This window comes from Psychrilyobacter sp. (assembly GCF_049671765.1).
GTDB lineage: Bacteria > Fusobacteriota > Fusobacteriia > Fusobacteriales > Fusobacteriaceae > Psychrilyobacter.
Genome location: NZ_JBATVM010000173.1, coordinates 1 through 57,671, shown reverse-complemented (window position 1 = coordinate 57,671; position 57,671 = coordinate 1). Strand labels below are relative to the sequence as shown.

Annotated in this window: 55 protein-coding genes and 1 other RNA gene (1 of these 56 running past the window's edge); 30 read left to right on the top strand and 26 right to left on the bottom strand. The window is 29.6% G+C overall.

The window, feature by feature from the left end; translation table 11 throughout:
* From speB to WBG30_RS08175, 8 genes are all read right to left on the bottom strand, one after another.
* On the bottom strand, positions 1-353 hold the 5' portion of the coding sequence (gene speB / locus WBG30_RS08210) for an agmatinase (protein WP_424504163.1). It extends 496 nt beyond the left edge of the window; only the first 353 of its 849 coding nucleotides appear in the window; it begins with the start codon at positions 351-353; its stop codon lies beyond the left edge, outside the window.
* Positions 343-1,200, bottom strand: coding sequence for a polyamine aminopropyltransferase (speE, locus tag WBG30_RS08205; protein WP_424504162.1), 858 nt, complete (start codon positions 1,198-1,200; stop codon positions 343-345). The genes speB and speE overlap by 11 nt, the downstream gene beginning before the upstream one ends.
* A gap of 19 nt (positions 1,201-1,219) precedes the next feature.
* A complete protein-coding gene (gene speD, locus WBG30_RS08200; RefSeq protein ID WP_424504161.1) occupies positions 1,220-1,654 on the bottom strand; it encodes an adenosylmethionine decarboxylase in 435 nt (144 codons plus the stop codon).
* Positions 1,654-3,108, bottom strand: a complete 1,455-nt coding sequence (locus WBG30_RS08195; RefSeq protein WP_424504160.1) for an aminotransferase class I/II-fold pyridoxal phosphate-dependent enzyme — start codon at positions 3,106-3,108, stop codon at positions 1,654-1,656. The genes speD and WBG30_RS08195 overlap by 1 nt, the downstream gene beginning before the upstream one ends.
* Before the next feature lie 293 nt (positions 3,109-3,401).
* Complete coding sequence (locus WBG30_RS08190) at positions 3,402-4,421, bottom strand: extracellular solute-binding protein (protein WP_424504158.1); 1,020 nt, start codon at positions 4,419-4,421, stop codon at positions 3,402-3,404.
* A gap of 15 nt (positions 4,422-4,436) precedes the next feature.
* Positions 4,437-5,210, bottom strand: a complete 774-nt coding sequence (locus tag WBG30_RS08185) for an ABC transporter permease (protein WP_424504157.1) — start codon at positions 5,208-5,210, stop codon at positions 4,437-4,439.
* A gap of 2 nt (positions 5,211-5,212) precedes the next feature.
* Positions 5,213-6,049 carry an ABC transporter permease gene (locus tag WBG30_RS08180; RefSeq protein ID WP_424504156.1) on the bottom strand — a complete coding sequence of 279 codons (837 nt, stop codon included), beginning with the start codon at positions 6,047-6,049 and terminating at the stop codon, positions 5,213-5,215.
* Positions 6,050-7,165, bottom strand: a complete 1,116-nt coding sequence (locus tag WBG30_RS08175; RefSeq protein ID WP_424504155.1) for an ABC transporter ATP-binding protein — start codon at positions 7,163-7,165, stop codon at positions 6,050-6,052. It abuts the gene before it with no gap.
* A gap of 233 nt (positions 7,166-7,398) precedes the next feature.
* On the opposite strand from WBG30_RS08175, the gene WBG30_RS08170 reads away from it, so the two are divergent.
* Positions 7,399-7,938: a helix-turn-helix domain-containing protein gene (locus WBG30_RS08170; RefSeq protein ID WP_424504154.1), complete on the top strand. Its 540-nt coding sequence runs from the start codon at positions 7,399-7,401 to the stop codon at positions 7,936-7,938.
* A 62-nt stretch (positions 7,939-8,000) separates the two neighbouring features.
* On the opposite strand, the gene WBG30_RS08165 is transcribed toward WBG30_RS08170, so the two are convergent.
* The 4 genes from WBG30_RS08165 to WBG30_RS08150 form a co-directional block, all read right to left on the bottom strand.
* Entirely contained in the window at positions 8,001-9,164 is a 1,164-nt protein-coding gene (locus WBG30_RS08165) for a M20 metallopeptidase family protein (protein ID WP_424504152.1), read from the bottom strand.
* Positions 9,165-9,311: 147 nt separating this feature from the next.
* Positions 9,312-10,808 carry a D-alanyl-D-alanine carboxypeptidase/D-alanyl-D-alanine endopeptidase gene (dacB, locus tag WBG30_RS08160; RefSeq protein ID WP_424504151.1) on the bottom strand — a complete coding sequence of 499 codons (1,497 nt, stop codon included), beginning with the start codon at positions 10,806-10,808 and terminating at the stop codon, positions 9,312-9,314.
* Positions 10,805-11,719, bottom strand: a complete 915-nt coding sequence (locus WBG30_RS08155; protein WP_424504150.1) for a S66 peptidase family protein — start codon at positions 11,717-11,719, stop codon at positions 10,805-10,807. Before WBG30_RS08155 ends, dacB begins: the two co-directional genes overlap by 4 nt.
* A gap of 236 nt (positions 11,720-11,955) precedes the next feature.
* Complete coding sequence (locus WBG30_RS08150; RefSeq protein ID WP_424504149.1) at positions 11,956-14,031, bottom strand: DNA topoisomerase; 2,076 nt, start codon at positions 14,029-14,031, stop codon at positions 11,956-11,958.
* A gap of 232 nt (positions 14,032-14,263) precedes the next feature.
* Here WBG30_RS08150 and WBG30_RS08145 point away from each other — a divergent pair, with 232 nt between their 5' ends.
* The 17 genes from WBG30_RS08145 to WBG30_RS08065 all read left to right on the top strand — a co-directional run bounded on the left by WBG30_RS08145 (position 14,264) and on the right by WBG30_RS08065 (position 30,834).
* A complete protein-coding gene (locus tag WBG30_RS08145; RefSeq protein WP_424504148.1) occupies positions 14,264-14,914 on the top strand; it encodes an ATP-binding cassette domain-containing protein in 651 nt (216 codons plus the stop codon).
* Complete coding sequence (locus WBG30_RS08140; RefSeq protein ID WP_424504147.1) at positions 14,907-15,758, top strand: permease-like cell division protein FtsX; 852 nt, start codon at positions 14,907-14,909, stop codon at positions 15,756-15,758. The genes WBG30_RS08145 and WBG30_RS08140 overlap by 8 nt, the downstream gene beginning before the upstream one ends.
* A gap of 4 nt (positions 15,759-15,762) precedes the next feature.
* A complete protein-coding gene (locus WBG30_RS08135) occupies positions 15,763-16,881 on the top strand; it encodes a murein hydrolase activator EnvC family protein (RefSeq protein WP_424504146.1) in 1,119 nt (372 codons plus the stop codon).
* 101 nt (positions 16,882-16,982) lie between these two features.
* Positions 16,983-17,777: an NAD(+)/NADH kinase gene (locus tag WBG30_RS08130; RefSeq protein ID WP_424504145.1), complete on the top strand. Its 795-nt coding sequence runs from the start codon at positions 16,983-16,985 to the stop codon at positions 17,775-17,777.
* The gene (gene recN / locus WBG30_RS08125) at positions 17,771-19,432 is read left to right on the top strand and encodes a DNA repair protein RecN (RefSeq protein ID WP_424504144.1); all 1,662 of its coding nucleotides are present in this window, start codon (positions 17,771-17,773) and stop codon (positions 19,430-19,432) included. The genes WBG30_RS08130 and recN overlap by 7 nt, the downstream gene beginning before the upstream one ends.
* Positions 19,433-19,663: 231 nt before the next feature.
* Positions 19,664-20,521, top strand: coding sequence for a tyrosine-type recombinase/integrase (locus tag WBG30_RS08120; protein WP_424504143.1), 858 nt, complete (start codon positions 19,664-19,666; stop codon positions 20,519-20,521).
* 58 nt (positions 20,522-20,579) lie between these two features.
* On the top strand, positions 20,580-21,476 hold the full coding sequence (era, locus tag WBG30_RS08115) for a GTPase Era (RefSeq protein ID WP_424504142.1): 897 nt from the start codon (positions 20,580-20,582) through the stop codon (positions 21,474-21,476).
* A 190-nt stretch (positions 21,477-21,666) separates the two neighbouring features.
* Positions 21,667-22,272, top strand: a complete 606-nt coding sequence (locus WBG30_RS08110; RefSeq protein WP_424504140.1) for a metallophosphoesterase family protein — start codon at positions 21,667-21,669, stop codon at positions 22,270-22,272.
* 9 nt (positions 22,273-22,281) lie between these two features.
* The gene (locus tag WBG30_RS08105) at positions 22,282-24,048 is read left to right on the top strand and encodes a hypothetical protein (RefSeq protein ID WP_424504139.1); all 1,767 of its coding nucleotides are present in this window, start codon (positions 22,282-22,284) and stop codon (positions 24,046-24,048) included.
* 10 nt (positions 24,049-24,058) lie between these two features.
* Positions 24,059-24,841 carry a Cof-type HAD-IIB family hydrolase gene (locus WBG30_RS08100; RefSeq protein ID WP_424504138.1) on the top strand — a complete coding sequence of 261 codons (783 nt, stop codon included), beginning with the start codon at positions 24,059-24,061 and terminating at the stop codon, positions 24,839-24,841.
* A 129-nt stretch (positions 24,842-24,970) separates the two neighbouring features.
* Entirely contained in the window at positions 24,971-25,417 is a 447-nt protein-coding gene (gene smpB / locus WBG30_RS08095) for an SsrA-binding protein SmpB (protein WP_424504137.1), read from the top strand.
* 34 nt (positions 25,418-25,451) lie between these two features.
* Positions 25,452-25,798: a transfer-messenger RNA gene (gene ssrA, locus WBG30_RS08090) on the top strand.
* Positions 25,799-26,101: 303 nt separating this feature from the next.
* The gene (locus WBG30_RS08085) at positions 26,102-27,193 is read left to right on the top strand and encodes a hypothetical protein (RefSeq protein WP_424504136.1); all 1,092 of its coding nucleotides are present in this window, start codon (positions 26,102-26,104) and stop codon (positions 27,191-27,193) included.
* Between the two features lie 159 nt (positions 27,194-27,352).
* Positions 27,353-28,642: a hypothetical protein gene (locus WBG30_RS08080; RefSeq protein ID WP_424504135.1), complete on the top strand. Its 1,290-nt coding sequence runs from the start codon at positions 27,353-27,355 to the stop codon at positions 28,640-28,642.
* A gap of 202 nt (positions 28,643-28,844) precedes the next feature.
* Positions 28,845-29,633 (top strand): AAA family ATPase, encoded by a 789-nt coding sequence (locus tag WBG30_RS08075; RefSeq protein WP_424504134.1) that lies wholly within the window; start codon positions 28,845-28,847, stop codon positions 29,631-29,633.
* Positions 29,615-30,082, top strand: coding sequence for an AAA family ATPase (locus WBG30_RS08070; RefSeq protein ID WP_424504171.1), 468 nt, complete (start codon positions 29,615-29,617; stop codon positions 30,080-30,082). Before WBG30_RS08075 ends, WBG30_RS08070 begins: the two co-directional genes overlap by 19 nt.
* Entirely contained in the window at positions 30,082-30,834 is a 753-nt protein-coding gene (locus tag WBG30_RS08065) for a retron system putative HNH endonuclease (protein WP_424504133.1), read from the top strand. Before WBG30_RS08070 ends, WBG30_RS08065 begins: the two co-directional genes overlap by 1 nt.
* A 56-nt stretch (positions 30,835-30,890) precedes the next feature.
* Here WBG30_RS08065 and WBG30_RS08060 read toward each other — a convergent pair whose 3' ends face one another.
* Together WBG30_RS08060 and WBG30_RS08055 are read right to left on the bottom strand one after the other, a co-directional pair.
* Complete coding sequence (locus WBG30_RS08060; protein WP_424504132.1) at positions 30,891-31,181, bottom strand: phage antirepressor KilAC domain-containing protein; 291 nt, start codon at positions 31,179-31,181, stop codon at positions 30,891-30,893.
* A gap of 794 nt (positions 31,182-31,975) precedes the next feature.
* Positions 31,976-32,356, bottom strand: a complete 381-nt coding sequence (locus WBG30_RS08055) for a hypothetical protein (protein ID WP_424504131.1) — start codon at positions 32,354-32,356, stop codon at positions 31,976-31,978.
* A gap of 293 nt (positions 32,357-32,649) precedes the next feature.
* On the opposite strand from WBG30_RS08055, the gene WBG30_RS08050 reads away from it, so the two are divergent.
* Both WBG30_RS08050 and WBG30_RS08045 read left to right on the top strand, forming a co-directional pair.
* Positions 32,650-33,312, top strand: a complete 663-nt coding sequence (locus WBG30_RS08050; RefSeq protein ID WP_424504130.1) for a hypothetical protein — start codon at positions 32,650-32,652, stop codon at positions 33,310-33,312.
* A 43-nt stretch (positions 33,313-33,355) separates the two neighbouring features.
* Positions 33,356-33,784: a lipocalin family protein gene (locus tag WBG30_RS08045; protein WP_424504129.1), complete on the top strand. Its 429-nt coding sequence runs from the start codon at positions 33,356-33,358 to the stop codon at positions 33,782-33,784.
* 86 nt (positions 33,785-33,870) lie between these two features.
* Here the strand turns inward: WBG30_RS08045 and WBG30_RS08040 are convergent, their stop codons facing one another.
* From WBG30_RS08040 to WBG30_RS08020, 5 genes are all read right to left on the bottom strand, one after another.
* Complete coding sequence (locus WBG30_RS08040; protein WP_424504128.1) at positions 33,871-34,674, bottom strand: hypothetical protein; 804 nt, start codon at positions 34,672-34,674, stop codon at positions 33,871-33,873.
* 255 nt (positions 34,675-34,929) lie between these two features.
* The gene (locus WBG30_RS08035; RefSeq protein WP_424504127.1) at positions 34,930-35,820 is read right to left on the bottom strand and encodes a glycine betaine ABC transporter substrate-binding protein; all 891 of its coding nucleotides are present in this window, start codon (positions 35,818-35,820) and stop codon (positions 34,930-34,932) included.
* Between the two features lie 66 nt (positions 35,821-35,886).
* Complete coding sequence (locus WBG30_RS08030) at positions 35,887-36,534, bottom strand: ABC transporter permease (RefSeq protein ID WP_424504126.1); 648 nt, start codon at positions 36,532-36,534, stop codon at positions 35,887-35,889.
* A gap of 3 nt (positions 36,535-36,537) precedes the next feature.
* A complete protein-coding gene (locus WBG30_RS08025; protein ID WP_424504125.1) occupies positions 36,538-37,686 on the bottom strand; it encodes an ABC transporter ATP-binding protein in 1,149 nt (382 codons plus the stop codon).
* Positions 37,687-37,875: 189 nt separating this feature from the next.
* Positions 37,876-38,778, bottom strand: coding sequence for a LysR family transcriptional regulator (locus WBG30_RS08020; protein WP_424504124.1), 903 nt, complete (start codon positions 38,776-38,778; stop codon positions 37,876-37,878).
* Between the two features lie 149 nt (positions 38,779-38,927).
* Between WBG30_RS08020 and WBG30_RS08015 the strand changes: the two genes are divergently transcribed.
* The 5 genes from WBG30_RS08015 (at position 38,928) to WBG30_RS07995 (ending at position 43,136) form a co-directional block, all read left to right on the top strand.
* Entirely contained in the window at positions 38,928-39,869 is a 942-nt protein-coding gene (locus tag WBG30_RS08015; protein ID WP_424504123.1) for a DMT family transporter, read from the top strand.
* Positions 39,870-39,987: 118 nt separating this feature from the next.
* The gene (locus tag WBG30_RS08010; protein ID WP_424504122.1) at positions 39,988-40,677 is read left to right on the top strand and encodes a DUF554 domain-containing protein; all 690 of its coding nucleotides are present in this window, start codon (positions 39,988-39,990) and stop codon (positions 40,675-40,677) included.
* Between the two features lie 242 nt (positions 40,678-40,919).
* Positions 40,920-42,197: a branched-chain amino acid transport system II carrier protein gene (gene brnQ, locus WBG30_RS08005; RefSeq protein WP_424504121.1), complete on the top strand. Its 1,278-nt coding sequence runs from the start codon at positions 40,920-40,922 to the stop codon at positions 42,195-42,197.
* A gap of 100 nt (positions 42,198-42,297) precedes the next feature.
* A complete protein-coding gene (locus tag WBG30_RS08000) occupies positions 42,298-42,858 on the top strand; it encodes an NUDIX hydrolase (RefSeq protein ID WP_424504120.1) in 561 nt (186 codons plus the stop codon).
* Between the two features lie 23 nt (positions 42,859-42,881).
* The gene (locus WBG30_RS07995) at positions 42,882-43,136 is read left to right on the top strand and encodes a hypothetical protein (protein WP_424504119.1); all 255 of its coding nucleotides are present in this window, start codon (positions 42,882-42,884) and stop codon (positions 43,134-43,136) included.
* 57 nt (positions 43,137-43,193) lie between these two features.
* Here the strand turns inward: WBG30_RS07995 and WBG30_RS07990 are convergent, their stop codons facing one another.
* Positions 43,194-43,625, bottom strand: coding sequence for a MarR family winged helix-turn-helix transcriptional regulator (locus WBG30_RS07990; RefSeq protein WP_424504118.1), 432 nt, complete (start codon positions 43,623-43,625; stop codon positions 43,194-43,196).
* 194 nt (positions 43,626-43,819) lie between these two features.
* On the opposite strand from WBG30_RS07990, the gene WBG30_RS07985 reads away from it, so the two are divergent.
* The 3 genes from WBG30_RS07985 (at position 43,820) to ctlX (ending at position 48,243) form a co-directional block, all read left to right on the top strand.
* Entirely contained in the window at positions 43,820-45,535 is a 1,716-nt protein-coding gene (locus WBG30_RS07985) for a flavocytochrome c (protein WP_424504117.1), read from the top strand.
* 361 nt (positions 45,536-45,896) lie between these two features.
* Positions 45,897-47,132: a serine/threonine transporter SstT gene (sstT, locus tag WBG30_RS07980; protein ID WP_424504116.1), complete on the top strand. Its 1,236-nt coding sequence runs from the start codon at positions 45,897-45,899 to the stop codon at positions 47,130-47,132.
* A 142-nt stretch (positions 47,133-47,274) separates the two neighbouring features.
* Complete coding sequence (ctlX, locus tag WBG30_RS07975; RefSeq protein ID WP_424504115.1) at positions 47,275-48,243, top strand: citrulline utilization hydrolase CtlX; 969 nt, start codon at positions 47,275-47,277, stop codon at positions 48,241-48,243.
* 54 nt (positions 48,244-48,297) lie between these two features.
* Here the strand turns inward: ctlX and WBG30_RS07970 are convergent, their stop codons facing one another.
* On the bottom strand, positions 48,298-48,858 hold the full coding sequence (locus tag WBG30_RS07970) for a manganese efflux pump MntP family protein (protein ID WP_424504114.1): 561 nt from the start codon (positions 48,856-48,858) through the stop codon (positions 48,298-48,300).
* A gap of 187 nt (positions 48,859-49,045) precedes the next feature.
* Between WBG30_RS07970 and WBG30_RS07965 the strand changes: the two genes are divergently transcribed.
* Entirely contained in the window at positions 49,046-49,447 is a 402-nt protein-coding gene (locus WBG30_RS07965) for a DUF2914 domain-containing protein (protein ID WP_424504113.1), read from the top strand.
* A 122-nt stretch (positions 49,448-49,569) separates the two neighbouring features.
* Here WBG30_RS07965 and WBG30_RS07960 read toward each other — a convergent pair whose 3' ends face one another.
* From WBG30_RS07960 to WBG30_RS07945, 4 genes are read right to left on the bottom strand one after another with little or no spacing between them, the layout of a single operon-like run.
* Positions 49,570-50,928, bottom strand: a complete 1,359-nt coding sequence (locus tag WBG30_RS07960) for a DUF1302 family protein (protein ID WP_424504112.1) — start codon at positions 50,926-50,928, stop codon at positions 49,570-49,572.
* Between the two features lie 46 nt (positions 50,929-50,974).
* The gene (locus WBG30_RS07955) at positions 50,975-51,799 is read right to left on the bottom strand and encodes an outer membrane lipoprotein-sorting protein (protein WP_424504111.1); all 825 of its coding nucleotides are present in this window, start codon (positions 51,797-51,799) and stop codon (positions 50,975-50,977) included.
* Positions 51,789-54,482, bottom strand: coding sequence for an efflux RND transporter permease subunit (locus tag WBG30_RS07950; protein ID WP_424504110.1), 2,694 nt, complete (start codon positions 54,480-54,482; stop codon positions 51,789-51,791). Before WBG30_RS07950 ends, WBG30_RS07955 begins: the two co-directional genes overlap by 11 nt.
* Positions 54,483-54,491: 9 nt before the next feature.
* Positions 54,492-55,073 carry a TetR/AcrR family transcriptional regulator gene (locus tag WBG30_RS07945; protein ID WP_424504109.1) on the bottom strand — a complete coding sequence of 194 codons (582 nt, stop codon included), beginning with the start codon at positions 55,071-55,073 and terminating at the stop codon, positions 54,492-54,494.
* A gap of 286 nt (positions 55,074-55,359) precedes the next feature.
* Here WBG30_RS07945 and WBG30_RS07940 point away from each other — a divergent pair, with 286 nt between their 5' ends.
* Positions 55,360-57,417 (top strand): transglycosylase domain-containing protein, encoded by a 2,058-nt coding sequence (locus tag WBG30_RS07940; protein ID WP_424504108.1) that lies wholly within the window; start codon positions 55,360-55,362, stop codon positions 57,415-57,417.
* Positions 57,418-57,483: 66 nt separating this feature from the next.
* Here WBG30_RS07940 and WBG30_RS07935 read toward each other — a convergent pair.
* Positions 57,484-57,671 (bottom strand): PqqD family peptide modification chaperone (locus WBG30_RS07935; RefSeq protein ID WP_424504107.1); only part of this gene is annotated, 188 nt, incomplete at its 5' end.

Here is a 57,671-nt window from a genome sequence, read left to right as displayed (position 1 = left end):
GCTTTTATTGTTCCATAAGAGACTAGATGTTCCCCACCTACCATAAATGGAACTTTATCGTCTTTTAATATTTTTTGTGTATATTTATATATACTGTCTAAAGTACTCTTTGGATTTCCAAATGAAAACTCTAAATCTCCTCCATCAAAAACATTATAATTTTCTAAATCTTTCTCTAAATAAGGGCTATAAGTTTCTAGTCCATAAGATTCTCTCCTCATTACTTCTGGGGCAAATCTAGTCCCAGGTCGAAAAGATGTTGTTCCGTCAAAGGGGGCACCAAATACTATTATTTTGGACTCATGATATTCATTGTCAAACCCAATAAAAGTAGATATATTTTTATTTTTCAATTTCTAACATCTCCTTAACATAATTTGGTAGTGCAAAACACCCTCTATGTAGTTCTGAATTATAATATTTAGTTTTTATATTTAATTTTTCCCATTCTTCTGAATTATGATCCTTTATTGGATCGAATTTTTTAGACGCAAATCCAAATAACCAATGTCCTGAAGGATAAGTTGGTTGATGAAATTGATATACTTTTGCGATTGGAAAAGTATTCAATATTTTTTTATGAGCTTTTTGCATCTCTTTTGAAAAATTTTCAAAATATGGAGATTCATGCTGATTTACTAAGATCCCTTCCTCTCTTAACACTCTAAAACAATTATTATAAAATCCTGTTGTGAATAATCCCTCTCCTACAGATATCGGATCAGTAGAATCTACTAAAATTAGGTCATATTTCCCTGTTTTTGTACCTTCTACAAATTTTAATCCATCTTCAAAGTACATAGTTACTCTAGGATCATCTAATTTTTCAGCTGTAATAGGTAAAAATTGTTGAGATAATCTCACCACTCTTTCATCTATCTCTACCATGTCTATCTTTTCTATATTTTTATATCTAGTTAATTCTCTAACAGTCCCACCGTCTCCAGCTCCAATTACCAACACTTTTTTTATCTTTGGATTAGTTGCCATGGCTATATGAGTAATCATATCGTGATAGATAAACTCATCTTTTTCTGTCACCATCATTAGACCGTCTAAAGTAAAGAATTTCCCGTATTCTTCCGATTCAAAAAAATCTATTTTTTGAAATTTACTCATCTCACTATGAAGATGTTTTTTCACCTTAATTGAAAATTTTGTGTTTTCTGTCCAATTTTCTGTATACCATAAATCTAACATAATTTCCTCCTAATTCTATTTAATAATTAACTACTTCTTGATTTTCTTCCGGCTTAAAAGTTACCTTTCCTAGTTGTTCAGGATGAAATTTTCTTATCTTTTCTACCATTCCCCTAGGAATTTCCATAGATTCACTTCTATCTGCTTTAAATACATCCTCTAAAAAATCAAAAGCTATCCACGGATTTATCTTGTCTCCACACGTAAATACATCTACTGCAGCATATCCATATTCTGGCCAAGTATGAATAGCCAAATGAGATTCAGAGATAATCACAGCTCCAGATACTCCATAAGGATTAAAGTGATGAAATACTGAGTTCACTATAGTAGCATTGGCTATCTTAGCTGCCTTATTCATATGTTTTTCAATAAGTTCTGGACTCGCTAATATATCTTCATTACAGTTATAAAATTCTATTAAAATATGTCTGCCTAAAGTTTCTAATCTCATTATTCTATTTCTCCTTTTAAAATACTTATATTATTCAATGTTTTATCGTCCATTCCAGTTATAACAGCTTTTTGTTCCTTTAAAAAAAATATATGATCTATCAAATCTTTAGAAATTTTTTCCCCTTGAATTAGGAGTGGAATTCCTGGAGGATATACCATAATTGACTCCCCACTTACCCTTCCAATAGCTTTTTCTAATGGAATACTTTCTGTTTCTGAATAGAAAGCATCTCTAGGAGATACTACCAGTTCAGGACTTTCAAGTTCATTAAAATCTATTGTTTTATTAATTCCCTTATTATCTCTTTTATGATCTTTTGCCATCTCTTCTAGAGCATCTATGAGTTTTTGATAATCTTCCCATACATCTCCTATACTAGCTATTCCGAGTATATTATGGGTATCAGCTAACTCCATTTGGATGTTATATTTTTCTCTTAATATGTCATAACCTTCAAAACCAGTGAGTCCAAGGCCATGAAGATTTATACCTATCTTAGTCTCATCAAAATTATAGAGTTTATCCGATAATATTGATTTGAAGCACCTTATTCCTTGAATAGAATTTAACTTTTCTCTAAATTTAGATATCATATCTAAAAGATTGGTAAAAATCTCCTTTCCTTCTATAACCAAAGTTTTTCTAGCTACATCTAAACTAGTCATTAAAAGGTAAGAAGCGCTTGTAGTCTGAGTTAAATTTAACATCCTCTTTACCCTTTGCTTATTTATAAGACCATTTTTTAAAAGGAGTACCGAACTTTGAGTTAGGGATCCTCCTGTTTTATGTATGCTTATTGCAGACATATCCGCTCCGAGAACCATTGCATTTTCAGGGAAATTATCATGAAATGGAAAGTGTGCCCCATGAGCTTCATCCACTAAGACTACTATTTCTTCTTTATGACAAAATTTTATAATTTCTTTTAAATTAGATACTGCACCATAATATGTAGGGTTAATTATAAATACTGCCTTAATATCTGGATCTTTTATCACAGCTTCTTTTATTTTTTTTATATTTACTCCTAAACTTATTCCCAAAGTTTCATCTACTTCAGGATCTATATAAATTGGGGTAGCTCCACTTAAAATAAGTGCATTGATAGCACTTTTATGAACATTTCTAGGCAGAATTATTTTATCCCCAGGATTACAGGCACTCATAACCATTGTCTGTATCCCAGAAGTCGTACCATTAACCAGGAAAAAAGCTTCATCTGCACTATAAGCATGTGCCATCAATTGATGAGCTTCCCTTATTACTCCAGTTGGATTATTTAATATATCCAATTCCTTCATGGAATTGGTGTCTAACTCTATTATTTTATGACCTATATAATCAGAAAATTCATTTTGAAACCTTTTTTTATGCCCCGGAACATCAAAAGATACTACCTCTGTTTTATGATAGTTTTTTAATGCATCGAAGAGTGGTGTCTTGTTTTGCATGATCCCCCCCTGTATTCAAAGTTTACTGATACTAAACCTTTTTCCTAAAAAAATATTGTTCTTTCAAAAATTTGAGAGAGCAATATTTTTTTATTTTTTTATTATGAATTACAAATTAAAAACTCTATTCTTTTAATTTTTATGTTTCATATATAGCTCTTTGAAAAACAGTATTATTAAACTTTTTTCAATTTATTATATATATATAATAAAACTTTGTCAATTTATTTTTTCTAAAAAATCGTATTAAAAAATCGTAGATAATTTTAATCATCTACGATTTTTCTTGTTTTTTATTGAGTTAAAATCTCATTCCAAACTTCACTTTGAGGAGCTAATGCTTCTCCTAAATCTTTCATAAGATAAGCATCTTTTAGATCTTCTACGTCATATACAGGTTTAGTTTCTCTGAGTTTATTTGCTCCTATATTTATAGACGGAGTTTCTAAATAATCCACAATTTTTACATACACTTCTGGTCTATAAATATAATTTATAAATTTATAAGCATTTTCAATATTTTTAGCTCCCTTTAGTATAGTCATACTGTCTATATACATTTGAGCTCCCTTTTCAGGTATGAAAAACACCATATTTTCAGCCTGTTCATCAGTCATATGAGCTACTATATTTTCATAGTAACCATGCACTACTAAATACTCACCATTTGTGAATCCTTTTCCAAAACTTTCACTGTCAAATCTTAAAATATTTTCCTTCCATCCTAAGATGATTTTTTGAGCGTCTGCTAAATCTTGCGGATCAGAAGATTCTGGTGAATGTCCTGCAATGATTAAAGCACTAGACATAACTTCTCTCATATCATCTAAAAGAGTCATCTTCCCCTTTAAATCTTTTCTGTTATATATGTCAAATGATCTTTCAAAATCTTTTACATATTTTGTATTTACAGCTATTCCAGTTGCTCCTACAGAATATGGAATTATATAATCATGATTTTTATCAAAACTAATCTTTGAACCTATCTCTTCATTCAGTTCCTTTAAATTCGGAATTTTAGATTTGTCTATTTTTTCTAGCATACCTTGTTTCATCATAATCTCTGCATAGTCAGTAGATGGGACTGTTATATCATAACCATTTCCTCCAGCCTTTATCTTTGCATACATCTCTTCATTAGAAGAATAGTAATCAGTTATAACTTTTATCCCAGTTTCAGTTTCAAAATCAGTAATCACTTCATTTGGAATATAGTCTGACCAGTTAAATAAATATAACTCATTTTTTTGTTCCTCTTTTCCACAACCTACCAAGACTAATAACATTAAAATAAAAACAATACTTTTTTTCATTTTCTCCTCCTTTTTTTAATTTACCATATATTTTTGTATTTTTTTCGTTGACATAGCTAGCGCTATCGTTCCTGCAATCAGTATCACTGATAATGCATTTATAATTGGTGAAACTCCAAACTTAATCATTGAATAGATGTGTAGTGGCAAGGTCGAAGAACCTGGTCCTGCTACAAAAAACGTTATTACAAAATCATCCAATGACAGGGTAATAGACATTAAAAGCCCAGATATTATCCCTGGCATAAGGTTAGGTAATATTATCTTGGTAAGAGCTTGTTTTTCAGTAGCTCCAAGATCATATGCCGCTTCAACTATGGAATAATCAAAATCATATAACCTAGATAACACTATAAATAGTACAAAGGGAATATTAAATGTTGTGTGGGCTAAAAATATACTCATTAATCCCAATTTAAACTTTATACTTGTAAATAAAATTAGTAGAGATACCCCCATTATTATGTCTGGCAGAACTAAGGGCAGATAAGATATTACTTGAAGATATTTTTTATGTTTAAAACTATACCATTGTAGCGATATTGCTCCTAAAGTTCCTATTGCTGTAGATATAATAGCTGAAGTTAACGCAATTAAAATACTATACCTAAAAGACTGCCATAATCTTGCAGAATGATTAAATAATTCATCATACCATTTGAGAGAAAAACCATCCCATGCTATTCCCATACCAGAATTAAAAGATTGAACGATCAAAACTACCAAAGGAAGATATAAAAATATTAAAGTTAATATAAATATATTTAGTGAAAACTTCTTTTTATTCATATTTATACTTTCCCTCCCTTATGATCTTTATCATATTTTGATAAAACGACGATAAAAATTACTGTTATTATTGTTAAAATTGTTGAAATTGCTGCTGCTTTAGGCCAATTCCTCGTAATTGTAAGTTCTCTAGCTATTATATTTCCTAGCATTTGAGAATCATTACCTCCAACTAATTTTGGGATAGCATAAGATCCCAATGCCGGTATAAATGTAAATAATGTAGCTGTTACAACCCCTGGTTTTATGTTAGGTAAAAATGTTTTTGTATACGCCTTCATCTTACTAGCTCCTAAATCTCTTGCTGCATCAATTATTGCAAAATCAAATTTTTCTATGGCAGAATATAGAGGTAAGATCGCATAGGGTAGATATGCGTAAACACTTACTAATATTACTGCAAATTTATTATAAATAAACTGATGTGGCTCTAATCCTAGTTTCATTAAAAGATTATTTAACAATCCATTATTTCCAAGAAGAGCTATCCATGAATAGACCCTTATTAAGAAATTTGTCCAAAATGGAACTATTATTAAAAACAATAAAAAGTTTTTATACTTTGATGTAGCTATATAAAGAGCCGTTGGTATAGCTATTAAGACTGTAATTACAGTAGCAATTACAGAAATTTCTATTGTATTCCAGACTACTTTTAAAAAATATGAGCTACTAAAAAAATTATATCCATCTACTGAAAAGATCCACTCTACGCCACCATAGATCCCTTTTTTTAAAAAGCTGTAAACTATAACTATCAATGTAGGAGCCACGAATAATAAGGTTAACCAAAGAGTTATAGGAGTTGAATAGATTAAACCACTTCTTTGATTTTTCATCTACATCACCTCTAATAGGAAACTATCAGCTGAATCCCAAATGACATAAACCTCATCTTTCCAATGAATACTTTCTGCATCTCCCTCAAAGAAATCTACATGTTGTTTAAATGCACTAAATAACTTATCTCCTAAACTGCCTTCTATAGTTACAAAAAATTTACTTTGAAATCCTGAATAGATCATCTCTTCAATCTTTCCATTTAATATATTATCATTATCATCTAAATATCTAGGTTTTGATTTAGATATTTTTACTTTTTCAGGTCTGATAGTTAATTTTACAAAATTTCCTATCTCAACTTCTTTATCTAACTCAAATTTTATCCTTCCATAGTTCGGTGATTCTAAATATCCAAATTCCTCTTCTACCTCAACAACTTCACCCTCGATAAAATTAGTTTCACCAATAAAGTTAGCTACATATGCATTAGCTGGACTCTCATAGATCTCATTAGGAGTTCCTATCTGAAGAACCTCTCCATCTTTCATTACTGCTATTCTATCGGATATACTCAGAGCTTCTTGCTGATCATGGGTAACAAATACAAATGTAATTCCGACTTCCTCATGGATATTATCTAACTCTATGAGCATATGCTGTCTAAGTTTTGCATCTAGTGCAGACAGTGGTTCATCTAGGAGTAAAACTTTTGGTTTATTAATTAATGCACGAGCTATTGCAACCCTTTGTTTTTGACCTCCTGATAGTTGAGATGAATATTTATTTGCATGTTCAGATAATTTTACCATCTCCAAATATTTTTTTACCTCTCTATCTATCTCTGTGTCCTTTATTTTTTTTAATCGCAATGGAAATGCTATATTTTCATAGATTGTCAGATGAGGAAATAATGCATAGGTTTGAAATATCGTATTAACATCTCTTTTATCTGGGCTAAGATGGGTAATCTCATCTTTTCCTAAATATATAGCTCCGCCATCAGCATCTATAAACCCTGCTATCATCCTAAGAAGAGTGGTCTTTCCACATCCAGATCCTCCTAAAATAGAAAAAAATTCTCCATCTTTAATCTCAAAACTAATATTTTTTAGTACTTCTATTCCGTCAAAAGACTTAGATATAGAACTAATTTTTATATTCCCTTGTTTCATAACATTTCTCCTTGCTATATTAATTTTAACAGCTTTAATTTTAAATAAAATACACTAAATTTAATATCTTAAGTTATTACTGTTTTATGTTTTATATAATACGTTTATAAAAATAGTATTACTAAACACCTAGCATTATATTTTATAAAAAAAATTAGACTTTGTCAATTGATTTTTTTCATATATCGAGCTATAATATTAAATGGTTTTAAATAAATATAAGGGAGTACAAAATGGATATAGGCAAAAAAATTAAAAGACTTAGACAGGAAAAATTTCTCACTCAAGATGAACTCGCTATGAGATGTGAACTATCCAAAGGTTTTATATCCCAAGTAGAGAGAGATCTTACCTCTCCATCTATAACTACCCTAATAGATATACTCGAAGGATTAGGCACAAACCTCAAAGATTTCTTTAATGAAAATGAGGATGAAAAAATTGTCTTTAAACAGGAAGATATCTTTGAAAATATCGATGAAGAATTAAAATATAAGATCGAATGGATCATCCCTAATGCACAAAAAAATCAAATGGAACCTATTCTTATAACTATAGAAGAGGGAGGCCGATATAAAGAAGAACTCCCCCATGAAGGTGAAGAATTTGGGTATGTCCTCAGTGGAACTGTCTTAATTCATTTAGGAGAAAAAATATATAAGGCCCGTAAAGGGGAATCATTTTATTATAAATCTAGAAAAAACCACTATATTTCTAATGCAGGAAAAAATATAGTTAAAGTTTTATGGGTATCTAATCCTCCTGCATTTTAAAAAAAGATATCAAAAGCAATATTGCTTTTGATATCTTTTTTTAAAATTTTTTTTCATAAAATTTATACCGATAAGACATTTAAAATTTGAATAGCAACTCCTAAATGCAGTGCTTCTTCATCTATATCAAAATATTCATTGTGAGCCGATGCCATTATTCCTTTTTTTTCATTTTTCACTCCCAAATTAAAAAATACTCCTGGTATTTTTTCTAAATAATATCCAAAATCTTCTACACCCATATTAGCTTTTTCTTTCTCTAGTACATTTTCTATCCCCAAAATATCTCCTGCATTTTTTTTTACCAACTCCACCATCTTATCGTCATTAATAAGAGCTGAATATCCTTTTCCAATTTTTAATATCCCATTTCCACCCATTGAGATAGGTAGGGTATTCACCAAAACATCTAATTTTTCTTTAACTAATTCCCTAACTTTGGGATCTAAAGTTCTTAGAGTTCCTGTTAATTTAACTGAATCAGCTATTATATTATGAGCTGTCCCTCCAGCTATTTTCCCTATAGTTAGCACTGCACTGTCTCTAGCATCTATCCGACTAACTATAGTTTGCATAGCTGTTATCAATTGAGCGGTTATTACAATTGCATCTACACCATCTCCAGGATATGCTCCATGGGCAGACTGCCCTTGAACCTCGATTTCTATATTATCCGAAGAAGCATTCATCTGTTTATATCTATATTCTACACTTCCTTTTTCTATAAGAGAACTCACATGTAATCCAAATATTGCATCTACTCCGTCTAAAACCCCCTCTTCAATCATAGGCTCAGCTCCTCCTACGGTTTCTTCTGCAGGTTGAAATATAAACCTTATATTTACTCCTAATTCATCTTTTTGCTCACTAAGTATTTTAGCTACCCCCAAAAGGATAGTAGTATGAGCATCATGACCACATGCATGCATTACTCCATGATTTTTAGATTTGTAAGAAACATCGTTTTTTTCCAAAATAGGTAATGCATCAATATCAGCTCTAAGAGCTATGGTTTTTAATGCATTTTTCCCCTTTATCTCACCGACTACTCCTGTCTTTGCCATTTTTTTATGCAATATTCCAAATTCATCCAAATATTCACAAATTTTCCTTTGGGTACGAAATTCCTGCATCCCCAGTTCTGGATACATATGAAAGTCTTTTCTAACCTTAGAAAGCCAAGGTGATATACCTTTTGCTAACTTTAAAATTTTATTTTTATCCATAAAAATAACCTCCAAAAATTTATAGTACGGGTAATTCATTAATTACCCCTTCATTCCAAAAATAACTAAAAATGTCACTAAGAAAATCTATAAACACAGAAACTCACTGAAGTTAGGTTAGTGTATCTCCGTGTTGAATTTTTTTATTTATTTCAAATAATAGATACTCTCCATTAGTTTCTCTAATTTTTTAGAGATTCCACTTCCACTCATCCCATGATGATTTATTATTATGGAAAATGCCATTAGATCTCCATTCACATTATACATATATCCCCCATAAGATTTTACTCCTGTAAGGGTCCCACTTTTCCCATGGAGATTATCTACTAAAACTGTCTCCTCTTGGAATTTTTCAAAAGTTCCACCCTCTCTAGGTTCTGCTAAAGAATTATAATAACTCAAAAAATTATCAGATTTTTTCATATATTTTAAGATCTCTACAACAATCGTAGGCGTTACTCCATCATAACGAGATAAACCACTTCCGTCGTAAATATATAGCCCTCTAGTAGATATGCGACTACTCCAATATGCTTTCATTGTTTCACCAAAATTTTCTTCTGTTTCTTTATTTTTTTCCATTAATTTTTTTTCTATCTCAATTTTTAGATGTTCTGCAAATAAATTTACACTATATTTATTTGTGTAAGCTATAATCTCCTCCAATCTAGGAGAATAATGGGTATAAATAAGATTTCTTTTTCCTACTTCGTTACCACTTTTACCTATTAACCTACTTCCATTATTTTTTATACCTTCTCTTTCTAAAGTTTCAGAAAATATTCTTCCCAAGGCAGAGGCTGGATCTTGCATCACTGTATTATATGAAGTTATAGGTTTATTAATAGTTCCCAGTGCTATTATTTCATTGGTATAAGGAGGTACTACCAAGGTTATTTTAGATCTTTTCTTATCATCTACTACAACTTTATTAGTTACCACAGTATTAACCCATGAAGGGGATACTCTTACCCTAATATTTTTACCATCCTTTTGGAATGTCAACCTAATACTGTTATCTAAAAAAGTAAGTCCACTAGGTTTTGATGCAAAAGTATATCTCAAATCCCCCCATTCCCATGTTTGAGATAGGGTTGTTTCAGGATAATAAGAGCAATCTGCAACTATTTTTCCATTAATCTTTTTTATCCCCATTTTTTTTATTTTTTCTGTCCAAGTATTTAAAAATTCCAATTGTTTCTTTTTTTCCTCTGCTGTTACCCTATTTGGATCTTTTGCAATCAAATATTTAGAGCCTAAAGTAGGATCTCCTCCTCCAATAATATAGATATTACCATCTAAAATCCCATCTGATCTAATCTTCCCATCATAAGCTAAAATAGTTTTGAATCTATAATCTGCTCCTAAAACTTCTAATGCCGCTCCTGTTGTCAATAATTTCATATTAGAAGCAGGCACCAAAGATTTGTTAGAGTTTAATTCAAATAAAGTTTTATTAGTTTCCAAATTCACAATTTTTATCCCAAGGCTAGCATTTTCTATTTGGGGTAATTCTCTAAAATCACTTACTATTATTTCTGCCTTGGATTTTATTGGAACTGTTTGGATTTCGGCACTCTTACACGAAATTATAGATATTAATATCATCAATAAAATTATTTTTTTAAATATATTTTTCATCTAACCGCTCCCTCTAAAGTTTTAATCGTTAATCTATCACAATCTATTTCTATTTTTATCCCCAATGGAAGAGTTATCATAGGTTTACAATGACCAGATTTAAAATTATAAATTACAGGAATTCCTAGATCCTTTAATCTATCTTCTAAAAGATCCATAAGGGGTATATCATATTTTGATGCAGGAATACAATTATTAAAATCTCCCAAAATAATTCCATTTAGCTCTGATAGTTTCCCTGAGTTTAAAAGTTGTGTCAGAGCACGATCGATCTTATATGTAGGTTCTCTAATCTCCTCTATAAACAATATTTTTCCTTTAAAATTAAGTTCATTAGGGGTCCCCATGTCTCCCATAAAAGTAGTCAAATTTCCCCCTATCACTATCCCAGAAACTTTCCCTCCTACTATAGATCTTAGTTCTATTGGATTTTTTATCTCTCTACCACAACTCTTTTCCATACTTTCTACAAATGAATCCATTGTAAATTTTTCTATATCAAAAAAATTAGAAACTGCCATGGGACCATGAAATGTAACCAAACCAGCCTTTTGATTTAAAGCAGCATGAAGGGTTGTAATATCACTATATCCTATAAATATCTTTGGATTTTTTTTTATCATCTCAATATCTAGTTTATCAACAATTCTTATACTTCCGTATCCACCACGAAGACACATGATAGCATCTACTTCTGGATCTTTAAAGAAATTATTTATATCTGATATTCTACTTTTATCTGTTCCTGCAAATGAATGCCAGGTATCAAAGATATGTTCTCCTAATTTAACTCTATACCCTAGGCTTTCTATTTTTTTTTTAGATTCCAACACATCCTCTTTAGAGCTAGAGTTAGCAGGAGCTACTATCCCTATAGTATCTCCTTTATTTAACTTTCTTCCTTTTAACATCTCTCTCCTCCTCAATGATAAAAATAAAACTTTACATCCTTCACAAAATAGGTTATACTTCTTTTGAAGTGTGTTAGGGACATTATGGTGGAACTAATGCTGAGGTAGTAAACTTTTCTCAAAAGGTTTACTGCCTCTTTCATTTTATATAGTTATTCCCCTCCATCTATGAGATGTAGGGGCTTTTTTTATTTAATAAATTATACCCACAAATTAAATATAGGTCACATTGCTTTTTATTCTTCTACAGGAAAATATTTTTCTAATTTTAAATTCACATATTTCCCTGTATCCTCTAATTTAAATTCAGCTGAATACATTTTTTCATTTTTACCCTTTATTTTCTTTAGAGTTATATTTTCTCCTTTTATTAATTTTTTAGCTCTGGTTTTAGATATTTTTACATCTATAGTTTTATATTTACTCTCTTTCCAAATTGTAAAATTACACGGTGGGGTATCTCTATACCCTACACATGAAAAACCCTTACTATTTTCATATATATTTTTCCCACACCTAGGACAGACCCCTATTATCTCTCGTTCTGAATCATTGTATACTTTAGGTATCTCTATATTTTGACCAATAATTCTCTGGAGTTCCTCTGTTACTAGATCGATAGTCTCTTGGATAGTGCTGTTTCCTTTATATACTTTTTTTAGAAGTTTAGAAAATTCTACAGTTTTTGTTTTATATAGATCTATATTTAATTTATCTAATGTTTCAATTACTTTTTCTCCTAGTGGTTCTAAAGAAAAATTCGACCCTTTCTGAGATACATATTCATATTTTTTAGCATTTTCTATTATCCCTGTTCTTGTAGCTTCGGTTCCTATTTCGATTCCCTTTAATATAGCCTTATACTCATCTTCTTCGGTGTCACTGTCTTTTCTAAATGGATTTTTTAAATGGGCTGCGAGTTCCCTTTCTGATACTTTTCTAGGGGGCTTAGTTTCTTTTAGTTTCTTTTGAAATTGGACTTCAAAGGTATCTCCTACAACAAAATTTGGAAGTTTATTTTCAAAAGTAGCAGGTTCATACTTATAAAATCCCACCTGTACAATACTTTCTCCTGAAAGTTTAAATTTTTCCTCTCCTACACCTATTGTGACTACAACTTTAGCTGTAATAGTTTCTTCAGCTACAAAGTTTGAAATAAAACGATTCAATATAGTTTCATAAATTATTTTTTCTCTCCCATTTAAACTATTTTTAGGAAATTTCATAGTTGGAATTATGGCACTATGACTCTCTACCTTGTCATCATCAAATATTTTTTTGGAATCTTTAAACTTTACATTATGATCCTTTGAAAGTACTTTTAGAAGTTGTTTTACCTTCCCCTTTTCATTTATAGCTAAATATTCTGTATTTGTTCTAGGATATGTGACATATCCATTTTCATATAGTTTTTGGATTATTTCTAGTGATCCCTTAAAATCTATCTTATTTTTTTTTGAAAGTTGAGATTGTAATTTTGATAATGAAAATAATTTCCCTGGTTGTTTTTTTATCTCCTTATTTTCCTTAGACAAAACTTCCCCTTTATAGGAATTTAGTTCTTCACACTTTAAATCAGCTTTTTTCTCAGCCTTTATAAGATATTTAGTACTTTTAGATAATTTAAATTTAACCTCATCTTTTTCACATTCACTCTCAAGCTGGATATATTTTTCCACAACAAACTTTTCTATAGATATATCCCTGTCATAGATAAATTTTAATACAGGTATTAATACTCTTCCCACTGGCATCAATTGACCACTTTTAAGAGTTATATATCTAGTTAAATTTATCCCGAAGAGCCAGTCCATAACAGTTCTAGAATATCCTTCAAATGCTAATTTTATATATTCTCTATCGGGTTTTATATTTTTAACTTCCTCTATAATAGTCTCCTTGGTTTGCTCTGGAAGCCATAGTCTATATACCTCTTTTTTTATCTTTGATTCTTTTATAATCCTATCTATTATTATCTGTCCCTCTCTATCAGCATCTCCACAATTAATGATCCCTTCTACATCGTCCCTCTCCATAAGATTTTTTAGGACTTTAAATTGTTCGGCTATCCCCTTGCTTTCCTTTAATTTAAATTTAAACTTCCTCGGTGTGAAGGGTAATTCGACTTCTTTCCACTTCATTTTTTTACCAAAATAATCATCTACATTTGATAATTCAAACAAATGTCCGAATGCCCAAGAAACAATATATTTTTCCCCTTCTATATATCCATTCCCTTTTTTCTTTAGTCCCAACGCATTAGCTATATTTCTTCCAAGACTGGGTTTTTCAGCTATAATTAATTTTTTCATCATTTACTCCTCTTGTTTGACCAACTAAGGGTTTCTTCTTTTAGTTTATACTTTCATTCAAATAATAATAAAGTTGTCTCTTTTAATTTTAAAGGATTGCAAGATTTAAATCAAGGAAAAAAGAAAATTGACCTTACCCTCTTAATATTGATATAATTTAATGATAAATAGGTAATTATTTTCTACCTGTAAACTTTCAATTATCAACTCTTGTTTCATAGGAGAAATCAATATGTTAAAATTTAAAAATATAACTACTAATGGAAAAAAACCACATCTTAAAAATTTAAATTTAAATGTTTTAAATGGAAAGTTTGCTCTTTTAAATTATAAATCTAAAATAGAAAAAAATAAGATGATAGACCTAATCTGTCAACTTGATACTCCACAATCTGGAGGGATAATTGTTGGAGGTAAAAACCTTTCTAAATTTAATTGCCGTTCAAAAGTAATCCAAAAAAGAATAGGTATTTGTTTTGAAGATTTCAAACTCATACAAACAAAAAATGTTCTGGCAAATGTAATTCTTCCTTTGAAGATCCATACGAAGTTGCCTCCTAATAAACTTATTGAAGTAGGTGAAAAACAATTAAAGAATTTTGGACTTTTAGATAAAAAAAATGATTTTTTAACGACTCTAAATTTAGAGGAAAAACAAAAACTTAATATTGCTAGATCTTTAATTTTAGATCCTGAATTGATTATCTTAGATAACCCCCAAATTCATTTAAAAATCGAAGAAATTGAGAGTTTAATGAAATATTTTCAAGATCTCAATAAAAATGGAAAAACCATAGTAATTTTTACCAACAATAAAAAAATTGAAAATATGATAAATTGTGACAAATATATTTTAGAGAAGGGAGCAATATCTAATGTTTAAAAAAATAAGTCAGATGAATACCGAAATAAATGAATTGATCCAAAAAAATATAACTTACTATACCCTTAGTTTCACCACTTTGATCTTTGCATTTTTATTTTTTAATATAAGTGTTATTTCTATCTACAACATCTATCAGAGTAATGAGGCTTTAACTAAAAATTATACCCTCAATGTTTATATGAATAATAACGTCTCTCAAAACAGTATTGAGAAGATAGAAAAAAACATTTTAACTCTTGATGGGATTGAACAAATTGGATATTTAAATAAAGAATTAGCATTTAAAAAATTAGCTGATCAGCTAGGTCTTAGTAACCGTGGGATAGGTAATCCTCTTTTAAATTCATTTGTAGTAAAGACTCGAGGAGAAGAAAACCTAAATAATGCAAAAGTTATCATATATGAGATCGACGGTGTAAAAGAAGTTGTAATCAATCAAAAAAGTATAACTACACTGGATGAAAAAATTAAAAGAAATAAGAAACTTATAATTGGATTACTCATAATCACACTACTTCCAATAAAAATAATGATATTTAATATAATGCATAGCAGCGTTGTCAGTCAAAACCATGATATAGAAGCAAAATTTTATCTAGGGATGGAAAAAAGAGAGATCTTAAGACCATATTACTTTATAAATAATATAAAGTTTATCTCAGCAGCTATTATAGGTAGTTTAATTTTTTTAAACCTCTATGAGTTTATCCAAAGTCAAATAGTCGAATTAAATTATATAGTTTCAACTATACAAGCTGGAATAGTTGTAGGAATCATTATTATTGTTATCAGTTTTATTTTTCCATTTTTATCTTTTAACTTAGTAAAGGTTAAGAGGTAGACCTATGAAAAAACTAATATTTTTGCTTACTTTAATAATCATAACTACAAATACATTTTCTAGTACCTTAGATGAAAAGAAAAATCAGATCAATCAGATTGAAAATGAGATAAAAAGAAAGGGTGAAGAGATCAAGCAAAACACTCAAAAGATTAATACCATTAATAAAAAAACTGAAACGGTAAAGGAACAGATAATCCGTGTAGAAAAAGAATTGAAAATTATTGAAAGTGAAAAAGAACTCCTAAAAATAAAGATTGATGTAGTCAGTAGAAAAGTAGATTATGGTAAACGAAATCTAAAATTTAGTTCTAAAGAACTCACTAATATGGAAAATGATTATGTCGCTATGCTTCAATCATGGCAGAAAAAAAAGATAACCGACGAAACCGACACCTATAACTTTAAAGAGATATTAAAGGCCAATCAAGAGAGGCAAGAGGAGATCAAAGGTGTCCAAAGTAATATAAAAAAAGTAAAAGAAGATATTGAAAAAGAGCAAAGAAATCTAAAAAAACTCCAATCTGAACTAGCTTATAAGGAACGTCAACAAGAGAGTAAAAAAAGACAACACAATAGCCTAATTGCCCAATATAATAAGGATAAAAAAATAACAACAGCTAAAACAAATCAAGCTAAAAGTACTATAACTAGCCTTCAAAAACAAAAAGTTGCAATTGAAAAAGAGATTGATAATATAATTAGAACTAGAACCAAACAACTAGGAAATGTAAATTATTCTACTGTTGCCAAAAATTTAGGAACTTTTAAAAGACCCATCTCTGGAAAAGTTGTAGTTGGATTTAAACAAGCTAAAGTAGGAGGTATCCGTAGTTCAGGACAGGAGATCCAAGGAAGATTAGGAGATCGAGTCATCTCTACAAATAAAGGAAAAGTTATTTATGCTGGCAAATTTATGAATATGGGAAAAGTTGTTATGATAGACCATGGTTACAACCTAATCACTATTTATGGAAACCTAATTTCAAACTATGTAAAATTAGGTCAAACAGTAAAAAAAGGCAGTGAAATTGGAATTTTAGGACTTAATTCAGACGGAAGATCATATCTTTATTATGAGATGAGATTTAACCTAAAATCTTCTAACCCAAACAACTTTTAGAAATATCTCAGTGTTCACTATACTAACAATTAAAATCACAGAAACTTAGAGATAAAAATAAACATCATATACTTGACCATAGGTCATACAGGGGGATAAAGATGAAAAAAAAGGTATGTATTATATATAATACCTCTAAAAAGGATGCAGTAAAATTTTATGAAGTTTCCAAAGAATTCTTCGAAAATTGCGGTGTAGAGGTCCAGACAGAGATAGAAGGATCATCCTTTGTTGTGGTTATAGGTGGTGATGGAACTCTCCTACAGGCTAGTAAAGATATAGCTAGTCACAATAAATTTGCTGTTGCTGTAAATATGGGAAGTCTTGGATTTCTTACAGATATTAGGAGAATCGAAGCCCTTCAAGTTTATGAAGATGTTCTGATGGGTAACTACAAATTAGAGGAACGACATATGTTAGAGGTCGAGGTCCGAGGAGAAAAATACACTGGACTCAACGAAGTAGTTCTAGCAAAGGGGGGAATCCTACAAAAGTTAATTAGAATTAGAGCTTCTGGGGAACACTATATCAACACCTATAGGGCAGATGGGTTAATCATCGCTACTCCTACAGGATCAACAGGTTATTCCCTTTCAGCAGGAGGACCCATCATTAGATCAAATTTAGATGTTTTATTAATTACTCCTATTGCTCCACACAATTTGAGCACTAGACCCATAATAGTAGATGGTAAAGAGGAGATAACATTAAAATTAGAAGGAAGAAACAACTCTGCCTATATAGCTGTCGATGGAGAAAACCCTATTGAAGTTACCAAGGAGGATACTATTAAGGTTAGATATTCAGATAAAAAACTAAAATTAGTTCTGCCAAAATCAAGAAATTATTATTCTGTTTTAAGAGAAAAATTAAAGTGGGGAGATAAGATATGTTAAGGGAACTTCGAATTGAAAATTTAGCAATTATAGATAAATTAGAATTAGAATTTCAAGATAAATTAATAGCTCTTACAGGTGAGACTGGAGCAGGTAAATCTATTATTCTTACAGGTATTAATTTACTTATTGGTGAAAAAACCAATATGGAGATGCTCCGAGATGGGGCTGACTATCTTTTGGCTGAAGGTGTTTTTGATGCCAATGAAAATCAAGTTAAAGAACTCCATGAAATGGGAATAGACGTAGAAAATAACGAGATAATCGTCCAAAGAAGGATGGAATCTAATGGTCGGGGAAAAGCTTTTGTAAATGGTAGAAGAGTCCCTATGAGCAACCTAAAGGAGATCATGGGAACCTTGGTAGATATCGTAGGTCAACACTCCCACCAAATGCTCCTCCATAAAGGAAATCATATAAAATTAATCGATAGGTTCTTAAATAAAGACGAACATCTCATTAAAAATGAACTAGGAGATATAGTCTCTCAGTATGAAGAGGTCCATAGACTCCTTGTTCAACTTTCAGATACAAGGAATAATATCAAAGAAAAAAAAGGTCTCTATGAATATCAACTATCTGAAATTGAAGAGATAAATTTATCTAAAAACGAAGATGAAGAATTAGAAGAAGAATATAAGATCCTTTTTAACGCTGGTAAGATAACCGAAAAACTAAAAAATTCATATTATACTATAAGTGACGGCGAAGTAAATGTAACATCTTTACTCCATAGTGTGAAAAAAAATATGGAATCTCTTTCTCAATATGGAAAAGATTATGAAGCTCTCTTTGAAAAAGTAGAAAAAATTTACTATGAAGTCGAGGATCTCACATACAATATAGAAAATATTCAAGACAGTATGGATGCAGATGAGTATAGACTCAATGCTGTGGTAGACAGATTAGATAAAATAAATAGTCTAAAGAAAAAATATGGAGAAAATATATCAGAAATTTTAGAATACCGAAATAAAATAAAAAAAGAATTGGACCTTTTGGATGAAAGTGATTTTGAGGAAAAAAAATTAAATAAAAAAATCGGGGAACTTCTAAAAAAATATAAGGAAGTAGCTTCTAAACTTTCCGCTATTCGTAAGGCCAAAGCTAAATTAATCGAGGAAAATTTAACTTCTGAACTGATATATTTAAATATGAAAGACGCTAGATTTAAAGTCGATTTTAAAGTTGATGAAAAGATCTCTAGAACTGGGATGGATATAATAGAATTTATGATCGCTCCTAATCTAGGTCAGGAGATGAAACCTCTTGCCAAAGTAGTTTCTGGTGGAGAGATGAGTAGAATTATGTTAGCTCTAAAGGTTATATTTTCTGCTGTAGACAATGTTCCTATACTGGTATTTGATGAGATCGATACAGGAGTAGGAGGAGAAACAGTGAGAAAGATCGCTGATAAACTATATGATATTGGTGAAAATGCACAAATCATATGTATAACTCACTCCCCTGCAATTGCAGCTAGAGCAAGCCAGCAATTTTATATTAAGAAAAAAAATGTTGGTGGAAAAACCATAGCCACAGTAAAAAATCTAAATCCAGAAGAGAGAATAGATGAGATCGCACGAATGCTAGCAGGAGATCAAGTCAGCGAAAGTGTAAAAAATCATGCAAAAGATCTATTAAAAGGTAATTGATAATTAAATAAAGCTTTTGACGCTGACTTTAATAGACTAAAAAAACGACTATTAACTATTAAAAAAGTCAGGGTTTAAAAGTCAGAATTTAGTCTGCATCGAAATAATCAGAGAAGATTGATGATACATTTCATTTTTTTCATTAGATAATAAAGAAAGTTAATATTCGTATAAATTTGGTGGCAAAAAATGTTTCGTTATTAGTTTCGCAAAATACAATTGGAGGATTAGATGCTTAACAAAGTGCCAGGATTTAAAAAATTTGAAACACATATGAAAGACAGTAATTTTAGTTATAACAGTTGCGAAGCCTACAAAAAAGATATAGATGATTTTTTTATTTTTAGTAGATATAAACCTCTAAATGAAATAGTAGAAGAGGATATCTTAAACTTCATAAAAGACCTAAAAAAAGTCTATTCTAATAATAGTATCAATAGAAAAATAATATCTATTCGAGGATATTTAAAATATTTTTACAAAAATGGTATAATTGATAGTCTGCCCATGGAAAAGATAAAAAATCTTCCTCCTGAAAAAAGAACTTTAGAAATACTTAGTTTAGAAGAAGTTAATAAATTGAGAGAAGTTATGGATGACTCTCCAAAAGAATACAGAGATAATATCATCTTGGACATCCTCTATGATACTGGTATTTTAATATCAGAACTCTTAGACCTTCGATGTGAAGATATAATCTCAGAAAATTATAAGGTTATCACTCAAATTAAAGGTATGAAGATAAATAAGATTCCTTTAGATAACTCTTTAAGTACTAGATTACAGATATTTATAGAAGAAAAAAGAGATCTTTTAAGAAATAAAAATACCAAGATATTTTCTAGTATTTCTAGACAAAATTATAGGGCTAGACTTATAAAATATGGGAAAAGAGCTAACTTTGATAGAGAAATATATACTCATATGATCAGAAACTCTGTCCTAAAAAACATTTTAGACACAGAGGGAGCCCATGTTGTAAAGGATAGGATGGGATACTCTACCATTCAAAATACCAGCCTTTATAGTAGTAGAAATACCCAGCAGATTAAAAAGATATATATGGAGATAGGAATCGGAGATAAGTAGGGGTAATTCATGAATTATCCCTAACTAAATATATAATTAATAGAATAAAGGAGAATTAATGAAAGCAGGATTTATTGCAGTAGTAGGAAGACCAAATGTAGGAAAATCTACATTGATGAACAAAATCGTAAATGAAAAGGTAGCCATAGTTTCGAATAAAGCAGGAACAACTAGAGATTCAATCAAGGGAATATTAACTATACAAGATACACAATATGTATTTATTGACACCCCAGGAATCCATAAACCTAAACATCTTTTAGGTGAACATATGACCAATACAGCTATCAGTGCACTTAGAGAAGTAGAGGCAGTTATGATGGTATTAGATGGAACTCAAGAGATCAGTACAGGGGATCAGTTTGTTTTTGATAAAATTATGAAAGCTCCTAATACTCCTAGAATTGCAGTTATAAATAAAATTGACCTTATGACAGACGTAGAGATCGAAGAAAAAATCGGTGAGATCAAAGCAAAATTAGGAGATTTCCATAAAATCGTAACTATGTCAGCTGAATACGCTATCGGTATCCCTAAATTATTAGAAGCTATCGATCCATTTTTAGAAGAAGGAATCATGTACTATCCAGAAGATATGTATACTGATATGCCTATGTATAAGATGATTATAGAGATAGTAAGGGAAAAAATATTAATTAGAACTAGAGATGAAATCCCTCATTCTATAGCTGTTGAAATCATCAATGTAGAGAGAAGAGAAAACGGTAAGGATAAATATGATATCAATATTTATGTTGAGAGAGATTCTCAAAAAGGAATAGTTATCGGTAAAAAAGGTGCTCTTTTAAAAGCTGTTGGTACCGATGCTAGAAAAGATATAGAAACTTTACTCGAGAAAAAAATATACTTAAATCTTTGGGTTAAAGTTAAAGATAAGTGGAGAAAGAAAAAACCATTCCTAAAGGAAATGGGGTATAACTTAGACGAATTATAAGAAAAAATGATCTATCAAACAGACATAATTTTTTAATTTGTTTAAATAATAATAAAAGGAGGATTTTTCCTCCTTTTTTGCTAATACTTATAAATTAACCACCAATTGTTTTAATCTTAACAACTTTGAAGAATAATTTTTTATTTCATGATAATTCGTGACAAAATTTGGAACAAAAAGGGAGGAGAAAATGGGTAAAAAATATAAGATACTTATCATCAGTGATACAGAAATCTTGGGACAATATCCCATGGATAAATTAAAAAAAATGTTTTTTGATGTTGATTTTATAATTTCTGCTGGGGATCTAGGAAATGATTATTTAGACTATCTTTTTACTACACTCAACAAAGATATCATCTATGTCAATGGAAATCATGTCTATAAAAAGGGGCACGATATCTCATTTTGTAAAAATATCGATGGAAAAGTTCTAAAATATAAAGGTTTAAAAATATTTGGTTTAGGTGGTAGTAAAAAATATTCTTACCAAGAAAATCAATATTCAGAATTTGAAATGACCCAAAGGATAGTTTTAAATTTAGGCTATCTTTTCTTTGGGAACCTCGATATCATGGTGACACATACTCCTCCAAGGAGAGTTAATGATCGAGAAGATTTTACACATCAAGGGTTTGAAGTTTTTCATAAAATTTTAAAGTATTTTAAACCAAAATTATGGATTCATGGACATATTCATCTAGTTTCCCATATGGATACCCAAGAAACTACCATAGGAAATACTCGAATTATCAATGCCTATGGATATAAAATTATAGAATATATGAAAAATTAGGAGGTTTTTATGAATAATTCATATATCCAAGAAGAAGCTAAAAATGCTTATGATAAATTTGTCGGAAAAGGGAAAATATTAGGGATCTCAGTAGGCCATAGAGAAAATTTGAAAAAGTTTTCAGATATGCAAAAAGAACTATTAGCCTATAATAATTCTTCTTTAGGACTTCAAAATGTCCCCCTCTCTAAAATTGTAGGGAGTGTACAAAAAACAGAAGATTTTAGGAAAGGTTTTATTCCTAAAAACAGCATTGTAAAGATCAGATGGTGTAATATTTATATTGAGATGCTAGGTGATTTTAAACTTCCTCCAGTTGAGCTTTATAAAATAAGGGATGAATACTATGTCTACGACGGTAACCACAGAATCTCTGTGGCTAATTTTCTAAATTTTTCATCTATAGAAGCAATAGTAACAGAATTTTTTTCAGGAAAAGATACTGAAGAAGATCTAAACTATAGAGAAAAATTTAATTTTATCAAGCAAACTCAACTAAATCTTGATCTCACAGAGAGTGGAGACTATAAAAAACTCCTACAAGATATTGAAAGTTTAGAAGGTCAAGGTAACCTTATTGAAATATCTAAATATTGGTATCAATATATATATACGCCAATTATAAAGGTTTTAGAGTTTAATGGAATATCTTTAGAAGAAAGATTAGAAAGTGACCTCTATATCAATTTTTTAGAGCATAGAAGATATTTGATCAATAACACTAAAAAACATGATTATTCCTATGCTTTAGTAGATTATCTGAATATGATCTATCTACAAAAAAAATATACAATCCAGACTCAAATTAAGATAAATCGTTATATAGATTCCCTTATTAGAAGACTCTATAAATTAGATAAAGAAAAGTCTATGGACAAAACTCAAAAAAATAAGCTATCAGATCTTCGAAAATTAATTAGAGGAGATTTTACCGACGAACTCTATTTTTCCAAAGTCATTAGAAGAGATATAAAATCATGGTATTATACAAAAGTTCTAACAACTCTTGATATTTTCAGTGATAAATCTAGATTATTTGAGAAATCTAAATGGATTCAAAAAAAACAGCTTAAATTATATCGAGAACTAAAAGATTATATGAATTATTATAAGAAAAATTATTCAAATGCCTCTACAAGGGAAGGAATTTTGGACTATATATTAGAGGTTTTAATCCCTACATTTGAGTACCTTTCGTATAAAAAAATAGATGAAGATGAATTTACAGCACAATACTTTAAATTCAGTCATAGAAAAATTAAATTTTTAAAAAATGGAAAAAATACAAGTTTAGAAGAGTTGGAAAGCCTCTACCTAAATATCGGAACGGAAAGTTCTACTATTCAAGACTGGCTCTCTAAAACATTAAAAAAAGAAAAAACTTTCAAAGGAAATATCCTCAAAGGAGTCAAAGAACTCCTCCTTATAAAAGGACAGGATGTAGAAACTTTTGGTGAATTAATGGATCTTTACGAAGGAACTACTAACTATAAAACTATATTACATATAAAAAAACAAATATGGAATTTTGTAGAGCTTAATCCTTCTCATGATTGGGTTAAAGAAAAGTTTGCTATTGATTTAGAAAAATTAACACACAATAAAGAAGGTCTAAAGTTTTTTAAAACCGAAAGATTTATGCACTTTATCAAGGATAAATCAAATACTTATACCATCATTGACTTTTATATGGATATCATCCATTATAAAGAAAAGAATAATATAGAAAATACAACAGATATAGATACATTACTGATGCAATATATTAATAGATAGGAGGATATAAATGATAAAGGCAATTGTGCTAGATCTTGATGGAACATTATTAAATAATGCTCATGAGATCAGTGAAACAAATAAAAAAGTACTGAAAAAATTAGAGAGTAAAGGAGTAAAAATATTTTTAGCAACTGGTAGAAGTTATGAATCTATGAGGTCATATCACAAAGAGCTTAACTTAACAACTCCTGCTATATGTTATAATGGAGCCAAAATAATATCTCATGACGGAAGCGTAAAAGAATATTCAATAAAAGAAAGATCTCTAAAAACACTTATAGATGTTTCAAGGGAGTATAAAACTCATTTAAATATATATCAACATGAGATCTGGTACTCTGAAAATATTGAAAATAAAGAAACGGAAATATATAAAGAAATCTCAGGATTAATACCAGTAGAAAAAGATTTTGATCATTTGGATGAGATGTTTTCTACAAAAGCCCTCTATGTGGGAGAGCATGAAAAACTATTAAAGATAGAAAAAGACATAAATAATAGATTAGGAGATAGTGTTTATACTACTTTTTCAAGACCATTCTTCTTGGAAATTTTAGATGGAAATGTCAACAAAGGTACCGCTCTGAGAAATATTATGGAGACTGAAAATATTCCCCTATCTCAAGTTATAGCTTTTGGAGATGGATTAAATGACAAGGAAATGTTAGAAACAGCTGGAATTGGAGTGGCAATGGATGGTGCTTTTGATGAACTAAAGACAGTTGCTGATCATGTAACTACCTCTAATAATGAATCAGGAGTAGGAGAATTTTTGAAGAAATACTTATAGCTCTTTATTCGATGATCTTATAACAGAGATTGAAAGGGATCTCTAATAATCCCTTTCAAAATGAGGGAAGTAGAAGTTGTAAAATCTAAGTATCTATAGTATAATACCCTAGTAGAATGAGGTGATATTATGGCATTGGCTAAAAACAAAAAAGCGTTTCATGAATATTTTATAGAAGATAGACTTGAAGCTGGAATAGAATTAATTGGTAGTGAGGTAAAATCTATAAAGGCCAGTCAAGTTAGTATAAAAGAAGCCTTTATTAGAATAATAAATGGAGAGATCTTTATTATGGGTATGAGTGTAGTTCCCTGGAACTTTGGGAGTGTATATAACCCTGAAGAAAGAAGAGTAAGAAAACTTCTTATTCATAAAAAAGAAATTGCAAAACTTCATGAAAAAGCATCTCAAAAAGGGTACGCTATAGTACCTATCTCAGTATACCAAAAAGGTGCAATGATTAAGATCGAGATAGCTTTAGGTAAGGGTAAAACAAACTACGATAAAAGAGATACCCTAGCAAAAAAAGATGCAAAAAGACAGATTGACAGAGCTCTTAAAGATTCATATAGATAATATATATGACTTTAATATAAAGATTCAACATTACGGGAGTGCACTGGTTTCGACAGGGGCATCAGATTATAGGAAGCAAGTCAGGTTGATCGCTGTGAGAGGTCAAACCCATTTTTAAATGGAAACGAAAATTACGCAATAGCTGCCTAATAGTGCAGCGTGTTCTACCTTCCTAAGGCCTGTGCAGGCTGGTAGAACATAACTAACATCAGGCTTACCAATGGTTTCGTCATTAGACCTGCGGGACATCTTTAATTGACTGGTATAGGCTAGTCCTGTTCGTGAGACGAGTTTATACGAGACTAATTCATGAAATAAACTTGTAGAAACCTATGATACTGGTGTTCTTGGACACGGGTTCAATTCCCGTCACTTCCACCAACAAATCCACGACTGCAAATGTTCTAGAAGTTTGTAGGAGTTTTAAATAGTGAAAGACAATACTTTAGGGTATTGTCTTTTTTTAGAAAAAATATTCATAATAACATATAAAATAGAAAGATATCGTACTACAGGTTTTAACAGGAGAAGGTGATTAAAATTTATAAGTTTGAAGTCATTATCAAATTATTAGTAATTTTTTTACTTTATTATATAGTTTATTTTATAAAAAACAACTTCAAGTCAAGTAAACTATATAGATATTTTTATAGGGAAAAAAATAAAAAACTTTTTTTAAAGAAAATGCTAGAAACAGATGAAGAGCAAAAAGAACTTGACGATTATTTATGCAAAATTGAAATCTTTGATGTATTTTCAAATAAGCAAATGAGTGACCTTATAAAAAGCATCAATAAATTAGACAATAACAAATTTAAAGTTAAGTCATACTATAGAAATAAAGTTATAGGAGAATATAGTTATGTAAATGCTTTTAATGGATTAGGGGGATGGGGAGTAATCGCAGATATTATCCCTAAAAATGAAAAACATATTTCTAAAATAAGTATAGTAAAGACACAATTAAATAATAAAGAAATATTTATTAAGTTTAAAGTTGAGTTATTTCCAAAAGAAGTAGATTTTTTTCTTAAAAAATATTTAAAACTTTTAGAATCATGGGATATACCATCTATGAATGGTTTAGATCCTTCGATGTATGAAAGAGAAGAACAAAGATGTTATTTTAATTTATACCAGTATTATTTGAAAAGTATTTTAAAATTGGCTTATGGAAAAGAATATATATTACCTAAAATAATGTATATTTATTCCAAAGAATTAAATTTAGAAGAACTAGAGGACGATGCCTTTACGGAAACATACATATCAAAAAATTCTAACAACCTGATAAGGCGTATATTGATTGAAGATGATTACAGTCTTTATTCTATTTCTAATAAAAGCTTTGAAAATATAGATGTATTAAGCTATTTAAATAACGAACTATATTATAGTTTTTTTTCTGAAATAGAAAAATATGAGTTTACAAAAAGAATAAATAAATACTTTAGTGGTGTCAAAAAATCCATACAATATAAAGATTATTTATGGTTAATAAATAAGACTAGAAACTTAGAAAATAGTGATGATGAAAGAACGAAGACTAACAATCATTATAGTAAAGAAGAAATAAAACTAAGAGATTTTATAATTGGAAAAGGTGTTCAAAAAGAATATTTTTCAAAAAAATATAAAAATTCATATAAATATCTTTCTTCTATCTATTCTCAACAGAAGGAGATTTTTATTATTAAGATAGCAATTAGAACACTTATGGCTACTCTCGTTGGAATAGGGATAACTATTTATTTGTCTTTAATCACAAAATCGTAATTTCCTAAGAAAAAAATATATTAATATAGGTATTAATGGGAGTTTTAAATAGAGAAATGAGTTAGGCAATTGTCTGACTCATTTTTTATATACTTCTTTGACTTCTTTTTTTTAGAAGAGTATAATCACTAGTGAAATGAAGAATTCTAGGGGGGGAAAATGAAATTAAGTTTTGAAAAATACATTGAAACAGAAAATTTAACAAAAGAAAGCTTAGAGCTTTATAAAGAGGGAATTGTCTGCTATAAGGCTGGAGCTTATAGGGCTTCTCTTATAATGACATATTTAGCTTTTTTAGAAAGTATAAAAAATAAAGTTATGATTGCTGAGAAACCGACAGGAGTTATAGATAGCGTCTGGGGAAAGATAAGAAATAAAATACAAAAAGAAGATGAATGGGATAAAAATACTTTTGAAGTATTGACTCAAGAAGATTTACAAATTAAAAACGGAACAGAAACAATAAAGAAAAAAATTTTTACTTTATCTGGATCTTTGAAAAGAGAATTAGAATATTGGAGAGATAGGAGAAATGATTGTGCTCACTATAAAAAAAATCAGATAACAAGTTCACATATAGAATCATTTTGGAGCTTTATTAATTCAAATTATAAAAAAATAAATATGTATGGAAGTAGAGATGCATTATTAAAAAAATTAGACGATTATATAAATCTAAATATTAAGATCAGTGACCAAAGAATTAAAGATATATTAAAAAAAATAAGCCAAGAAATAAAAAATGAAAGTGAGGCAGAAGAAGTAATTTTAGCAATAGAACTTCTAATGAAAGGAGATGATAATCCTTGGTTCCTTTATGAAGATAAAATGGAAGACATATTATGCTATTTAGTTGATTTAGGTAATGAAAATATGATAAAAGGAATTGAAAAGCACCTTAATTCTAAGGGAAGTATTGTATCTTTTTTAGAAAAAGATATTCAAAACTTAATTAAATTAAAAATTTCAGATAGTTTAATATTAAAATTATGGAAACAAGAATTAGATAAAATTCAAAAAAATGAATTATGTGCATTAGTTTCTTTATTGTTGACCAATGACTTAGTGATAGAAAACGATAAGGAAGAATTTAAAAAAGAAGTTGCAAACTACCTAATTCATACAAGCTTAAGTGAATTTGAATTTAAAATTTTAGAAGATAACGGAATACTAGAAGTGTTTTTAAACTCTAAAGTTTACGGTTGCTATGATTTCAATAGATGGAATTGGCATAATAGTTTCATATTTTATTTATTAGAGAAAACAAAATCACTAGAGTTATTAAAAGAGATAATGAAAGTTACAAAGCATACATATTCTCCAAATAGAACAGTAGAAACATTAGGAGAAAAGTTAGAAAATGAAGATTGGAAAAGAGATATGAGAAAACTTTATGAAAATACAGGAGAAGAGCCAGACTCTTTACTCGCAGAAAGTGTAACTGAGTAAGTACACACGTTCTAGAAATTTGTATGAGTTTTAGATCATAGAAGGGGTTATGCAATTGCTTAACTCCTTTTTTAGTTGGGTTTTTCCTATATTTGTTTCATTTTAATTTTATTTTAACTAAACTTTAATTTATTTTATAAAAGTAGTACAATATATTTAAATAAAAAATTAAATATATTGTACTACTTTTATAGGGGGGAAAATGGAAAATTATATTGAAAACTTACATGTCAAAGGATTTCGCCTTTTTGAAGAACTCAATGTTAAATTTAATAGGAGATTTAACTTTATAGTAGGACCTAATGGATGTGGGAAAACATCGTTATTAAGAGCATTAGCATCTGCTTACTCACATACTAACTTCTGTGACTCAAGGCTTAAAGATAATTTTGAAGTTTGGTCTGACGTAGTTTTAAATAATGAAAAAAGAAGGTTTGGAGCTAAACATAGAAAAGGAAAAGTCTTAGAAAAACATTATCGTTCTAATCCAAGATTAGACTGGGAATACCCTCCAAAAGAACTCGATGTTAATAAAGTAGAACTTTCTTTAAATAATAAAGAATACTGTCCTTTATTTTTAGGAGCTTACAGAAGGATTGAATATAAACAAATTAGTGGAATGGTAAGAGAAGAAAATTACCAAGATAGTAGAAGAAAATATTTACAAGAGTCTTCATTAAATTTAAGCGGAGGGAAATTACCTGATGTAAAACAATGGATGATTAATAGGTATTTTCAGATTGAAAAAGAATGGGCTAAAATAGAAAAGGAAAATTGGGATTGGCTGATTACAAATTTTAATGAAATAACTCCAAAGGATTGGGATTTTAGTTTTAGTAAAATTCAAAGAGACCTAGAACCAATGTTTATACTTAATGGAAATGAGTGTTATTTAGAGGAACTATCAGGAGGGTTTCAATCAATTCTTTCTACTGTTTTTGCTATCTTTGAATGGATTGAGAAAACTAATGAATCTATAATATTTCTGTAAAAGATGCTAAAGGAACTGTTGTAATTGATGAATTAGATGCTCATATTCATCCAGAATGGCAATTAATGATTAAAAAAACTCTTTGTAAAATGTTTCCTAAGTTACAATTCATTATAACGACTCACTCACCTCATATAATTTCAAGCGCTGAAGCAGGTGAAGTAATTATCATGAATAAGGATTCCAGAAACGCTACTCTTGAACCTAGTTCTAAATCTTACTCGGGATGGAGTACAGATAATATTTTAGAAGATATAATGGCTGTAAATAATCTTGAAAATAAAAAGTATAATTTACTTATAAATAGAGCATTAGATTCGGTAGAAAGTAAAAATTCTACTAAGCTCTTAGAGGATATAGTTGAATTAAAAGAAGTATCACACCCTAATGATCCAATAGTAATGAGCTTAGAAATAAAGTTAGCAGGATTAAAATTAGGTGATGCTTAATGATAAAGTTAAATAGACCAACTAAGCCGACTCTTTTACAAGAAAAAGAAGAAGAATGGAAAAAAACACTCTTAGAAGCTATTGAAAAGTATGGAAGCTATAAAAAAATTCCTAGCACCGAAAAAAGTAATTTGATAAAACATTATAAAGAAGATGAAATAAGAATTCCGCTATTCAAAAGCACTAATAATAAATGTTCTTTCTGTGAGTGTTATCCTGCAGAAGGTGGAGATGTTCAAGTAGAACATTTTAACCCTAAATCACTTTACCCAGAGGAAACTTTTGCATGGGAAAATTTAATGCCAATTTGTCTGAAGTGCAATAGAAAAAAATCAAACCATGATACAAAGTTAGAAAGTTTAATTAATCCTTATTTAGAAGACCCAGAAGATTTTTTAGATTTTGATTCATTAAGAATAGTTGCAAAAACAGATTCTTTAGATAAAAAAAAATCAAGAAGGAGCATAGACACATATAATTTGAATAGAGTTCCTTTATACACTCCAAGAGCAATTTTACTAGTATCTCTTCATGAATATGAAAATATTTTAGATAAACATTTAGATAAAGTAGAAGAATTAAAACAAAAAGCAAAAATATTAGAAGAAATAGAAGAATTAGAAGATTCTTTGTATAAGATAGAAAACTTACAGAAAAATACTTCAAAATATTCATTTTTTGTAAAGAATTATTTACAAAAGAGTAAAAGTTATAGAGACGCAACATTAATTTTAAAGCAGCATAGAGATTAAAAAATGAAAAGAGTTAATATAGTGAGCACATAGGAAATAACCCCTATGTGCTTTTTCTATACTCCTAATATCTTCTTCATCTTTTTGAACAAAAAAATCTCACCTTTCCCAGTAAGCATAGGCTGATATATAACCCTCCCATTGATAACTCTAGTAATCACTTCAAAATATCCTCTATCGAGATAGCATTGATAAGGTCTATTTTGACTACTAAGAATACCGTTAAATCTCATTTCTTGAAACAGCTTCTTTTGTCCTAATCCAAGAGTACCATAAGTAGTCTTAGTAAAATCATTAATAGAAAATCTTCCATACCCTTTTTTGTCGCAGATTAAAACAGATTTCAAGAATCTTCAGCACAAAGCAAAGAGATAAAGAGTTATAGTAAAACTTTTTTTGAGCCTGACTAAGGTCTGAATTTTATTTTGACTCTAATTCTTTTTCTGGATGTTACTCTACTTCTCAGTAGATATCTTGCGAGTTTCGTCGTGCCCATTATGCCCGTCAGGCATCCCACTCAGAAACGGGGATCCATGGTCTCACCCCTATAACATTATTTAGAAAAAGTGAGCTTTTCTTTCCTCTATTTCTTTTGCTCATGAAAAGAAACAGAGCCGTATTAAAGAGGGACTCTTTAGAACTTTATTTTGCCACTGATCACACAGAAAAATATCTGATCTACACAGATTAAAAATATTTTTCATTTTCGGTTAAAATTTGCTTTTATTTATGTAATCGGCGACAAAATCCTCACTTTTCCCTTCATTGTACATTGTCAATTGTACATTTTAATTATTCTCTCTAGTTCTCCTCCTAAGCCTTCCTAACTCTCTCCCTTATAATCACATAGGTTATCCCCTTAAAACTCAAACTTCGACCCTATTAATCCATTGGTACTATTGAGATAGAGAGCTAACAAATGGCTTAGTCCAATGAGAGGACTAAAAGACCACTGGTTGGTCTAAAGGTCCATTCAGTGGTCTTATTTTAGGTGGAAAATTAGGTGAATTTACAACATTCTAAATACAGTCATAATCATACAAATCCTTAACTATAAATATTTTTCAAAAAAAGAAAAACTTAATCTCCAGATTAAGTTTTTCTTTTCCAATTTTATAAGTCTAAACTTCATAATTATAATTTAGTCTGAATTTCTTTCCTCTCCCTGCCTTTTAAGTTCCTTATCCATCTTCCTAAAATTTGTTTGAAGAGAATTTAATCTTAATTCTATAGAATTTAATATCCAGAACTGAAAATGGTTAACCTTTTGCTGTTCATGGATCATCCATGCTATTTTTATGGAAACTAATAGTACTCCTAACTCTATGGAAAGATTAAATGGAATATAGTGTAAAACTCCACCGGCAAAGAATGAAAGTACAACAAATACAAGAAAAAGTCCATTAAAGATTTTGTGATTTCTACTACTGTGAGTAGCTCCTATACTTCCTATGAGTTTTTTTATTTTTTCCTGTTCCTTCTTATAGTTTTCCATTTCATGTTTTAAAAATTTGTCATCCATAGCCCGCCCCCTTTGATCTATATTGTAAAAATTATTCTATTTTTTAATTAAAATATCATATTAAAACTATTTTAACCTTTTTTTCTGATTTTTTCAAAATTTTAACCTTTTTTACACTTTTCAATTTTCTATTTTCCAATAATAATTCAAAAAAATACTTTAAATTAAAATTTATAATCGATGAGCTCTTGGAAACATTTCATATGATTATATGTTAAAGTCTGTTAAAATGATTAATGTAGTTAATTTTAAAATTGATTCAGATTTTATAAATATAAAAAGGAGAATATCTTATGAATACACTTGGAAAAATTATCAAATCATATATTTTTTATACATTATGTGCCCTAGGAATTAGTTTAAGTATAATTGCTAATGTAGGTGTAAGTAGCTTTAATTCAATGAACCTATCGCTAGCAAATGCCAATGATATTAAAATTGGGACAGTAACTATTTTTTTCAATATTACATTTTTACTTATATATATGATCTTAACAAAATTTGCATATAAATATAAGTATTTAATACAAGCATTCTCTGTATTTATGTTTGGAACGCTTATTAACTACTTCACCTACAATATCCTAGGGGGTATAACTGATCTTAGTTATATTCAAGGAATTTTTGTCTTTACTGGAGGAACCCTTATAATTGGATTATCCATCGGTATGATAATTCACTATAACATCATCACTTTTCCTATGGAAAATCTATGTATAAAAATTTCTGAAATGAGTAAAATTTCTTTCATTAAATTAAGGTATTCTGTTGATATAATCTCAGTGTCAATTTCAATAAGTGTTTCTCTAATGAATGGATTACCTATATACGTTAGGGAAGGTACACTAATCAGTATAATTTTCTTATCTTCAACTATAAATTTTTCCAAAAACTATGCTGAAAAGAAAAAGAAAGATAAAATTCTACCTTTTCCAGAAAACTTTAAAAATACTTAGCTGGTTGTGAAAATTATAAAAAATTTGATTTTAGGAGGGATTTATGAGAAAAATTTTAATAAGAGTAATTATATTTATCTTTTTTATAGCTGTAATCATTGGTTTAGTTGGTATGTATAAATTTAATGTTTTACAAGATGATATATACATAGAAGGAGCATCTCTTACTATAGAGGACCAAAATACATATCTTTTAGGTTCATGGATAGAGCCAATACCAGGAAATGAAAAAGAATTTCAAGGATTCACTTTAAACAGTGATGGTACAGCTCAGTCTATAAATATGGCTACACTTCAATATCAAAAATGGCAATTTAAAGATGGAAAACTTATTCTCACAGCCAAAAGTACTGGGAATAAAACTTCTTCTGTAGGAGAAGAGGTCTATACAGTAATATCAGTTAATGAAAATTATCTTTTTTTAAAAAACAGAGAAATTCAATTTATATATAAAAAAAGACAACCCCTGTAGAATACAGAAATCATCTTTTAACAGCATATTAATCATATCTTTTTTTAGAAAGGGTACGACTTAGAATGTTCCTACCCTCATGTAAATCACATTGAAAGTTCTTTTATAAAGTTAATAGTTGCTTCATTATTTTTACTATCATATTCTAGCTCTAGCACTACTACGTTATCATACTCTAGAGTTTTGTAGATATCTCCGTTGCTATATTTTTTATTGCATATATTTTCAGTTGCATTAAATGAGTTATTTTTTTTGAATATAAGCTCTTGAAGATCTTCGTAGAAATATGCAAAAACATCTTCTTCTGCAAGGGATATAAAACCTACTTCATCAACTGTCTCTTCCAAAAGGTCCCCTTTATGATTAACAACAAATTCATTTCCCTCCCTTGTTACAGGAAGTATTATCAAATAGTCATTTTTACTGAGGTAAATATCTAACTGAGAAATACGAGATCCAGTCCATTTAAAATCTACATTTTGTAAACTCCATCCAAATTTCTTTAATTCATCAAAATTTTCAAAATTTTCAATTGTTTTTCTATTTAGAACTTCAAACTTCATCCTCATATCATTTCTTAAGCTACTCTCTAAAAGAAATACAGTTTTATTTATATCTTTCCATTTGTTAGCAAACTCTATAAACAGAGTCTCTGCCTCATCAAGGGAAATAAATCTTTCCAATTTATAAGCCTTTCTTCTTTTGGCCATATTTATTTTTTCGTTTTTAAATTTTGACAAAATATATCTTAATTTATTACTAGAATTTTTGCCTATTCCTTTTTTATCTAGGATTTTTAAATCCTCCATAGAAAGTCTAAAATTAGCTACTTTTAACACTTCTTCTTTTGGCTTTCTCCCAGCACCTAAACGTGCTCCTCCCTTTGACATTTGCATCCTCCCAATATTAAAAAACAGTAACACCATTTAATTTATCACACTGCATATTTATTGTCAAACAAATTCAACCTTAGAATGACGTTATCAAATAAACCATGTAATACTCTACCGCTATTTTGTTCTCAGTAACTGATTATCTCATAAAGATACTGACAACAAAATAGCTGTAATTTAAAATTAGAGCACAGGAAATGTTTCCGTTCCCGATGCTCCATGATAATTTAAATTAAAACTTAAATTTTAAACTTATAAAAGTCCTTTTTCCTTAAGAAATTCTTCTGCAACAATTTTTGTAGGAACTCCTTCTTCGTCAGCTCTATAGTTCATCTGTTGCATCTCTGACTCACTGATTTGACCCGAAAGTTTCCCTAAAGCTTCTACTACATCAGGATGAGTCGCTGCAAATTCACCATTTAAAAGTGGCGCCACATAGTATGGTGGAAAGAAGTTTTTGTCATCTTCTAATATAACAAGATTATATGTGATAAGTTTCCCGTCTGTAGAAAAAGCATCGCAAACATCTATCTTACCACCTTTTATAGCAGTATAACGAAGTCCTCCGTCAAGACCTTTTTCCTCTTTAAATTCCATTCCTGGATAGGCCTTCTTAAGACCTAACATTCCGTCTTCTCTTTCAAGAAACTCCATAGTCGCTCCGATTACCAATTTATCTGAAACCTTTGCTATATCTGAAAATGTTTTTAGATTATATTTCTCAGCAGTTTCAGCTCTTACTGCAAAAGTATATGTGTTATTATAAGCTAAAGGACCTAAATAGTCCAGATTATTCTCTGCTTTAAGTCTATCTTTTACAAGTTTATGAACTTCATCAGGGTTTTTCAATCCACTTTCATTTAAAAGAGCTGAATATGCTGTTCCAGAAAATTCAGGATAAAGATTTATATCTCCACTTTTTAGGGCTTCAAATGCAATCTTTGTTCCTCCTAATTCTTTTACATCAGTCTTATAGTCAGTGTAATTCTCAATCATAACTGCAAATAATTGTCCTAGTACTCTTTGCTCTGTATAGTTTTTATGACCGATCTTAATTGTTTCTACCTCTGCTTCTTTTTTCCCACATGCGGCAAATACCATAATTGTCATAATAAGTACCATATTTCTAAATAACTTATTCATTTTTTAATCCTCCTATTAGTTTCTATAATTAATTCAAATGTTCTTAATTTATAGCTTTAAAATTTATTAACTTTCCTTCAATCCTTGAGGAGTTAATTTTTTTTCCACAAGACCTAGAATAAAGTCAACTGATAATGCTAAAAGAGCTGTTGGTATCGCTCCTGCTAAGATCAAATTATTATTACCCATGGATATTCCCTTAAAGATAAAGTCCCCTAGTCCTCCAGCTCCTATAAGAGCTGCTATTGTTGCAGTACCAATATTAATTACTGTAGAGATTCTGATCCCACCCATGATAATAGGTAGAGCTAAAGGTATTTCAACCATTGTCAGTATCTGGGTCTTAGTCATTCCCATTCCTCTTCCAGCTTCAATTATTGAAGGGTCTATACTGTTTATTCCTATACATGTATTTTTAATAATAGGTAACAACGCGTATAAAAATAAAACAAATATTGCAGGTTTGAAACCTATTCCCATAATTGGAATTATAAGTCCAAACAGAGCCAAACTTGGCAAAGTCTGAAATATATTTGCAGTATTTAGTATAACATTGGCTACCTTCTTGTTTTTAGTTATATATATTCCTAAAGGTACACCTACAAGAATCGCAAGAAAAACCGCAACTCCTGTTATCTTCATGTGTTCTCCTGTTAGTTTAATAATTTCTGGACCTCTATACTCTAAAAATTTTAAAAAACCTACTTTATTCATATCTTAAAGTTCCCCTCCTTCTATACTTGGAGATATTTCTGTAATTATATTAAGAAGACTTATTGGAGTAATTGCTCCAACTAGTAATTTATCTTTATTTACTATTGGTATAGATCTGAAGTTTATTCTTGACATTATATTCAGAACTTCTACCATATTAGTATTTTCATCTATAATAAAATCCTCGCTAGATGCCATTATGTCTTTCATCTTAATACCATGACCGCTATTTTTCATTATCATATTTCTTGTAACTACCCCTACAGGTTTTTGTTTCTTCTCTCCCTCTCTGTCCACTACGATAAGGGTATTTGTCTCTCTTTCTTTCATTATTTCTATGGCTCTTGCCGAACTTCCTTTAACCCCTATTTTACCGAACTTCTTCTTCATTATATCCTTTGCTAACAGCATTTCAGGAGTTTTCCACATTCTGTCCTTTCCAAAGAAATATTCTACAAAATCATTCGCCGGATTTTTTAGTATCTCTTCTGGCGTATCATACTGAATAACTTCTCCGTCTTTAATTACGGCTATTTTATCCGCTAGCTTTAGAGCTTCATCCATATCATGAGTAACAAAAACTATTGTTTTTCCTAATTCCTCTTGAAGATTTGTCATTTCATCCTGAAGTTTTTCTCTTGTTATAGGATCTAAAGCACTGAATGGTTCATCCATGAGTATTATCTCTGGGTTTACAGCCAAGGCTCTTGCTATCCCTATTCTTTGCTGTTGACCTCCACTTAGTTCACTTGGATATCTATAATAAAAATCTTCTGCAGGGAGATCCATAAGCTCTAGTAATTCAAAAGCCCTTGCTTTTTTCTCATCCTTTGACCACTTTTTAAGAGTAGGAACAAGTTCTATGTTTTCACCGATTGTCATATGCGGAAACAATCCAACCTTTTGAATAACATAACCTATATTTCTTCTCAGTTCCATAAGATCCTGACCTTTTACATTTTCTCCATCTATAAATATTTCACCCTTTGTTGGTTTTTCTAAAAGATTAATCATTTTCATAGTTGTAGTTTTACCACATCCACTTTCTCCTATGAGAACAACAAATTCTCCTTTTTCAATCTTTAGATTAAGATTCTTAACAACTTTATTTTTACCATCAAAACTTTTGGTAACATTTTTTAATTCTATCACAATTCTTTCCCCACCTTTTTATATGACGTTTTTCAATTTAATTGTAACACATAATTTGAATTTTAGAAAACTTTAAATTGAAAAATGTAATTCAAAATTCATAAAAATGATTTTGAATTTAAAATTTAAATAGGGATATAATAAAACCTTACTTCCCAATAAACACCATAAATGAAAAAAACACCCATCTTAACAGGTGTCTTTTTCATTCATTTTTTCAACTAAATCAAGAAGTGCTTTTAATCCTGGGAAAATATACTTATCTTTATGGTACAAAACTTGAGTTGCTATCTTTAAATTTATATCTGCAATTGGAAGCTTTATCAATTCTTTTGAATCGAGGTCCTTCTTTACTGTAGTTTCTGGAAGACATGCTATACCAGAACCACTTTTTATAAAAGTTTTTATTGCTTCGACACTTTCAAATTCAAATTGTGACTTATAAGATATTTGTTGTTGTTTTAAATAGTCCTCAAATATAGCTCTATATTTACTTCCTTTTTGAGTCAAAACTAAAGTTTGATTTTTAAGTTCCTCTAAACTTAGTTCTGAAAATTTAGCTAGTGGATGAAGAGGACTTGCTACCACCATAAGTTTTTCCTCATATAATAATTTAGTAACTAAGTTAGCATAGTTAATTTCATCGTCTAAAACAAATGCGACGTCAATAATATTATTATTAAGCCATATAGGAAAATCGTAACAATTCCCTATTTTTAGCTTGAGCTCTATATTAGGGTACAACTCACAAAATTCTTTAAAAAGATTAGGTAATTTATAAAAACATAAAGTTTCAGTCATTGCAATAGTTAATTGCCCTTTAATTTCATCATTTTCAGAATGGGTGAGCGCCATAAGGGCTTCATCACACATATAAAGTATTTTTTTAGAATATATAACTAAAATTTTTCCATCTGAAGTTAGCTTTATTTTATTTCCTATTCGCTCGAATAATATTGTATTTAAATTTATTTCAAGTTTTTTTATTTGCTCAGAAATACTAGATTGAGAATAATGCAGTACTTCAGCGGCAGCAGAAAAACTTAAAGTTTGTACTACTGTAATAAAAGTTTTTAATAGTTTTATTTCCATAAAAAGTCCTCCTAATGTTAGTATCAAAAAAAGTGATAACTGTTATCACTTTTTCCCATTTGTGATTATTATACACTTTATGTTAATATAAAAGCAATCAGAACTCTTTTTACACCTTTGAAGTTCAAATCAATTAGGAGATGGTACAATTGAAAAATACAAGAACATATCTTTGGGTTCTATTAACAGTAACTCTTTGGGGAACATCTTTTGCATTTAGTAAGATAGGTATGACCAACCTCAGCCCTGTCCACTTCTTATTTTTAAGGATACTATTCTCTAGTATTATTTTTGCTCTCAGCTTAATAATAATTCCAAAATCAAAAAAAATAATTTCATTAAAAGATCTTTATAACTTAGTTTTCTTAAGTTTCATTGGGATTAGTGGATATTTTATTGTTCAATATTCTGCTTTAAAATATACTACTACCATAAATGCGTCTTTATTTATAGCAATCTCTCCAATTTTTGTAGCACTATATATGCATTTTTCAAAGAATGAATCTATCAATAAGATACAAGGTTCTGGAATATTATTAAGTTTTTTAGGAGTTTGCCTTATCATTACAAATGGTAAAATAAATGGTTTATTTTCTGGAACTTCAATAATTGGTGATGGTTTAATGCTTATAAATGCTGTAATGTTAGCTATATTTACTATTAACACAAAAGATCTTTTAAAAAAATATGACCCCTTCGTTATAATTGCTTATATGAATATCAGTGCATTAATCACTTTAATCCCCATCACTTTTACAAATAACTTTATTTCTAAAACATCTTTATTTAACGTGATTGATGGGATTCAAGTAAATACATATTTATCAGCTTTATATTTAGCTATGTTTTGTACAGTAATTGGTTATTATGGATGGTATAGAGGTATTAAGGAATTAGGAGCTTCTAGAACTTCTGTTTTTAATTATCTTAACCCTTTAGTTGCAACGATCACTTCTAATCTATTGTTTCACGAAGAAATGACCACGTATACTTTTTTAGGTTCTTTTCTTGCTATATTAGGACTTATTGTAAATAACAAATTTAAAAGTAATCCTCTTAAAAAGAGTAAACCTAAAACTATGAATTTCTAAATATAAATCTGAGAGAAAACCTTGGTTTATTTTTTTACTCAATCTCTTATTGAGACCTCCTTTACAAAAGCCCATAGAACTGCTAAAATACTTCAAATCAAATTTTGGAGGCTATAAAATGATATTAAGTGGTGTAATCGTAAATTCTGTTGCAGTGGGATTTGGATCTTTATTAGGAGTTTTTTTTAGAGACAAGTTTAATAAAAAAATAATTGATACTGTCATGAGTGGTATGGGACTGTGTGTGCTATATATTGGAATCTCAGGATCCCTAAAAGGACAAAATATATTAGTAGCAATAGCCTCCATAGCTTTAGGTGGGATTATCGGTGAATTAATCGATATAGATGATAGACTCAGAAAATTTGGACTATCTCTAGAAAATAAATTCAAGTCAAATACAGACAAAAAAGAGTCCTTAGTCGAAGGATTTCTAAATGCTACCATGGTAATTTGTGTAGGAGCAATGGCTATAGTAGGTTCACTTCAAAGTGGACTTTCAGGCAACCATGAAATATTATATGCAAAAGCTTTTATTGATCTCTTTGTAGTCCTTGCCATGTCAGCTACTATGGGAATAGGTGTATTTTTCTCAGCATTTTTGATCTTATTCTATGAGGGTGCCATAGTTTTATTTGCAGGAATTCTTTCACCTTTTCTATCTACCATTGTAATCGATGAAATAACATGTGTAGGATCACTTGTAATTATAGCAATCGGGTTTAATATTTTAGAAATAACAAAGATAAAAGTAGCAAACCTAAGTCTGGCTCCATTTATTCCTATATTTATATATTTATTTATATGATGTTATAGAAAAATAAAGTTATTATAACAGTTAATTAGCAGATAGAGCCTTCTATCCGCTTTTTTTATTTCCTATAGATCTCATTCTCCCCCATAATATTTAATTTAAAAAAATCTCCACATAAAAGTGAATAAGAGCATAATTTTAATATACTTTTTATTTATTTTATGATAAACTAATAAAATCGTTAAAAATAAACACAACACTACATAAATATAGTATTACTTAAGGAGGAAACTACGATGAAAAAAAAAAATGATGTATTTATATTTGGATTAGCAATATTTGCTATGTTTTTTGGAGCTGGAAACCTTATTTTCCCACCAGAGATAGGAGTCGTAACCGGTAAAGAGTGGCTCATGTCTTCAGCTGGATTTTTTATTACAGGAATTTGTCTTCCAGTAGGAGGTTTAATAGCTTTCAGTAGAGTCGGAAGTACCGATAACTTTGCAAACAAAGTATCTAAAAATTTTAACACAATTTACTTTTCACTTTTAATACTTGCTATAGGTCCTATGTTAGCTATTCCAAGAACTGCTGCTACTGCCTATGAAATGGGTATCGTTCCAAATTTTGGAGATATCAACCCCTTAATAGTATCAATTGTATATTTCATAATTGTATATACATTGGTAATAAAGCCATCTCAATTACTCAATAATATTGGAAAATATATGACTCCTATTATCCTAATTATTCTTTCAATGGTGATAGTTAAGGGAATATTTTCGGGTTTTGGAATCCCTGGAGAAAAAACTATAATTCAAAATTCTTTTTCCTATGGTTTCTTCGGTGGATACCAAACAATGGATGCAATAGCTTCTGTTATATTTGGCTCTGTAATCGTAGAGAGTTTAAAAGGAAATGGGTATACAGATGATAGAGAACAAAGTTCTATGATTATAAAATCTGGTATCATTGCAGCTATAGGATTAGCATTGGTATATGGAGGCCTACTATATCTAGGTGCCATGGCAAATGGAAATAATTTAAACCTTAGTAAAGCTGAACTTGTTATGTATCTTGCTAAAAATTCTTTAGGATCATTTGGTGTAATGGCTTTTGGAATATGTGCAATAGTAGCATGTCTTACAACATCTATAGCTTTAGTAGCTACAGTGGCTAATTTCTTTGCTACCAAAACAAAGTTTTCCTACCAAAATATAACAATAGCAACCTGTGTTGTCTCTAGTATTTTAGGTGCCACTGGATTAGGATTTATAATCGATATAGCAGTTCCAATACTTATCATTTTATATCCTGTAACTATTATCCTTATAATTTTAAATGTTTTTAAAATAAAAAACACCAGAGTTTTTAAAGTTAGTGTTAGTATTGGACTAGTTTTTAGTATCTTTGAGGTTCTAGCTGGCTTTCATATTTCACCTTTATTAACAGATATATTTAATTCTTTACCAATGGCTTCAGAAGGTTTTGCGTGGTTAGCTCCAACATTAATTGGATCAATCGCAGCAGCCCTAATAAGTAATGAATCTAAAGCAGTAGTTAAAACTAATTAATAACAAAGAGGAATTAGGCAATTGTCTAATTCCTTTTTTTATTGAAAAATTATATGCTATAATATCTATTAATAACTATATAAAGGAGAGAACTTTAGAGATGAATATTCTAGACCAAATAAAAAAATATGAACCATATAATGAACAAGAAAAATATGATAAATTAGGAATATTAAACTATTTAGAAAAATATGAAAATATTTTTACCAGAGACAATAAAATAGCACATATGACAGCATCTGCATGGGTTATAAATAAAGATAAAGATAAAGTAGTCATGATATATCATAATATCTATAACTCATGGTCTTGGATGGGAGGTCATGCTGATGGAGAAGAAGATCTCTTCGCTGTAGCTATAAAGGAAGTCCAGGAGGAGAGTGGTCTCAATGAGGTTATACCTATATCAAAAAAAATATTTTCTCTTGAAATACTCACAGTTGATGGACACATAAAAAAAGGAAAATACGTATCTTCTCATCTACATTTAAATGTAACATACTTATTTGAAGCCGATGAAAAAGAAATTTTAACTATAAAAGAAGATGAAAATAGCGGAGTAGAGTGGTTTGGATTAGATGAATCTATAGAGAAATCTACAGAACTATGGTTTAAAGAAAGAATCTATACAAAACTCAATAAGAAATTAAAGGAGTTATAAAAAGATAATATTGGAGGTCTAAAATGACAAAATTTAAAGAAGAGAAACTTATAACCCGTATCTGTGAGGTCTGTGGAGTGAAATTTACAACATCTGATATCAATGAATATTATTGTTGTGAAGGGTGTCGTATTCAGGCTAATAAGGAAAAGTCTATGAAAAAACCTTCTAATAGTATTATAGGAAAGTTAAAGATGCATTCTTGTCAAAGCTGTGGTAAAAAATTTATGTCTATCAATGTAGACGAAAGATATTGCAGCGACTGTGAGAAAACTTAAAATACCCTAGATTATAACAAAATTAATATTTTAAAGACTAAAAAAATTAGAAAAAATTTAGTCTTTAAAATTTTTTCTAATTTTTAACAATAACTTCATCAAAACTTCTTTTTCTTCCTCTGTAAAACCAGAATAAGTTTTTTCCAAAAGCTCAGTACTAACCTCTTTAAATGTCTCCCTAAAAATCCAACCTTTTTCTGTCAGGGTAACCTCTATTACTCTGGCATCTCTTTCACTTTTTTGACGGCTTATATAGCCTAATTTTTCTAATTTTTTTACCATATCAGTAACTGTAGATTTTCTTTTCCCTATAAATTTAGCTATTTCATTCATTGTCATTACACCATCATTATCATACATTGCAGATAAAATAGTCCCATGACTATTGATAAGTCCAGAAACTTCTTTTTTCTTTAACTCTCCATTTATAAACTGAGCACTCTTCTCTCTGATATTTGATATTATTCCAATAACTATATCTGTTCTCATAGGCATCTCCTAAAAATTATTATTTATATATATATAATAACCTAAATATTAAATTAAGTACAGGATCTCAAGTGATTAATCACATAAAAAATGATTGACTTATTTTACTTATTAGGATACTATATTTAACATAGTACGATATCGTACTATGTTAAATAAGTATCTAAAATAATTTAATTTAAGGGGTAAATAATATGAAAATATATAAAAATGGTTCATTTAAAGGTGTTGGTATTGGGTATGGAGGAGAGATAGAAGCTTTAATAATAGTTGTTCAAGGTAAAATTAAAAGTATTGAATTTTTATCACATAATGAAACACCGGTAATATCAGAACCTGCTTTTAACCATGTTCCTTCTAATATAATAGAGAAAAACACTATAATGGTTCCTAATGTAAAAGGATGTTCTATGAGTTCACGTGGTATAAGGGAAGCTGTTATGAACGCTCTTATTCTATCTGGAGAAAACAAGGAAGAATTGCTCAAGGAGTTTAAAAATTCTGAAAATTTAGATAAAATTGTGGTAAGTAAAAATAAATTAAAATTCAAACCTGTTGAAAATTTTGATATAGTTATCATTGGTGGAGGTGGAGCTGGTCTTAGTGCTGCAATCTCTGCATCAAACTTAGGAGCTAAGGTTGTTCTCCTAGAAAAAATGGCCGCTGTTGGTGGAAATACATTAGTATCTATGGGTGGAATAAATATTCCTGGAAGTGATGCTCAACAATCTAAAAAAATAGAAGATAGTCCTGAACTTTACTATAATGATGCTCTTGTTGGTGGAGATGGTGAAAACAATAAAAAATTATTTAAAATTTTATCTGAAAATGCTTTAGACACTTACAAATGGCTCAAAGAAGAAATCGGAGTAGAGTTTAAAAAAGATGAACTTATCCATTTTGGTGGACATACTGTTCCAAGAGCAGCAGTGTTTAAAGGTAAATATGCTGTAGAATTAATCTCTAAATTAAGAAAAAAAGCTGAAAACCTAGGTGTAGATATAAGAACTGGAGTAGAAGCCAAAGAAATAATCACAAAAGATGAGAAAGTCGTCGGTATTAAAGCTCTTACTGAAGGAAAAACAGTAGAATTTTTTGGTAGTAAAGGAGTGATATTTGCTACCGGAGGATTCTCTGGAAATATAGAGATGAGAAAAAAATATAATCCTGAGTTAGATGAAAGATATAAAACAACTAATCAAAGCGGAATAACTGGAGATGGTCATCTAATGTGTGAAAAATTAGGAGTAGATTTTGTCCATATGTCATATATACAAACTTTCCCTATTGCTAACCCTATAACTGGTGCATTGTCCCATGTAGGTGGTTCTAGATTTGATGGTGCAATCTTAGTCAATAAATCAGGGAAAAGGTTTGTAGAGGAATTAGAAAGAAGAGATGTAGTTTCTCAAGCTATCTTGGCTCAAGAAGGTGGAATAGGATACCTAGTATGGGCTCAAGAAGTAGAGGCCATTGCAAATAGAACGACTGATAATAAAGCAGAAGTAAATAGTTTAATAAGATCTGATCTATTTATAGAAGGTGATATAGAGGAATGTAGTCAAAAAATGGATATAAATTTAGCTACATTAAAGGTTACTCTAAATATATATAATTCTAATGTAGAAAATGGAAAAGATCAAGAATTTGATCGAAGAGGAAACCTTATAAATATAGAAAAAGGTCCTTTCTATGTCCAAACTGTAGCACCTGCAGTTCACCACACTATGGGTGGAATAAAAATAAATAGTAATAACGAGGTTTTAGATGTCAAAGGTAATATTATAAAAGGCCTTTATGCTGCTGGAGAAATTGTAGGTGGTATTCACGGAACAAATAGATTAGGAGGAAATGCAATAACTGATATTTTAGTTTTTGGGAAGAGAACTGGAGAAAAAATCATGGAATAATTTTATAACATTTTAAGAGCTAAGCCTTAGGTTTAGCTCTTTTTTAAGTTACATATTTCACTTTAATGAAAAAAATGAAAAAATCATGAAAAAATAATTTTATAACAGTGGCACTAAAATAGTACTTTTAAAGTTTAAGTGGTATTTTCTGATCATAAAAACACTGAAAACGAGTTTTTTGTGTTTTTACAGTACTAAAAAACCTTTTTTATTACGTTTTAACTTTAAAATAAAATGAAAGTATGGTATTATATTAGCAAATAGAAAAGCATCCTACAGATTAACATTTCAAAACAAATTTAAGGAAATCAATTAACTGATTAGGATGCACACATAAATAAATTTATAAGGTGGTAAAAATATGTTTAGTAAGTGGAATCAATTAAGTTTAGTAAAAAGAATCGTTATCGGTTTAATCGCCGGTATTCTATTATCAATTGCTGCACCAGAGGCTGCTGCACCAGTTTCATTATTAGGATCATTATTCGTAGGAGCTCTAAAAGCTGTAGCACCTATCTTAGTATTCTTTTTAGTAATGTCAGCAGTATCACAACATAAACCTGGTCAAAAAACAAATATGAAATCAGTTATCAGTCTTTACCTTATCGGGACATTCTTAGCCGGTGTAGTTGCAGTTGTAGGAAGTTTCATATTCCCAGTAACTATCGCTTTAGGGAAAGGAGTAGAAAATGTAACTCCTCCAAGTGGTGTAAGTGAAGTATTAAAAACATTATTAATGAACGTTGTAGACAATCCAATAAATGCATTATCAAATGCTAACTATATCGGAATCTTAGTTTGGGCATTATTATTAGGAGTAGCATTAAAGCATGCACCAGCTTCTACTAAAACAATGATCACAGACTTCTCAAATGCATTATCTCAAGTTGTTAGATGGGTTATTCACTTAGCACCATTTGGTATTATGGGATTAGTATTTAGTTCAATCGCAACTAGTGGATTAAGTTCACTATTACAGTATGGTAAATTATTAGGATTATTATTAGGAGCTATGGCATTTATGGCATTAGTAGTTAATCCAACTATCGCATTTGTTATGATGAGACAAAACCCTTATCCATTAGTATTTAGATGTTTAAAGCAAAGTGGACTTACAGCTTTTTTTACTAGAAGTTCAGCTGCTAACATCCCAGTAAATATGGAGTTATGTGAAGAATTAGGATTAGATAAAGACATGTATTCTGTATCTATCCCTTTAGGAGCTACAATAAACATGGCAGGAGCAGCTATCACAATATCTGTATTAACTCTTGCGGCAGTACATACATTAGGTATCCAAGTAGACTTCGGAACTGCTCTTATCTTAAGTATCTTATCAGCAGTTAGTGCTTGTGGAGCATCTGGTGTAGCAGGTGGATCATTACTTCTTATCCCATTAGCTTGTAGCTTATTCGGTATCCCAAATGAAGTAGCTATGCAAGTAGTTGGAGTAGGATTCGTAATCGGAGTAATTCAAGATTCAGTAGAAACTGGTCTTAACTCTTCAACAGACGCATTATTTACAGCTGTAGCTGAATTTGCTGAATGGAGAAAAGTAGGAAAGAAAATTGTTATCAATAAAGAAGCTAACTTATAAAAATTAGTTAAAACTCCTCAGAAAATTTTGAGGAGTTTTTTTATTTTTTCCCTAAATACAATTATAGTACTTGACTATCACTAGATTTATGAAGTATTAAAATAGTAGCGATATATAATATTTTATAAAAGGAGATATTAAAATGAATAACAATTTTTCTCAGATCACAGGTACTATTCTCATGATTCGACCTATAAAATTTCACTATAACTCTCAGACTGCAATCAACAATTACTATCAAACCCTTCCCTGGGGAATAAATAACTCTTCTATCCAAAAAAAAGCACTAAAAGAATTTAATAATTTCGTAAAAGATTTAAAAAATATTGATATCGAAGTTTTAGTTGTAGAAGACACCATAGATCCTCCTACACCTGACTCCATCTTTCCAAATAACTGGATATCTTTTCATAATGACGGAAGGATCGCTCTATATCCGATGTTTGCAAAAAACAGGAGACTTGAAAGGAGGATGGATATTCTAGATAAATTAAGGGAAAAAAACTTTAAAATCAATGATATTATCGATTATTCAAAATTTGAGGAAAAAGATATCTTTCTTGAAGGTACAGGTAGTATGATCTTAGACAGGGTAGAAAAAAAAGTTTATTGTGCTCTTTCTCCTAGAGCAGATCTTACTCTTCTAAATAAATTTTGTAGTGATTTTCAATATACACCTATTTCATTCAATGCTTATCAATGGTCAAATAAAAAGAGATTACCAATCTATCATACCAACGTTTTAATGGCCATAGGAGAAGATTTTGCCATCCTTTGTTCTAGCTCTATTGATAATATAGAAGAAAAAAATAAAGTTATCTCAGAATTGAAATCCGATGGGAAGATAATTATAGATATTACAGAGGAACAGGTAGAACATTTTGCTGGAAACGCTCTTCAAGTAAAAAATTCTAAAGGAGATAAATATCTTATTTTATCTAAAACAGCTAAAGATATCTTATCAAAAGATCAAATACTATCCATAGAAAAAACTTCTAAAATATTAAGTGTAGACATAGATACCATTCAAAAATATGGAGGAGGAAGTGTCAGGTGTATGATGGCAGAAATTTTTCTTCCTAGATCTAAAAAAAATTCAAAAAAAAGATGAGTTAAACATTTACTTAACTCATCTTTTTTCTACTATTGATATTTAAAAAAATAATTATGTCAGATGCTGTATTAATATATTAATACCCATCCCTATAAGAATTATTCCGCCCATATATTCCGCCTTAGCTCCTAATAATTGTCCCACTTTATTTCCAAGATAAACTCCTACAGAAGATAAAATAAAAGTAACTATTCCTATTACAGCTATGGAAAAATATATATTTAATCCAGGTAGTAATGAAAATGAAAATCCTACTGCCAGTGCATCGATACTGGTAGCTATCCCCAAAACTATAATATTGGTATCTTTCTCACAATTCCCGTGGATATCACATTTCCCAAATTCTCTAGCATCTATTATCATCTTGATACCTATAAAAGCAAGGAGTCCAAAAGCTATCCAATGATCAAATTTAGAAATTTTATCGTAAAATAATCCTCCTACTGCCCAACCTAATAATGGCATAACTCCTTGAAATACTCCAAAAACCAATGCTACTTTAAGGATCGACTTAACACATAATTTTCTGAGTGATATCCCTTCAGTAAGAGATACAGCAAATGCATCCATGGCCAACCCTATCGATATAAAAAAAAGTGATGTAAAGTTCATATTGTCCTCCTAAATTTATGTTTATTTTAGTATTATACTAGAAAATTACTTCTCTGTCTCCTAAATAAATTTTATATAAATACTTGTAAAAATTCACATTAAAAGATAAAATACTAATTAAGATATAATCTATAAATTATATTTAATTAAAATTTATATAATCACTATTTTAAAAGGGGGAAAAATTATGAAAAAATTACTTATAAGTATACTAATTATCCTTGGGTCTTTTACAGCCTATGGAAAAATCAATGGGGAAAAATCTATTTCTCTAACTAGAGCAATTTTAACTAATGAAATTGCAGAAAAAGAACCTGTAAAAATTATGGATACCTTTAAGCTGTATTCCCAAGGGTACTTTTATACAGAATTTAGAGATATCGGAGAAGAAAAAATTCTCTATCACAACTGGTATCTTCTAGAAGAAAATGGAGAAAAAACATTAATGGCTAGTGTCCCATTAAAAATATCAGGACCTAGATGGAGAACTTGGTCTAGAAAAAACTTATTTTTATCTGGAAAATGGAGTGTAGAAGCGGTGGATGAAAGCGGCAAAGTTCTTTTTCAAAAAGAATTTAACGTAGAATAATCCCTAAATAAATGCATCTCTTTCTATCCTTAATACAGAAAAACCCTGTAAATTTAATCACTCTTTTATAGAGTTTATTTACAGGGTTTTTTATTAAATTTATAAAGTCATATCCTTTGATTTTAAAAATTATATTCTAATCCTAAATAAATATAATCATTGTCTCTATACTGACCTATCTCTGTTGTTTCTTTTCCATCATAAATATTGTATCCCAAAGTAATATAAAGGTTATCTTCATAAATATACTCTATTTCTGGCATAATAGCATAATCTTTTCCTTCTACATTCCATATAAATTTAACAGAAGGCTTTATAGTATCACTTCTAAATTTATCCTGTAATTTAACAATAATCGTATTTTTAATATAATCCCCATTTTCGTCATAATCAGTGTCCAAAGGATTATCTTCTACACTTGATTTATCCAAAAGAAAAATAGTTTTTACTTGCATATTAAAGTTCATATTGTGCAGCCCAAACTCTCCTAAATCTCTATCTCCACCTATCAATGTTCCTATCCTATCATTTTTTACATTAGCTTCATTTCCAGATCTATCAGATGTCATATAGTAGGCTGTTTCAAACCTTCCGTTGATCCCTCCAATAGTAACTTTAGATGCTTCTATTCCAAATACATCTAGTCTATCATAGTGAACATCTAATTTCCCATTCATTATATCCCCAATTGCTGTAGGGTCTCCTAACTGTGCTTTATACAAAAGTAATTTATCTATTGTAGGTTGTTTCTCATACCCTCTATAATATGAAAACCCATAATCAAGTCCTGAAGCTGAGTTTGTAAACCTAAATCCAGCTTGATCATTTTTAAATTTATCTATATTAGGCTCAAAGTCTTCCAATGATTTATTTAAAGGAGACAATCCTTTGTTAACAAGTTTTACCGAATATGGTATCCATGGTCCAGATGTCGCAAATTCATCTGGTGTAAATTCTGGAGTATATACAAATTCAAATTTTGCCTCACTATTTATACTAGGAGCATAGATAAGCCTTATCATATTTTCACCTATAAGATCGTCTCTATACTCACCATTTATAAAATCTCTATAATCAGTTCCATTTATATTATTTACTAGATGTACCTTATCTCCTTTCCCCCAAATCAACTTTTCTTTTCCCAATTCAACTTGGAATTTTTCATTCAAATAAATTCTAGTAAAAAGCTCCTCCACTACGGGATATTTTTCATATTTATCCATATTAAAGTCACCTATAATATCAAAATATGATGTTTCAAATTCTGTTTGTAATGTTATAAATGGTAGACTATCATTGGTTCCATCGCTAAAATTTATCCTTCCTTCATAACCTACTTTTCCATTTACTTCAAAATTTATCTCTGTTTTTTCCTCTGAGGTTTCTGAAAAGTCATCAAAATCATCAAATTCACTAAACTCATCAGACATTGCAATAAAACTCAGTAATATTCCCATAAAGAACATTATATATTTTCTCATATAAAACTCCTTTCTTTTATTGTATAGAAAACTTCTATACAATTATTTATTTTGCTCTTCCTGTTTTAATAAATGATTGTGTAAATCTCTTAGGATTCATCTTCCCATTATATCTAAGTAAATATTTACCATCTTTTTTAGCTACATCTAAAAGTGTTTTATGACCAGTTTCTAAATTTTCCATAGTTGTACTAAATACTGACCAAATTCCTTGAACTTTCTCTAGTTTCCCTTGAACAGTCAGTCTTTTTTGTATTTCATTAGTTTTTTTAGAATATAATTCTGCTTTTAGCGGAATATAACTTTCCTTCGCTACCCAAGTTATTCTCTTAGCATATTGTGAATCATCTTTTTCTACTGGAACAGATTCTACTACATAACAATCATATTCCCCATACTTTTCCTCTTTTAATAACTTATGTGTATCCTCAAAAACTTCTCTTGTTTCCATATCTCCATATGTAAAATCAGATCCTACAAATGATGATGTTTTATCTGAAGATGATATTCTTCTAACTCTTCCAAGAGCTGGTAGGTAGATCCATTTATCGTCATCTCTTCCTATCTCATTTTCCACCTGTAAAAATCTTGTTTTAGCAATTGAAGCAGGAGATTTAAACTCCATTACTACTTTAGAAAGATCTTTTTCTATATCATATTTATATCCCCAAGTCATAAGTCTTCTATCCGATTCCACTTTTCCACTTTTTGAAACCAATTTCATCTCCATAGCTGCCATAACTGTCTTCCCTGTATCTCTATCCCTAGCTAATTGTGAAACTTCTGTTCCGGTAATGGCAAAACTTGGGATAGTCATTAGTATCCCTAGACCTAACATCATAATTTTTTTATTCAATTTACTATTTTTCATTATTATTCCTCCCCTTTTTTGAAACAAATTTTGGTTTAAACAAATTTAATAATATAGGCAGTAAAATCATAGATCCCATAGATGATGTTATCATGGTAATACAAACTAATAGTCCTAAGTTCTTTATAGGATTAAAATTTGAGAAGATTAGTACTGCAAACCCTAGTGCTACTGAAATTGCATTAAATATAATTGCTTTTCCTGAACTATTTAACGTCTTCTTCGTTACAATCTCTAAATCCGATGTGAGGATTCTTTCATAATGGTATGTTGTTAGGAAATGAATTGTATAATCGACTCCTATACCAATGGCAATTGACGCCACCATGGCAGTTCCTATATCTAATTTTATTCCTGTGAATCCCATCAATCCAAAGTTTATAAACAGAGAGATAATTAATGGAATAATTCCATATATCCCTGCTATAATAGATTTAAATGAATACGCTACTATAATAAATACTATTATAAGAGATGTTATTATACTTATAATTTGACTAGAAACAATCAAATTATTTACAGCTAAACTCATATCTCCTGCTCCTGATACTGTCACTGTATAACCTTCTGGAAAATTTTCATCTGCATAACGATGAATTTCATCCTTTAAACCTGATATAAATATATTACTAGCAGATTTTAATTGAAATAACATCCTTGTAGACTTTGGTTCTAATCTATCATCTGCAAATGAATCTAATTCACCTGAATACAATAAAAGATATTGGGATACCAAGTTCTTTAATTCTACTCTTGTCTCTGCTGGGTATTTAGCTGGATCATAGGGAACTTCATTATATGCTTCTCCCTGGTAGTTTGTTGCTCTATTCATTACTGTTATTAATTCTTCTGCTGTTAAATTTACTTTTTTAGCATCTAATAGAGCTGCATTTAATATAGTTAGTAGATCTGATTCACTTATTTTTTCCCTACTAGGAGTAGATTTTACTTTACTTTTATTTTCTAAATCAACAGATTCTGTCTGTACTACATTATCAAATGGATCTTCTCCAAACCCATCATCATCAAAACTTTCTTCTTCAAAATCATCATCACCAAAGCTATCATCAAAATTGTCATCAAAACCATCAGACATAACGCCATCTTCTATTTGTGCAACGTCTGTTTCTTCTACTATAGGATTAATTTCCTCTGGATAATTCATTACTTTATTCATTCTCTTTATAAAATCTGAAAAACTTATTACCTGTCCTACATATTTATGATTCGATACAAAATGCTCTTTCATGTTATCCATTGCCTTTAATATCTCTGGATCTGTAAGATCTCCTTTTTCTTTTCCTTCTATTACTACATTTATAAAGTTACTTCCATTAAAGTTATCATTTAAATATTCATCTGCTTGTCTAACTGGAGTTCCTTGTTTGAAAAATTCTACAAGAACACTATCTATTACAACCTTGGATGTTCCGTATATAGATAGTACCATTATTATTGTTGTGAGTAATATTACACTTGATTTTTTTCTAGTAAAAAAATGATATAGATGCATAAGTAACTTGGTCATAAACGTTTCTTCTTCGCTATTTTCTGTATTTACTTTTGGTTTCTTTAGTAATAAAATAGACGGAATAAGTGTCACTGCTACAATCAAAGCTCCAAAAACTCCCAGAGCTGTAAATAATCCAAAATTCTTTATAGGCATTATTTTACTGGTTGCTAAAGACCCAAATCCTGCAATAGTTGTAAGTCCTGCTAAGAAAACTGCTGTTCCTACCTTTTGTACATTATGAAGAACGATTTCTTTATGCTCCTCATCTGTCAATTCTTTTCCTGCTGATTTAACATCGTCATAATAATGAGATATTATATGAATTCCATATGCACTTCCTACAGCTATTAGAAGTACAGGAATTATAGTCGAAACCATAGTAAGTGGTATTCCTAATCCTGCCATGAGTCCTATAGACCAAATAGTACTAATCACTACTGTTAAAAGTGGGAGAATAACTCCACCTATAGTTTTAAATGATATATATAGAGAGGCTATTACTATCAGAATTACAAATGGAATCAATTTTTTCATATCCGCTTGCATACTTTCACCCATCAAAGTGTTTAAAACTGGTTGTCCAGCTAGATAAAAACTCATATTTTTATCATCAGAATAAGTTCTTACTTCTTTTCTAATCTCCTGAAATAATTTTTCTTGCTCTATAGCTGTTGCTTTATCTTCTAATTGAACAAGGATAGTTGTAGATTTAAAATCATCTGTATAAAGAGACCTTGAATACATAGATTTCCATGATAAAAGTTTATGCTTTATTTTATCTAAATCTTCTTTTGTTTGTGGAAGATCACGGACAATAGCCTCAACTTCCATCCCTTCTGATGTTCCTTCAATAAAATCTGTATTTGTAAGAGATTTAACTTCATCTACATTTGCAAGATCTTCAATTTTTTTTGTCAATTTATCTATAAAAGCTATATTTTTAGTTGTAAATATATTTTCTGAATTAAATTTAACTGCTAATAGTATTGCATCTGAACTACCAAAAGTTTCTGTGGCTTTATCATCATTTAACCTAGATATATGAGATTTTGGCAAAAATATTTTAACATCATTATCAATTACTATCTTTGGCATTTGTACTGCAAATAGTAGTGTAATTATTCCTATAATTAGAATAATTAATTTTGGATGGTCGTATAATTTTTTCATATATTCCTCCTATAATTTTTGTATCATTTTACCAATATAACTTATTGAAAATAAGATTTTTTCTTTATTTATTTTTTCTATATTTAGTATATCTCTTTCTGAAGATGCTTTAATTACACCCCATATACAATCTACAAATATTAATTTTTCTGCATCTGTATATTTATAATTAGTCCATTCTAGTATTTTCCCTAAAGCTTTAGTTAATTTTATCGTATGCACTTTTATTATTTCACAGACCTCTTCTTTCTCTATTTCTGAAAAAGCTTTTAAATATAATTTATAAAAATCTTTTCCTGTTTCTAAAACATCACATATATTATCTATTAGCAATTTTAAGTTATCTTGAAATTCATTTTCTGGTTCTATATTTTTAAATGCTTTCTCCAAAAAACTATCTAGAAAGTGCTTAACTATTGATGCAAATATTGCATCTTTATTTTTAAAATATCTATATAATGTCCCTTCAGCCATATTTGCTTTTTTAGCTATTTCTAATGTTTTCATCCCTTGATAATTTTTAGTTCGTAGAAGTTCAATTGCTGCTAAAACTATTAATTCTTTTTTATCTTGTTTTTTATTACTCGGCATATAGCCCCCTTTGTATAATAAAATAGAGCTGTATAGGCACTATTCCTAGTTTATTAAATGTTTAACCTAAAAAAATGAGTGAACACTCATTTATATTTAATAATAGATCTTTTTTTTAGATATGTCAAGAGGAAAAAATTCTTTTCATACATAATGATAATATTTTATACGTAAAATCTTTTTTTGACTTCTTTTCCTTGTGTCCTCTAAATGTTGACAAATATCTTTTTATATTTATGATATAATATATCAAATAAAATCTAATAAAAAGAGGAATGATTATTCAATGAACTATAATAAAATTAATATCTTTTTTAAAAAGCAGAGAAAAAATATGCTTATTGCCATCTTGGGATTAATATTATGTCTTATAGCATTGACTACTATTACATATTTTAGTGTCAAAGGAAAAATTAGCTCCTACACGGTTTCAGAACCAATTATAATCTACGATAAGGATGAAAATATTATAGATTATTTATCCAAACAAAAAGGTGAAAATGCAGATATCAAGGAGATCCCTAGTTACCTTCAAAAAGCTTTTATAACTATAGAAGATAGAAGATTTTATTCTCATCATGGAGTAGATATATGGCGTCTTGGAAAAGCTGTTCTAGTAAATTTTTCTAAAGGAAGGATAGCGCAAGGTGGAAGTACTATCTCTCAGCAGCTAGCTAAAAACGTATTTTTATCCAATGAGCGTACATTTACTCGTAAATTTAAAGAACTTATTATCACACTGGAAATTGAAAGAGTTTATTCTAAAGATGAGATCTTAGAAAAATATATGAATGAGATCTATTTTGGTTCTGGCTCTTATGGTGTTAGAGAAGCTGCAAAAGATATATTTAATAAAGATATTTCAAAAATAAATCTAGCTGAAAGTGCTATGCTAGCAGGAATTCCCAATAGACCTAATATGTATAATCCTAGAAAAAATCTAGAAGCTGCCATGAAAAGAACCCGTCTAATTTTAAAACTTATGTTAAAACAAAATTATATCTCTCTAGACAAGTATGATGAAGCTATAAATCATAAATTCATCTTAGAATCAAACTACAAAAAAACTTTTTTTCCCGATAAAAATATAACGGTTATTGTAAAAGACGGCAGAAAAAAAAGAGAATCTACAAAAGCACCTGATTTTATGGATATAGTCGAAGAAAAAGTTGTAAACTTAGTTGATCCAATCATATTTTCTCGAGGTGGTTTCAAAGTATATACTACTTTAGACAATGAAATGCAAAAAATTGCAAAGGATACCTTTGAAAATTATTCAAAATTTAAATCTAATAAAAAACTCCAAGGTGCTATGATAACTTTAGATGCTAGAACAGGAGAAGTTAGAAGTATTGTAGGAGGAAAAGATTATAGATCTGGTAACTTTAATCGTGGTATAGATGCTAAAAGACAAATTGGATCTACCTTTAAACCATTTATATATTATACAGCCCTAAAAAAAGGATATACCATGAACCAAATTATAGATGCTTCTAATACCAAATACGGTAATTGGGCTCCTCGAAACTATAGTAATGCTAAATATAAAAATATAACCTTGGTTCAATCCTTGGAAAAATCAGTCAATACAGTGGCTGTAAAACTACTAAATGATGTAGGAATAAATGATGTTATAGATAATTTTAATCAAACAGGAGTAGAATTAGAATTCACAAAAGATCTTACAATAGCTCTAGGTTCTACCAGTGCTAGCCCACTGGAATTAGCTACTTCTTACCTTCCATTTGCTAATGGTGGAATTGCACATAAAAATTCTTTTATTACTAGAATTGAGGATACAGATGGAAATATTATCTATGAAAACGAGGAGTTAGAAGGCATAAAAATTTATAATTCCATAGATACCTCTCTTATGACTTATATGCTTGAAAAAGTAGTAGAATATGGGTCTGGAAGAGGTGCAAAACTGCACTCCCGTCTGGGATTTGATGTAGATCAAGGTGGAAAAACAGGAACATCTAATGATTTTAGATCTGCTTGGTATGCTGGATTTACTCCTGATTATGTCACTGTAGTATATATGGGCTATGATGATAATACTCCTATGCCAAAGAATTCTTCTGGTGGTCGTATGGCGGTTCCTCTATGGAAAAACTATTATCAAACAATGATCGACAATAATATATACAAGCCTACTTCATTTGATTTTATAAATGAAAATATCAAGAACGGAGAATTAGTTAGTAGAAATATTGATATTCGAAGTGGAGAAATAAAAAGAGTTTCTAAAGAGTTCAAAAGAGAAGTATTATTTAAAAAAGGACAGGTTCCTGATACAATTACTGAAAAAATATTTAAAGGGATCAAAAGCTGGTTTAATTAAAAAGAACTCCTCCAAAATTATAATTTGGAGGAGTTCTTTTCCTTTACTATTATGCTTTTAACAAATTTATTTAAAAGTAATAATTTTTTTATTTTTTAATAACCTTATAAACATAAACACTCTCTCTTGCATAGATTCATAACGATCATTCTCTTTCTCTAAAAGGATATTGATAATATCATAAATACTATTTTCTCCATTGATATTTTCCCAAACAACACTCCCAAGACCGTCTAATTCCAAAGTACTAGTAC

Excerpts from the sequence above, each read along its gene's own strand:
- WBG30_RS08010 (WP_424504122.1), top strand. The coding sequence starts at position 39,988 with ATGATATTAAGTGGTGTAATCGTAAATTCTGTTGCAGTGGGATTTGGA.
- smpB (WP_424504137.1), top strand. The coding sequence starts at position 24,971 with ATGGCATTGGCTAAAAACAAAAAAGCGTTTCATGAATATTTTATAGAA.
- WBG30_RS07940 (WP_424504108.1), top strand. The coding sequence starts at position 55,360 with ATGAACTATAATAAAATTAATATCTTTTTTAAAAAGCAGAGAAAAAAT.
- WBG30_RS07945 (WP_424504109.1), bottom strand. The coding sequence starts at position 55,073 with ATGCCGAGTAATAAAAAACAAGATAAAAAAGAATTAATAGTTTTAGCA.
- WBG30_RS07990 (WP_424504118.1), bottom strand. The coding sequence starts at position 43,625 with ATGAGAACAGATATAGTTATTGGAATAATATCAAATATCAGAGAGAAG.
- WBG30_RS07985 (WP_424504117.1), top strand. The coding sequence starts at position 43,820 with ATGAAAATATATAAAAATGGTTCATTTAAAGGTGTTGGTATTGGGTAT.
- WBG30_RS07995 (WP_424504119.1), top strand. The coding sequence starts at position 42,882 with ATGACAAAATTTAAAGAAGAGAAACTTATAACCCGTATCTGTGAGGTC.
- WBG30_RS08040 (WP_424504128.1), bottom strand. The coding sequence starts at position 34,674 with ATGTCAAAGGGAGGAGCACGTTTAGGTGCTGGGAGAAAGCCAAAAGAA.
- WBG30_RS08030 (WP_424504126.1), bottom strand. The coding sequence starts at position 36,534 with ATGAATAAAGTAGGTTTTTTAAAATTTTTAGAGTATAGAGGTCCAGAA.
- WBG30_RS08050 (WP_424504130.1), top strand. The coding sequence starts at position 32,650 with ATGAATACACTTGGAAAAATTATCAAATCATATATTTTTTATACATTA.
- WBG30_RS08120 (WP_424504143.1), top strand. The coding sequence starts at position 19,664 with ATGCTTAACAAAGTGCCAGGATTTAAAAAATTTGAAACACATATGAAA.
- WBG30_RS07950 (WP_424504110.1), bottom strand. The coding sequence starts at position 54,482 with ATGAAAAAATTATACGACCATCCAAAATTAATTATTCTAATTATAGGA.
- WBG30_RS08180 (WP_424504156.1), bottom strand. The coding sequence starts at position 6,049 with ATGAAAAATCAAAGAAGTGGTTTAATCTATTCAACTCCTATAACTCTT.
- WBG30_RS08075 (WP_424504134.1), top strand. The coding sequence starts at position 28,845 with ATGGAAAATTATATTGAAAACTTACATGTCAAAGGATTTCGCCTTTTT.
- WBG30_RS08135 (WP_424504146.1), top strand. The coding sequence starts at position 15,763 with ATGAAAAAACTAATATTTTTGCTTACTTTAATAATCATAACTACAAAT.
- era (WP_424504142.1), top strand. The coding sequence starts at position 20,580 with ATGAAAGCAGGATTTATTGCAGTAGTAGGAAGACCAAATGTAGGAAAA.
- brnQ (WP_424504121.1), top strand. The coding sequence starts at position 40,920 with ATGAAAAAAAAAAATGATGTATTTATATTTGGATTAGCAATATTTGCT.
- WBG30_RS08105 (WP_424504139.1), top strand. The coding sequence starts at position 22,282 with ATGAATAATTCATATATCCAAGAAGAAGCTAAAAATGCTTATGATAAA.
- WBG30_RS08165 (WP_424504152.1), bottom strand. The coding sequence starts at position 9,164 with ATGGATAAAAATAAAATTTTAAAGTTAGCAAAAGGTATATCACCTTGG.
- WBG30_RS08035 (WP_424504127.1), bottom strand. The coding sequence starts at position 35,820 with ATGAATAAGTTATTTAGAAATATGGTACTTATTATGACAATTATGGTA.
- WBG30_RS08130 (WP_424504145.1), top strand. The coding sequence starts at position 16,983 with ATGAAAAAAAAGGTATGTATTATATATAATACCTCTAAAAAGGATGCA.
- dacB (WP_424504151.1), bottom strand. The coding sequence starts at position 10,808 with ATGAAAAATATATTTAAAAAAATAATTTTATTGATGATATTAATATCT.
- WBG30_RS08085 (WP_424504136.1), top strand. The coding sequence starts at position 26,102 with ATGCTAGAAACAGATGAAGAGCAAAAAGAACTTGACGATTATTTATGC.
- ctlX (WP_424504115.1), top strand. The coding sequence starts at position 47,275 with ATGAATAACAATTTTTCTCAGATCACAGGTACTATTCTCATGATTCGA.
- WBG30_RS08055 (WP_424504131.1), bottom strand. The coding sequence starts at position 32,356 with ATGGATGACAAATTTTTAAAACATGAAATGGAAAACTATAAGAAGGAA.
- WBG30_RS08195 (WP_424504160.1), bottom strand. The coding sequence starts at position 3,108 with ATGCAAAACAAGACACCACTCTTCGATGCATTAAAAAACTATCATAAA.
- WBG30_RS07970 (WP_424504114.1), bottom strand. The coding sequence starts at position 48,858 with ATGAACTTTACATCACTTTTTTTTATATCGATAGGGTTGGCCATGGAT.
- sstT (WP_424504116.1), top strand. The coding sequence starts at position 45,897 with ATGTTTAGTAAGTGGAATCAATTAAGTTTAGTAAAAAGAATCGTTATC.
- recN (WP_424504144.1), top strand. The coding sequence starts at position 17,771 with ATGTTAAGGGAACTTCGAATTGAAAATTTAGCAATTATAGATAAATTA.
- WBG30_RS08100 (WP_424504138.1), top strand. The coding sequence starts at position 24,059 with ATGATAAAGGCAATTGTGCTAGATCTTGATGGAACATTATTAAATAAT.
- WBG30_RS08155 (WP_424504150.1), bottom strand. The coding sequence starts at position 11,719 with ATGTTAAAAGGAAGAAAGTTAAATAAAGGAGATACTATAGGGATAGTA.
- WBG30_RS08185 (WP_424504157.1), bottom strand. The coding sequence starts at position 5,210 with ATGAATAAAAAGAAGTTTTCACTAAATATATTTATATTAACTTTAATA.
- WBG30_RS08140 (WP_424504147.1), top strand. The coding sequence starts at position 14,907 with ATGTTTAAAAAAATAAGTCAGATGAATACCGAAATAAATGAATTGATC.
- WBG30_RS08110 (WP_424504140.1), top strand. The coding sequence starts at position 21,667 with ATGGGTAAAAAATATAAGATACTTATCATCAGTGATACAGAAATCTTG.
- speE (WP_424504162.1), bottom strand. The coding sequence starts at position 1,200 with ATGTTAGATTTATGGTATACAGAAAATTGGACAGAAAACACAAAATTT.
- WBG30_RS07965 (WP_424504113.1), top strand. The coding sequence starts at position 49,046 with ATGAAAAAATTACTTATAAGTATACTAATTATCCTTGGGTCTTTTACA.
- WBG30_RS08045 (WP_424504129.1), top strand. The coding sequence starts at position 33,356 with ATGAGAAAAATTTTAATAAGAGTAATTATATTTATCTTTTTTATAGCT.
- WBG30_RS08145 (WP_424504148.1), top strand. The coding sequence starts at position 14,264 with ATGTTAAAATTTAAAAATATAACTACTAATGGAAAAAAACCACATCTT.
- WBG30_RS08170 (WP_424504154.1), top strand. The coding sequence starts at position 7,399 with ATGGATATAGGCAAAAAAATTAAAAGACTTAGACAGGAAAAATTTCTC.
- WBG30_RS08175 (WP_424504155.1), bottom strand. The coding sequence starts at position 7,165 with ATGAAACAAGGGAATATAAAAATTAGTTCTATATCTAAGTCTTTTGAC.
- WBG30_RS08190 (WP_424504158.1), bottom strand. The coding sequence starts at position 4,421 with ATGAAAAAAAGTATTGTTTTTATTTTAATGTTATTAGTCTTGGTAGGT.
- WBG30_RS08065 (WP_424504133.1), top strand. The coding sequence starts at position 30,082 with ATGATAAAGTTAAATAGACCAACTAAGCCGACTCTTTTACAAGAAAAA.
- WBG30_RS07955 (WP_424504111.1), bottom strand. The coding sequence starts at position 51,799 with ATGAAAAATAGTAAATTGAATAAAAAAATTATGATGTTAGGTCTAGGG.
- speD (WP_424504161.1), bottom strand. The coding sequence starts at position 1,654 with ATGAGATTAGAAACTTTAGGCAGACATATTTTAATAGAATTTTATAAC.
- WBG30_RS08150 (WP_424504149.1), bottom strand. The coding sequence starts at position 14,031 with ATGAAAAAATTAATTATAGCTGAAAAACCCAGTCTTGGAAGAAATATA.
- WBG30_RS08080 (WP_424504135.1), top strand. The coding sequence starts at position 27,353 with ATGAAATTAAGTTTTGAAAAATACATTGAAACAGAAAATTTAACAAAA.
- WBG30_RS08000 (WP_424504120.1), top strand. The coding sequence starts at position 42,298 with ATGAATATTCTAGACCAAATAAAAAAATATGAACCATATAATGAACAA.
- WBG30_RS07960 (WP_424504112.1), bottom strand. The coding sequence starts at position 50,928 with ATGAGAAAATATATAATGTTCTTTATGGGAATATTACTGAGTTTTATT.
- WBG30_RS08020 (WP_424504124.1), bottom strand. The coding sequence starts at position 38,778 with ATGGAAATAAAACTATTAAAAACTTTTATTACAGTAGTACAAACTTTA.